Source organism: Herbaspirillum sp. 1130 (assembly GCF_017833835.1).
Classification (GTDB): domain Bacteria; phylum Pseudomonadota; class Gammaproteobacteria; order Burkholderiales; family Burkholderiaceae_D; genus Herbaspirillum; species Herbaspirillum huttiense.
In genome coordinates, this window is the sequence record NZ_JAFICQ010000006.1 from 228,160 (window position 1) to 285,830 (window position 57,671).

The following is a 57,671-nucleotide window of genomic DNA, read 5'->3' on the forward strand; positions in this document are numbered from 1 at the left end:
TGGGTTGTTTTCCTGATTTCTATAGTTGTTTTTACTTGTCTGGGATTCGTCCTGGGGTTTACTGCAGAAATATTTCTGGATATGACTAATTACTACATATTGGCCTTTTTGATCATTTTCTTCTCAGCATTCACTATCAACATGGGATGTAAATTATTACCATTTGCGCGCGTCGCAGAACGTGTTTTTGCAGCGTTGGGCTGGGGAAATCCATCACGAATTGACTTAAAGAAGTCATCAAAAGAAAAGAGAAAAGACGGTGATCCCGGGGAGTATGGAACCTTCTATTTTCGATATTGACTGAGAGTCTTCGCCATCTGCATGAGATCGTTGTGCGAATTCGATACTTCGTATCTTCTGGGGCATGTCACCCAGATACCACGTTGGCAAGTCACCTTAAACAGATTAAAAAATGACGACTGAAAAGTGCCGTGATCACATTCAATTTCTTTCCTGATGCCACCAATAGTGAGGATTGCCTGGCTAGTACGTTGGTAGCGGAGGAAGTGTGACAACAAGTAATACAAGCCGATTTAATCCGAAAAATCCTCTTTGGTATGAGGACCTCCCTAAGCGCGATTCAGGAATTGAATTTAATGAGCGCTTGGATAGTCCGCTCCTTGATGAGGATCTGAATCACGTAGATGAAAATTACCTGGAGATTTCACGTACATCGTCTGTTATCAGGGGACTAGGTATCTTAGTAGGAGGATTGTTTCTTCTGAGTGTTATTGGCGTATTTATCCCTCTTCTTATTAAGTTGAGGGATGTTTATTTCAACCTCATTCCAGTGCTTGGACTTATTTTTTGCGTCATGCTGGTTGGCGGGATCGTGGCAGCGAGCGTATTCGCTCTGCACGACTGTCTCCTTCCGAGAGATACGCCGGTACGTTTCAATCGAAACACCAGAAAAATATACGTCTACGAATATACGGTCTCATTGCAACGCCTGAAGCGCTGGTGAACGGAAATCAAGATCTATGACTGGGATCAGATCGAGGCGGAGATTGCCAAGTCTTCAGTATTTACCGGGAAGACTTACTCCGTTCGGCATGAGTTGGTGCTGGTGATCTGTAAACCAGCAACCAACGAGGTCATTGACCGTATTTCACTCAAGGGTAATGACGTTGGTGTCGAGACCCTGTATCAATTGTGGTCCTATGTCCGCCAGTTCATGGCCTACGGCCCGTCCCGTATTCCAGCGCTGATGACACGTGAGCAGAGTGTCGGCTTCGTCAAGAGCCTGTTTCATTTCATGCCCTACCTTTCCCCAACCGAGGAGGGCCGGCGCTTCCGCAGCAAGATGCGGTGGCTGGACTATCCGATCATTTTTCTGACGATCTGGTTTTTCTGGATCTGGCTGCCTCTTGGGCTTTGCCATTACGTTGCAATGAAGTGTGCTCCAGAGCCGTGTTGGCCTGCAGAAGTAGATGAAGAGAGTCGGCGTGGGAAACAGAAAATTCTTTCATGAGTACATCGCGGTTTAATCCACCGAATTCCCTCTGGTATGAGGACCTCCCGGCCCGAGCGGCGATGGCGGAGGAAGAAGTTTCTGTCATGGCTTTGCAAGAGGATGTGATCGGTGTCGATCAAGATAAACTGGATATTTCTCGCGCATCCTCCATTCTGCGAGGCGGTTTCATTTTTACCGGAATGGCGGTCTTGCTGATACTGTGCTGGTTCGCGCCACATGTCTTCACGTCTATCTTTACACCCCCGAGATCTGTATTGGTGATAACGATCTTGACGATTCAGAACCTCGCACTGGCCGGCTACAGCCTTTTCCTGATCTGGCTGGACTGCCGAATCCACGTGATCTTCCTGTACGTTTTGACCGTCGTTCTGGAAAGATTCACGTACAGGATTTCAGCCTCAGTCTCAATCCTTTCGCACACCGAAAACTTCTGCTGAAGACTTTCGACTGGACGGACATCGAGGCCGAGTTGACCAAACAGGCCGGGTTCAACGGCAAGGTCTATATTGTGAGATACGCCTTGGTATTGGTAGTTTGCCGACCAGGAACCACGGAGGTGCTTGAGCGGATCACCCTCAGAGGCAACGACATTGCAACCCAAGGCTTGGAGTCTATCTGGTCCTATGTGCGAAGGTACATGGAGCAAGGCCAATCCAATCTGCCGACGCTACATGTGCGTGAGCGGCGGATTTCCTTGTTGAATAGCCTGTTCTTCTACATGCCCTATCTCGCTCCGGGAGAAGAAGGGCGGTTCTATCGTAGTCGTATGGGCGCGGTAGAGTTGATTCTTGCGTTTCTGATGATCTGGTTCTTCTGGATTTGGCTGCCGTTAGGGCTGTGCTACTACGTTGCAATGAGGTGTGCTCCAGAGCCAAGTTGGCCGGAACGCTTGGATTGATGGGGCCGTTGGAAAAAATTGAGCCATCGTTCTTTGGACAACTGAGGTTCAGTAGATACCTGTTTCGGAATCTGCTGAGTCCTGATTGACCGGCTAGACGGCGAAGAAATGTCCAGCCAGAGAGGAACAGTTGTGAATGAGGATTTGTAGATGAGCAGCACCCGGTCCCGTTTTAATCCGATCAATCAACATTGGTACGAGGATTTACCCAACCATCAGGCAGACTTCGGTCGAAATCTAGAGTCCCCTACGCTCGCAGACGACATCAATGCAATCAGCGAAAGCTATCTGGAAGTGTCGCGCGCGGGCAATGTGATCCGGGGCGGTTTGCTGATGGTGGGCACCGTGATGCTTGTGTTCTTCTCTTGGGTAGTGATGCACCTGATAGCGGCGAGCATCGGGCCAGATGATGCGCTGATTTTTCCCATCATTAGTTGGAGTTTTCTTGCTTTGGGAATGACATGCGCCATTTTCAGTATGATTCTGGACTGCAGCATTCCACGTGATATGCCGGTACGTTTCGACCGCGATAAATGCAAGGTCTATGCCTATGATTATCCAATTCGTCTGATGCCGTTTCCAGTCCGTCGGCCGAAACTGAAGACATTTTCCTGGCAAGACGTCCACGCTGAGATGACCAAGCAGTCCGGTTACAACGGAAAAGCCTATGTCGTCCGCTATGCGCTGGTTCTTGTGATCTGTCTCCCCGGCTCCGATCAAGTGGTTGATCGCATTACGCTAAAGGGAAACGACATGACCGTACGCGGCTTGGAGGCGCTTTGGAGTTACATCCGACGCTATATGGCCGAGGGGACCGTCAATTTACCGAAAGTGCAGCCGCGGCACCAAGGGATAACTCTGCGTCGCAGCCTGTTTTCCTATATGCCCTATTTCGACCCGTCGACGGAAGGCTCCCAATTTCGCAACCGCATGGGGCAGTCGACTGGCTGCTGGCGCTGGTCATGATGTGGTTCTTCTGGATCTGGCTGCCTCTTGGGCTTTGCCACTACGTCGCAATGAAGTGTGCTCCAGAGCCGCGCTGGCCTGCGGAAGTGGGTGAAGAGAGTCGTCTGAGAGAATAGAAAATTCTTTCATCAGGAAGTCGCGTTTCAATCTACGCTGATCTCTTATACGATGATTGGGTGGTCGTCCCTGAAATTGGTAATGCAATCATATGAAGCTTACCTCGCGTAGTGGCGGAATTGGAAAATGTTCGGTGATTATCCATTTGGATGTCACGCGGCTCCACCCACGATGATCAGCTTTGAGTGTAAGGGGCAATTAAAATAGATAGTCTGCGCGTCTCCCCGCACGATTTTTCGCTTATTGCTCCGGCCGCGCGAACATCCACAAGACAATAAAGGCTCTTGGAGACGTATGCAAAAAGCGCTGGTATTGCCACTGAAAACGAGAAGACTTGGCCGGTACTGTTAGGGACTTTTGGAGCGCATTCACTGTTTACGGAGGAGTTGTGAGCGTGCAGAGAGGTAGCCGGTTTATACCGCAAAACTCGCGTTGGTATGAGGATCTTGTGCCTAGGGAGTCGCCATCGGGCGGGGTAGTTGAATTGAATAGCGTTCTTCTCGATGAAGACTTGAATCATGTGGATGAACGCTATTTGGAGTTTTCACGAGCCTCCTCTTTTATGCGTGGCGGAGGCATGTTAGTTGGGACAATTGTTCTTTCCATCCTTGGGTTTTTACTAATTCCTGCTTTGATCGAAAGTGGCTCGGGGTTCTTTACAAGAAATCCCGTCCTCGGCGCGCTGACCTGCGTCATCATTTTTGCCTGCTTGGTCGGTGCGCTGGTGTTAATGCTCTACGACTTTCTGCTTCCAAGGGATATGCCGGTCCGCTTCAATCGTCGTACCCAGAAAGTCTATTTCTACGAATGTCAGACGTACAAGCGACGAATAACAGCCTGGCATAAGGTGGTGAAGGTTTACGACTGGAACTGTATAGAGGCGGAAATAGCCAGGATAGCCGGTTACACGGGAAAGGCCTATGTGGTCAGACACCAGCTTATCTTGGTCGTCTGCAAGCCGGGCACCAATGAAGTGATTGATCGACTGCTCTTGAAGGGACTGGATCCTACGGTTGCGACGCTTTACCAGTTGTGGGCCTACATTCGTCTTTTCATGAAAGACGGGACCGGCAATCTACCTAAGCTGGAAGCAAGACCCCAGGAGCAGGGCTTCGCGTACAGCTTGTTCAACTACATGCCCTATCTCTCCCCTACGGAGACAGGCCGTCGCTTCCGTCAAAAGATGCAATGGGTTGACTACTTGCTGGCGATTATGATGGTGTGGCTCTTCTGGATTTGGCTTCCCCTGGGATTTTGCCATTATGTCGCAAGCCAATGTGCGCCAGATCCAAAGTGGCCGGCCGATATCGATGCAGAAAGCCGCTCTCTCTGATCAGCTGACGTGATGCTGCTCAAAGATACGAATAAGAAATCAGACCAGGGGCAGCAGAGAATCATCAATATGCTGGTCACGGAGAAAGTATGAGTGCAAGCAAAGAAAGCCGTTTTCATCCCCAGAACCCAAATTGGTACGAGGACCTTGTATTACGCTCCTCCTTATATGAGGATAAGCATTTCACAGGTGCCTGTGTAGTGACCCAAGATCATGCTTATGCTGATTTGCCAGCACCACACCAGCAGAGACGTCATTGATTTTGAACCGACTACCGGACTGTGGCGGTACGTTGATACTCCTTGGAGAGGCAGTGACATAGATCTCATTGCTCACTTCGCTCTACCCATAAGGGGTTCGTACATTGTAGTAGAAGGCGAGCGCTTCTACGCCTATTGGACAGCAGATCGTGTATTGATGTTTGTCACGCCGGACAACAAGCAATTTGCACTTTTCCGCCATCTGGCTGGAGCCCTGTTTGAGGATTTGCGAGACGGCCTGCAATTGGATCTGGTCCCGGCGCAAAAGAATGACGGCAGTCTTGTGCCCGGATACTCAACCATGTTTTTGCGAGACGAGGATGGAGGCTTGCTTCATACGATTACCTACAATTCAAATTATTATCTGCAACTCTATCTCGCCGACGTCACTCCGTTCACCGATAGAAATCTAGCCTCGTGGGATTTTTTTGTCAGCCTGAAGAACGGAATTGAAAAGATATCTGGAATGTGTATATCCGCAGAAAAAATAGCTGATGTTGATACCAGTCGGATTCGCATCAAGTCAGGAGTGGCGTGTCTGCAAACTGGTTATTGGTTAGTCGCGGATTTGGTCGACGATAAAGAATATGTTGAAGCAGGGTCTCCCATGCCACGCTCATTCGATAGGGAGGTGACTTGGGAGTGGTTATCTGAAGACATCATTCCACATGAGCTATTCCCGGAAGATCAAGAGTCAATGGAATGACCGCTTTCCTCAACGAGGTACGCGCTCTCAAAAACCGCGAAGGTCGCCGCAAACCCGGATGAGCAGATGAAGGAAATGAAGATGCTGATCTTTGATCATGTGACCGGGGATGACATTATCGATTTCGACCCAGCAACCGGGCTCTGGCGTTATCCAGAAAAGCCGAGAGTGACGCCTGAGCTTGAGATCATGGCAAGGTTCACCCTTCCGGTTCGAGGAAGCTTTACTGAAGTCGATGGCAAGCGTTATTACCTTTATTGGACAGCGGACCGGATCTTGCTCTTCAGACTTCCGGACGGCACCGAATACACGTTGTTCCGCCACCTTTCAGCTGCACGTTTTGAAGATCTGCGCGATGGGCTGAAATTCGAGATTGTCCCGGCAGAGAGAAGGGACGGCAGTGCCATTCCCGGATATTCAACAGTGCGGATGCACGATAAAACTGGCGCGTTATTGCACGAAGTTTCTTATTTTTCGCAACGGTATCTTCAGCTCTACATGATGGATATCACACCCTTTACCGATAGAGATCTTGGAACATGGGATTTCTTTGTTGCGCTCAAAGATGCTGTCGAGAAAATAAGTGAGAGATGCTCAAGCGAGCAGAACGAAAGTCCGCTTGCATCCAGGATACGGGCTAGAACTGGAGAGCGCTGTCCCCTGGATGGTTTTTGGTTGGTAGCCGATTCCGTGGATTATCGGATAGAGGCCAAACAAGGCGAGCTGATGCCCTCCAGTCAGGGCCGCAACGTGAATTGGGAATGCATTTCTCGTGAACTGATTCCTGCGGGCCTTTTCACCGGCTAAAAAACATCGAGATATCTCCAATGACACAGCGCGCCTGCGGATCGTTGCGAAAAATAGCAATGCTTGTTTGCCAGCACCATACAGGTAGCGAAATCATCGATGTTGATTTGCTCGCAGATTTGAGCGGAGGAAATGTGACTATAAGTAATACAAGCCGATTTACTCCGAAAAATCCACTTTGGTACGAGGACCTCGCTGCGCGCGAGTCGGGAATAGATCTTGATGTACGCTTGGATAGTCCGCTCCTTGATGAGGATCTGAATCACGTCGATGAAAATTACCTGGAGATTTCACGCACATCATCTGTCATCAGGGGGCTTGGCCTCCTGATCGGTATGTCATTTTTTTTAATTTCCTTCGGATTCTTTATTCCTTTCTTGATCCATCGGTGGGGCGACTTTTTCAGTCTCGCGCCTTTGCTTGGACTCTTTTATTGCGTAATGCTGGCGGGCGGAATCGTAGCAGTGGGATTGTTCGCTCTTTATGATTGTCTTCTTCCGAGAGATACGCCGGTACGTTTCAATCGAAACACCAGAAAAATATACGTCTACGAATATACGGCGTCATTGCAACGTCTTAAGCGCTGGCGAACGGAAATCAAGATCTATGACTGGGACCAGATTGAGGCGGAGATTGCCAAGTCTTCAGTATTTACCGGGAAGACTTACTCCGTTCGGCATGAGTTGGTGCTGGTGATCTGTAAGCCAGCAACCAACGAGGTCATTGACCGTATTTCACTCAAGGGTAATGACGTCGGGGTCGAGACCCTGTATCAATTGTGGTCCTATGTCCGCCAGTTCATGGCCTGCGGCCCGTCCCGTATTCCAGCGCTGATGACACGTGAGCAGAGTGTCGGCTTCGTCAAGAGCCTGTTTCATTTCATGCCTTACCTTTCCCCAACCGAGGAGGGCCGGCGCTTCCGCAGCAAGATGCGGTGGCTGGACTACCCGATCATTTTCCTGACGATCTGGTTTTTCTGGATCTGGCTCCCGTTGGGCCTGTCTCACTACGTTGCCATGCGATTCGCTCCGTTACCCAAGTGGCCTCCGGACATCGATGCCGAAAGCCGCTCCCTATAGAGCTCTCCCAGTAGTCTCCAACAAGATGGTTAATGAAATGTATGAAGGAAAGACAGAAGGTCGTGTGGTGATGATTTCTATGCGCATATTGATGCTGACTTGCATCAGCTCACTGGGTATCGCAGGCTGCCACGGCGATGACGCCACTGCAAAGGATGACGCCGTGGCGCGGCTCGTCGAAGCTACACGCAACAATCTGCTGCCAGTGAAAGGCGGCGATTTCCTGATGGGGGATTTCGGTGAGCGGCACTCATCCGAGAGGCTCCCATACACAGGAGAACCCAATGCGCAGCCCTTGCATGAGGTACGGCTCTCAGATTTCTCCATACTCAAATGGAAGGTCAGCAATGATGAGTACAACGTGTTTGCAAGCCAGAACAACCGGCACAAGGTAAATGACCGCGAGGGCGATGCCACTTCGGAGAGAATCGCTCGTCTTCCGGATAGCGGACGCTTTCCGGCCATGGTCCTCTGGAAGGAAGCGCAAGATTACTGCGCGTGGCTGGGAGAGAAACTGGGACAAAAGATGAACTTGCCGACCGAAGCTCAGTGGGAATATGCCGCTCGGGATGGTGGCAAGTTCTATATCTTCGCCACAAATGATGGCAGCTTCCGAAACGGGGTGAATGTAATTTCTCATGAACAGGCAGAGGCGATCAGTCAGGATCCATTTTTCCCTGTGCCCGTAGGAAGCGCACCCGCGAATTCGTCGGGGCTGGGTGATTTCGCCAAGAGTGGATTGGAGTGGGTACGAGATTGGTATGACGATAATTACTATGCACACTCCTCAAAGGTCGACCCTGCAGGACCCGCTGCTGGTGATCTCAAAGTCGTGCGTGGCGCTCAAGCCAGCAGCTCAGTGCCAGCAATGACGATGGCGCGCAAGGGGAGACGTCCCGATGGCGTCGATGAGAAAGTTGACAAGTTATTCCAGGAGCAGGGATTCAAGCCAATTCGGTTCGGTGCCACTTTCCGCTGCGTTACGCAGCAGTGACTATCCAAGATTCCCGGAAAATCCTTTCCAGTGAATCCAGCCAGTAATGGTCGCAAGAAGTTGAACTGCATTTATTCACCCTTATTCTTCTGCAGTCGCGAACACCCGCCCCCAACCCTTGTCCAACCCCCTCCAAGGCCCGTCACTTCCAGCACGCGCATGCTGAAACAACGGGGATCATCATGACAAGAAAATAACTGATCGGGATCGTATCGACCATGAAACTGCCCACCCTGAAATCCTTGCTCGGCGTCAAGCCACCCACCTCTGCCGTCGACCCGCTGCTCAAGCCCATCAATGACAACCATCCCGGCGGCGAAGACCTCTCCTTCACCGCCGACCTGGACGCCATTGCCGAGGCGCGCCGCTTTGATGATCCGACCCTGGACCAGGGCGAATGGGTCACCGACATCAAGGAAGCCGACTGGATCTTCGTCGAGCAGCGCTGCGCCCAGCTCATCGAAACCCGCAGCAAGGACCTGCGCCTGGCCGTCTGGTACAGCGAAGCCGCCTGCAAGACGCGCGGCCTGCGTGGTCTGGGGGATGGGTTCCTGCTGGTGGCCGGGCTGTTCGACCAGTTCTGGGATCATCTCTATCCGCTGTCGGAAGACGGCGACCACGACCGCCGTGTCGGTAACCTGACCTGGCTGCTGTCGCGCTCGGTGCAGATGTCGCGCGAAATCCCCCTGACTGAAGGCCGCGGCAGCGCCTTCTCGCTGCTCGACTTCGACGCCGCCCGCACCCGCGCGGCCAATGCTGAACGGATCGCCAACGAAGGCGGCCAGCCGGAAGAGGGCATCAAGCTGGCCGTCATGGAATCGGCCCGCAAGCGCAGCTCACATGCCTTCTATGAAGCCATGCTGGCCGATACCCAGTACTGCCTGCAATGCCTGGAACAACTGGAAAAATCCGTGGATCAGCGCCTCGGTGTCGATGGTCCCGGCTTCTCATCCGCCCGCGAGGCGATCACCCTGGTTCACGACACCATCGCCCGCTTCGCAGCAGATACCGGCCTGCGTTCGGTAGCTCCTGCAGAGATCGCCGTGGCCGATGAAAATACGGCGGCCGTGGCCGCGCAATTGAGTGAGCAGGGCAGCCCTGTTGCAGCGCCGGTCCAGCATCAGGGACCGATCCGCACGCGTGCCGAAGCCATTGCCCAACTGCGCGCCGTGGCAGAGTTCTTCCGCCGCACCGAGCCCCACAGCCCGGTCGCGCACCTGGCCGACAAGGCCGCACAATGGGGTGAGATGCCCTTGCACGCTTGGCTCAAAACCGTCATCAAGGACAACGCCGCACTGTCCCACGTCGAAGAACTGCTGGGATTGCAACCGCCGCCACAGGACTGAACATCGCCTGGCGACGCGCCCAAAGAAAAAAGGAACCGCAAAACAAGCGGTTCCTTTTTTTCATGCCGGGCGAGATTCGCCCGCGTCTTGTCTTACTTGGCAATACGGAATTCGATCCGTCGATTCTTGGCACGCCCTTCAGCCGTATTGTTGGAAGCGACCGGACGATCCGGACCCTGGCCCGAGGTCGTCAGCAGACTTTCATCGACCCCCTTGGCACTCAGGTAGGCCTTGACCGCATCAGCCCGTGCCAGCGACAGCGAGATGTTGCTGGCGCGCAGGCCTTCATTGTCGGTGTTGCCGATGATTTCCACGTGCCGGCCCTTGAGCTTGAGCATGGTCGCAGCGATCTCATCGAGGATGCGTTTGCCTTCGGGCGTCAGGGTGGCCTGTCCGCTTTCGAAGGCCACCACCCGGTTGGCCAAGGCGTTGTCCAGCAGACCCTGTTCCGAAGTGGACACCCGCAAGCCATTGTTCACGGTATAGGAAGAATTGAGGCTGCTGGCCATGTCGCTGGCGATCTGCTGACGCTGCGCCTCATTGGACACTTCGCCCGAAATGCTGACGCTGGTGCCATCGATCTTCAGCTGGCCACGGCTGACGGCCTTGAGGTTGGGCGAAATCAGCTTCTGCACGTGATTGTTCCAGTTGGCCGGCAGCACCACCTGGCCGACCGCAATCTGGTCGACCACGCGGTCGGCGCCATAGACTTCGCGTAGTCGCGCCAGCGCGGCAGCCTTGCTGGCTTCATCGGGGACGGTGCCGGTCACCAGTACCTGGCCCGGTGCGGGCGTGGCGACCGGCGGCGCAACGTTCTGTGCATGAACGACTGAGCAGGCGAGCCAGGCCGCGCTCAACAATGCCAGCCGGCGGGTTTGGGAAAGAATGTTCGTCTTCAAGATTCAGGCTCCGATGAAAGCTTCGCGGAATGAGGCCAGGGCCGAGGTCAGCGAGAGGTCGGGATGGGCCAGGTAGCTGGACAGCTTCTGGATGCCGTAGTCGCTGCCCACATGTTCTTCCACCCAGTCGGCATCGTCGAAGGGGATGTTGTGCTCGGCACCGGCCTGGATGTCCATCACCGAATGCAAGGTGCGCGGCGAAGCGCCCGAGAAGCCGAGGAACATGGCCGGCTGGTCATCCAGCCGCGTCAGGAACAGCGCCAGCTCGAAATCGGCCCGGGTGAGGAAGGGCGTGATCAGGTGCATCCAGAAACTGGCCACCAGGCTGCGATACATCGGGTCGCGCGGCAGCGGCAGGATCAGGTTCTTGTCCAGGCGGCTGGAGGTGCTGGCCATGACCGGCTGCAGCAGCAGCCCCAGCGCCAGCAACAACTGGCGCAGATTGCCGGTGAAGCCGGCCTCGGCCAGCATCTGTTGCAGCGAGCCCGTGGTCTGCAGATCCAGGAAGTCGGCAAAGGCCGCTGTGTAGCCGGCGCTGTTGATGTCCAGTTCCAGCGTGGTCGACGCCAGGGTTTGCAGCGGCTGGGCCGGATCGGGTGCCGTCAGTACGCTTTGCGTGAGCGATTCCAGCCGCGACCAGAGACGCGAGAGGATCAGAGGACTGTTGCTGACGAAAGCGACCGGATCCTCGATATCGAAGGCGCTCATCGAAATGAACGGGAAGCGGCGCTGCGACTGGTCGCCGCTGGCACGCAGGTGGCCCGCCACGGCACGCCGGCTGCGCGGTCCCATGACCACGAAGTGCAGGGGCTTGACGCCGTCGTAGATGATCTTCCAGCGCGCATCGCGCGACAGCAGCTCCATGGTCTGCGCCAGCCAGTTGTCCAGCAGCGTGATCAGGGCGGCGTTGTCAGTGGCCTTGATGAAATCCCCGCGCGCCGGAATCTTGCCGAAGTAGCCGATCTTGATGGGGGTGCCGGTTGCACTCATTGCTTAGCCCCTGTAGTCATGGATTGAGTTTGCGATTGCACTTGCGCTGCCGGAGCGCCAGCGGGCGCAGTGGCCGGCGCTGGCGTCGGGACCTGCGCCGGGGCAGGCGTCGGCGCTTCCGGTGCGCCGCCAGCGATGGTTTCCGGCAGTTTCAGGCCACGCAGAGCGGCCGTGCCGCGGGCGGCACCGTTGCTGTTGCCGGAGACTTCGGCGCTGCTGATGATCTTGAGGTTCACCACCACCGTTACACCGTCATTGGTCCACGACAGCTCGAAGGCACCGTTGTCCTTGCGCTTGCGCTGGGCCGTGTTGATCAGGCGTTCCAGGCCGAAGCGTCCGGGCTGGTTGGCCACTTCCACGGTGCGGCCGTCATAGGTCACGGCCGTCACCTTGGCACCCGGAGCGCCTTGCGGATTGGGCCACACGAAGTTGGTCCACTGCGCCTGGGTGTTGCGGTAGCGCAGTTGCTGGCCATCGATCTCGATGGTGTATTCCAGCGCGCCCGGTGCCGGCTGGGGCTGGATCTGGAACACCGTCTGCGCTTCTGCAGCACCGCCACCCGCACCAGCACCGCCCGGGGCGCTGATCCAGTCGGCGAAGCTGGTGGTGATGGCCGGCGACAGGGTGATGCCCATGTCGGCCCACTTGCGCGGCGACAGCGTGTCGCCCCGGCGCACCACCAGCGGACCCATGGCCGTGGTCACGAACTTGGAGATCGCACCGTTCTCGCCAAACACCGTTCCGATTTCGCCGCTGTTGGCTTCGATCTTGGAATTGGGCGAGAACGGATACTTGGCGGCCAGGTTGTTCTGGAACGGTTCATACACCTGAGCACGCCAGATCTTGTTGACTTCGCCTTCGGTCGGACGCACCAGCGCATTGAAGCCCTGCACCAGCGGACGGACCAGCAACGGGCGCAGCGTGGTCTTCTGCTGGTCGTTCAGGCCGGGCAGCATTTCTTCATCGACGAACTTGAGCGAATCCGACAGTTCCGAGCCGTTGCCCTCCAGCGTCTGCTGCATCAGCTGCTTGGCACCGGGGCCGGTGTCGCCCTGGTTCTTGATGGTGTTCAGGCGGGTACGCAGCTTGGAGAGATTCTCCATGTAGCCGCGCATGAGCGAATTGCCCTTGTCCTTGCTCACCACCAGGCGTGCCACGCCGGCGAATTCGCGCCCTACCGGTCCCATCGGGATGGCGGTGCTGCCGTCGGTATTGAGCTGGGTCGGTACCGGGGCCGGCGAGCGGCGCAGGATGGTTTCCTTGAACCAGCCCATGAAGCCCTTGCTGGCGTTGGCCAGACCGGCATCGACCAGGGACGGGTTATCCCACGAGGTTTCGTCGTAGACGGTGTTGATCACCTTGTTGAGCGGCGAGGTCAGCGGGTCGCCCAGACGGTTCATGGCATTGGTGGCGTCGTCCAGGTTGCGCAGTTCGACGATGCTCACGCCCTGCAGGAATTTCTGCCACTCGCGTGCATATTCGGTCTTGTACTGCGACACCAGCGCCTTCTGGATCTGCTCGGGACTGCCTTCCAGCGTCAGGTCATCCTTGGTGGAGGTTTTGAGCACCCAGTCGGCGCTCTGCAGTTCCTTGTTGGCCGCTTCCTTGAAGGCATCCTGCACGAACTTTTCCCATGCATCGCGGGTGAAGGTGCCGGGGATGGCGTAGCTGCCCATGACCAGTTCCTTGTCCTTGTCGCCGACGATGCGGGCCACGGTCATGGAAGCGAAGCGGGTGGCTGCGCGTGCCTTCACATCGGCATACACGCGTTCACGCGCCGGCATGCCACGCACCACGCGGCGCAGGTTCTCTCGGGTCTGGTCGACCAGGGTCAGCTTGCTTTCCACGGTCGGCCAGGACGGATCATTGATCTGCTCCAGCGAGAAGCTGATCAGGCGTTCGGCGCTGCGGATCATCTGCTCGCGCGGCATGGTGCCGCGGTTGGTCTCCAGCCAGCCGCGCCAGAAGCGGGTGATCTGGTCGCTCAGATGGCTGGATTCGGCACGCGACTTGTCAGACAGCATCAGGTAGGTCTTGAGCGCGTTGTAGGCATCTTCCACACTGGTGGCCGAGCTGTCCTTGTAGGTGCGCAGGGCGTTGGCCGCCTGGGCCGCATTGTCGGCCACCGTCGTCACGCCTCCGGCTTGTGGCGGCTTGGCCATCGGTTCCAGCTTGCCGGAATTGGCGTTGACTTCCATCAGGTAGGTTTCGATGTTGGAGGACACCGGCTTCAACATGATTTCCTTGATGCCGGCAAAGTATTCCTCACGCAGCTTGCGCTCCAGCAGATCGCCCTGGTATAGCCCCAGGCCCACCGAGATCGGGCGGCTGGAACGATAGCGATCCAGCTGCTCGATGCGATCCTGCAGGATCTCCAGCGCTTCGAAGCGCGATTGCAGGTCCAGGCGCTTTTCCTGCAGCTTGACGGCCTTGTCCATGTCGGCCTGCACATTGGCCACCAGCTGGCGATTGCCCATGTAGGACCAGCTCCAGCCACCCAGCAATGCCCCCAATACGGTCACCGCCGCGAAGAAGGTGATGTAGCGCATGCGGATCTTGTTGCGGCTGGTGTACTGCGCCACCAGCTGCTTGTCCGCGAAGATCACCTGCTTGAACAGGTTGTGCAGGAAGAAACCGTGCTGGGAGAAGATCTCGCGCTGCGGCTTGTGTTCGAGGGTCAGGCCGAAGCGATCGGCGATGCGTTGCGAAGAGGCGCTGACGGTCGCGCCTTCCTGCAGCGCGCTGGTGAAGTAGAAGCCACGGAAGACCGGCTTGAACTGGAAGGGATTCTCCTCGAACAGCGTGGTCACGAAGGAACGCAGCACACCCTTGATGGACGAGAACTCCAGCGGGAAGGTCAGTACGCCCGGTGCCAGGTTTTCGCCGCGCTTGACGGACATGTTGGCCAGGCTCATTTCCTTGAGGCCGGCGTAGAGCTCGTCGAAGCGCTCGTCAAAGAAGCTGCTGACCTCCTGTCCGCTGCGCTTGCGGTCATAGGCGAGCGTCGCGCCCCAGACGCGATCGCGTTCGCCGCGTTCGGTGTCGAGGAAGAATTCATTGAAGCCGGTGATCAGGTCGGCCTTGGTGAAGACCACATAGACCGGCGCAAACACTTCCAGCTTCTCGGTCAGCTCCTGCACGCGCTGGCGCAGGTTCTTGGCCAGGTTGATGGCGAATTCCGGACGGTTGCCGGTCAGCTCGGCGATGCTCACCGCAATGATGATGCCGTTGATCGGTGCCTGCTTGCGATAGCGCTTGAGCAGGCCGAGGAAGCTGAACCATTCATTTCGGTCTTCTTCGTACACCGAGTATCGCCCGGCAGTATCGAGCAGGATGCCGTCGGTGGTGAAGAACCAGTCACAATTGCGTGTACCCCCCACCCCATGGACGATCTTGCCGCCCTTGTCCGCAAAGGGGAACTGCAGGCCGGAGTTGGCGATGGCGGTACTCTTGCCGGCCGCCGGGTTGCCGATGACCATGTACCAGGGCAATTCATACAGTGCGGCCGCACCGGATTTCTGTCCCAGCTTGGACGTCTTGATGGTGTTGATCGCGTCCAGCATGCGCTGGCGCAGTGCATTCACGTCGTCACGCCGCGCACCGTCGCTGCTGGCGGGGGCGGCTTGCGAGGCTTGCTGTTCCAGCACGTTTTCCAGCTTGCCGGCGGCGCGCCGGACTTTCCAGCGCTTGTAGAGCCAGAAACCCAGCCAGACCAGCAACAGCAGGCCGAGCAGGGCTGCCGCCCAGATCAGGGCCACTTCGAGCTGGTCGGCACCGATGAAGAGGAAGGCCGCCAGGGCGGCGAAGCCGAGGAGGATGAGGACGCGCGTGTCGCTGAGGATGTGCCAGAGTCGTTGCATGATGTGAGCGCTTTGGTGTGGAGTTCTTGTTATACGGTCGCTGAAGCAGTGACGGGGGATGCCGGGGTTGCGGTGGATGCAGCTGAATCGGAAACGGGGGCCGGCGCCGCCGCAATCGCGGGCGCGCGGCTGAGGGCGACTACGGCACGCTGATGGGCGTCCTCGTTGCAGACGCACAGGCTGGGCTGATCGCTGTCGTCGGTGGCGGCGTGCGCCAGCACCAGTGCCGACAGCGCCGTGGCCAGGCCAGCCGAACCGCAGCTGGCACCCAGCTTCACGCACTGGCTGCCGAGGTCGAGTTCGGGCAGCACGGCGTAGCCCAGCTTCATGATTTCATCGGTGCGGCTGGCTCGGTAATCGCCATCGCTGACCAGCAGCGCGAGTTGATCGGGCACGATCGCCGCATCGCGCAGCGCGCCCTGCGCCAGCTGGATCAGCAGATCGCCCGGTACGCGGCGTGCCTGGTCGACGGACTGTTCGTGACGGCCCAGGCTGGCCCGGTGCAGCAGCACCGGATCGGCAGTACCCATGGCCAGTGCCTGGGTGGTATCGGCCAGGATCAGCCCGGCTGCAGCTTCTGCCGGGGATTTGCCGATGCTCTGTGCGCCTTGCAGCAATTGCTTGTCCTGCTGCCACGCTTGCACGATCTCCGGATCCAGATTGGACTGGGCCGCAATGACCATGGCGAGGTAGGACGAGGCGAGGTAAGGGGAGGACTGTTGCGTACGCGGATCGCGGCTGGTCGCCACCAGCCGGTCCAGGTGCAGCAGGGGATGCGCATTTTCGCCGGCGGCGGCCGGGAGGACGTTGAGCTTTTCCGGTGGCCAGCCTTGCTGGCAAACTTGTTCACCCAGCCAGCGGGCGGCCTGCATGCGCTGCTCGCCGCTCCAGGTGGGGGGCAGCAGCACCAGCAGATGCAGATGCGGCAAGCCGACTTCCTCCTGGCGATGGCGCGGCGCGTCTTGATATTCTTCCAGCAGGGGATGCCACTGCAGCCGATCGCCCAGCTCCCGGGCGATGTCTGCGGCCAGCGCCAGGCTGCGCCAGTGTGCATTGTCCTGTGGTGTCAGCGCCTGCTCGGGGAAATGCTGCTGCTGCCAGGCCTGGTAGATTTCGCGTGTTTCTTCACCTTGAACATCGGAAATGCGCCCGGCGAGTATGGGCATGCCCTGATCGTTCACCAATTCGCCATCCAGGGGCAGGCGCACCGATTGCGACTTGATCTGTTCGAGCAGGTCGGCGGCATCCGCGCCGAAGGGCGAGCGCAGGGCGGTGGCCACGATGGCCAGGGTCCATTTGCGTTCGGGGGAATGGCCGGGTTCGGTCACGGCTGCTGCCGGGGGCGGTGCGGCGGCTGCAGCGGCGGCCTTGGCAGCAGCGGCTGCGGCCATGGCGCTTCTGCCCTTGGCAATGCTCCATACCAGCAACAGGAAGACGGCCGGCAGCACCAGCAGATAGAGAATGACGTCACCGCCATCCGGCATGTGGTTGGCACCGGACCAATAGGTGATGAACATCACCCAGGTGACCAAGAAGACTGCGACGGTCAACAGACCCCGCTTTATCCATGTGCTCATCAGCGTTCGCTTTCCGGATTCTTTTTGTTGTAGTAAGCCCTGCCCCTGTCGTGATGGGTGGTGTCGCTCAGAGTGTCGTGGTGGCCTGGCCGGCAATGAGCACTGCGCCGCACGCGGTCTTGTCGCCGTCGCGCGCCACCGGTGCGCCGTCCACCACCATGGTGGGATCGCCGCTGACGATGGTGGTGGTGCCATGGCGGGGACAACTGACCTTGTCGCCGATGCGCGCCACCAGCTTGTTGCCGACCAGGGTCTGGCCGGAACCTTCGATGACGCTGCCACCGTGCGAGGTCTTGTCTCCAAGGACGATGATCGGCTTGCTCATGGTGTATCCCCTTGTATTTCTACGATCTGTCTTTCGTCGGACGGCGACGTACAGGGCCGCGTCCAGCTCTATTTCTTCATCACGCCCGGCATGCGGTATTCGGTGTGGCCGAAATCCATCAGCTTCCAGCGGCCGCCCCAGGTCAGACCCACCGACTCGGCGACCTCGCCATAGAGGCGATAGCCTTCCATGGCCCATGGATCCTTTTCGCTGATCACCAGCTTGCCATTGCGCACAAAGGCGCAGTCGCCGGCCAGGCCGTACTGGTGATAACTCTGGAACGCGGCTGCATTGGTGACGTTGCTGCCCATCCCCGCCAGCATGGTCTGGCGCTCCGGACTGCGATAACCCTCGATGAGCGCCATCTCGTAACCATGCTTTTCCTTCATGATCTTGAAGACCAGGAGCAGGCGTTGGGCGTATTCAGGATTGAGCAGTTGCCAGTTGCGGCTGGCGTTGACCAGCATCGGACGGACCTGGATCACCTCAGCAGTGGTAAACATGTCCGGCGGCAAGGGCGGCGGTGGTACGAGTTGCTCACCTTTTAAAAGTTCCGCGATTTGAGAATTGGTTACGCGCTGGGTGTCGTCAAAACCCTGCAGCATCGATTTGCCGCTTAATAGAAATGCAACGATGGCTGGACCAATCAGCAAGACAGCAATCGTTGACACAATTACGTAATTATTGCGCACGTAGTCGACACTCGCTGTCAGGGAACTCCGGACGCTGGATGTGGTCCCTGCAATCACCTCATCGCCTCTTCTGTTCCAGCGTTCCCAGCGGGATCGCAGGCCGGCAAGCCGGGCGTGCAGGAAGCGTAATGTCAGCACTCTGCCGGATGGAAACAGCAGCAGCCACATGGCGAAGCCGGTGACCAGCAGATAGGCGGCGATGAGAAGGAACAGCACGACGAATCCCCTTTTTATTCTGGCCGGCGCTGGGTGGCACTGCGGTGCGGACGCCGACACGTTTCTGGAATTGAGCCGGCGCGTCAGCGAGACCGAGAGCGACTGGCAGGAAACGGAAAATTAATAAAAATCAAACAACTTGTTTCAAGTTGCACAACACAGGAGTACGGCCTTGCAGCCTCCGAACCAAGAGAAACCTGCATCCAGAAGACCGAGCTTGATGCCTGCATCCGACACTTCGTCTGCGGATGAAGTTCGCATCCTCAATTCGATTTCGGATGGAAAGACCAAAGCCCGCAGCAGCAGCAGCGGGGAAGCGCGCAAGCCGCGCCGTGTGCTGTTGATCGTGCTGCTGCTGTTGCTGCTGGCAGGTGGCGTCACACTGGCGGCCCTGCGCATGAACAGCCATGACGCCGCGAGCACCCCCGTGCAGGCTGCGGCGGCACCGCCGGTGCCACCTCTGGCTTCTGCCGCGCCGACCACCACCCCGGCACCGGGTGCCGTTGCGGAGCCCGCCACCGGTGCCGCCGCCGCACCGGCCGCGGCACCTGCCGATACCGCGGTCATCAATGACACCAACGCCCCCGCGCCCGATGCGGCGTCATCTCCCGCAACCGCAGCGCGTGGACCGGACCAGTTGACTTCGGCCCTGGAGGATGGCGTCAAGCCACCGCCGGCGACGCTGAAGAACGCGCTGGAAGCCAAGCCCGAGAAATCCGACAAGCCCGCCAAGCCGGCCGCCCAGCACGAGGACAAAAAGAAGAAGCCGGCCAAGGCAGAGAACCGCAACGACAGTGATGTCGATCTGATCAAGGCGCTGGTCGCCCGCTCCGGCGAGGTCGAGAAGAAGCGCAACGCCAATGGCAGCAACAATGGCGGCACTGCCGCCAACGCTGGCAATGGCACCAGTGCAGATGGCAGTCCGCAGAAGTCCGCCCAGGCGCACGCCAACAACACCAAGTCCAAGGAAGCCCGCAACGTCGACGTGGTGGAGCGCAAAAATGGCGAAAGCACCGCCTCGCTGCTGCAGCGCTGCCATGCACTGGGCTTCGTGGAAGGTGAATTCTGCCGCTGGCGCATCTGTTCGGGGCGTTGGGATAGCGATCCCGCTTGCAAGGTGCCGCAGGCCGATAACTGAACCGGGCTCGGCTTGCGTTGCGCAGTGTGGCCCCTCCTGATCTGAAACGTGTTCCTTATTCTGACCAACCGGTGACCGATGTCTGAGCTGCTGAACCAGCTGGTGCAATTCACCAGCGCGACCCGTCTCTACCGCCTCTCCCTGGGAGAGGGCGTCGCTGCCGGCGACCTGCTGGTGGAGGCCTTCGCCGCCTCGGAAGGCTTGCACGCCGTCGGGGTACGCGAGGTGATCGTCCTGAGCCTGAATGCCGGACTGTCGCTCAACACCCTGATCGGTCAGCGCGCCAGCTTGCAGGTGAGCCTCTCGGATGGCTCCAGCGCCAGTTTCTCGGGGTTGGTGAACGAAGCCGCCAAGCTCGGCAGTGAGGGCGGGTTTGCCCGTTACCGGCTGCGGCTGGTGCCGTGGATCTGGCTTCTCAGCCAATCACGCAACAGCCGCGTGTGGCAGGACAAGAGTGTTGTCGAGATCATCGAGGATGTCTTCGCTGCTTATACCCCGCATGCCGACTGGCATTGGTCGGACGACGTGATGCCCTTCCTGCAGGACCTGCCGCCGCGCAGCTACACGGTGCAGTACCGTGAGAGCGATCTCGACTTCGTGAGCCGCGTGCTGGCGGCCGAGGGTTTGTCGTGGCGTGTCGAGGAATCCGGCGAGGCCAGCGCCGGCCATCGTCTGGTGCTGTTTGCGGATTCGTCCCGCAATACCGCTTTCCCTGAAGACGCCAGCAGTGCCGCCGGCCTTGGCGGGCAGGGTATCCGTTTCCACGCCGGCGGCGCACGCGAGGAGCAGGACAGCATCCAGGCACTGGCCGCGCGCCGCGCCTTGCACCCGGCGTCCTTCACCTTGCTCTCCTACGATGACAAGAGCAAGCAGGCGGTCGCCACCAGCATGCCGACCCGCCAGGCGTTCGGCCACCAGGATGCGCCGCGCCTGGAGAGCTATGACAGCCCTGGTCTGTATGCCTATCGCAATGCCGCAGAAGCGGATCGCTACGCCCAGTTGCACCTGGAAGCCAGCGAGGCCCGCAACAAATTGTGGCAGGCCCGCAGCACGGTGCGCACGCTGCGTCCCGGCACCCGCTTCACGCTGACGCAGGGGCCGCTGGGCTTGTCTGCAGCGGCCGGCAAAGCGCCTGAATACGCCGTATTGTCGGTGGTGAGTGCAGGCGTAAATAATTTACCCAAGGATGCACAGGAAGGGCTGGCCGAATTGTTCGGCCCGCTGCCGCCGCTGCTGGAAGAATGCCTGGCGGCATGCCAGTCCCTGCAACAAACCGTCCAGGGCAGTTTCCAGCCTGATTCAGTGGCCGTGAGTGAGCGTGCCGATCTCGATGCCGTGATCGCACAGGCCCGCAAGCTCGGCTATGCCAATGCCTTCGAGGCGATCCGTGCCGATGTGGTGTGGCGTCCGGTGCTGGCGGATGGCACCGGCCTGTATCGTCACGCGGGTGCCACCGCGCGAGGCAGCCAGAGTGCCATCGTGGTCGGACCCAACGGCGAGAGCACCGCCAACGGTGCCGATGAAATCCATTGCGACCGCCTGGGCCGGGTCCGCATCCGTTTCCACTGGCAGGGCCGCAACAACGATGCCGCCGCGACCTGCTGGGTGCGCGTGGCGCAGCGCTCGGCCGGTGGCGGCAATGGCATGCAGTTCCTGCCGCGTATCGGACAGGAGGTACTGGTGCAGTTTCTGGAAGACGACATCGATCGGCCGGTCATTCTGGGCGCGCTCTACAACGGCCAGGGTGAAGGTTCTGCCGCACCCACGCCCGCAGGCGAAGCCGCGCAGGGTGGCGAGCAGGAGCGCAACAAGGTCTTCACCAGTGCCAGTGATCTTTCTCCCAGTGGCCAGGGCAATCTGGCCGGCGGCAATGCGCCGACCTGGCACGGCGGCAGTCAGGATGGCGAAGGCCATCGCAATGCCGCTGCGCAATGGGGCATCCGTTCCAAGGAATTTGGCGGGGCCGGCTACAACCAGTTGCTGTTCGACGATACCGATGCCCAGGGCCGCATCCAGCTCAAGACCTCGCAGGCGGCCTCCGAACTCAATCTCGGTCACCTGATCCATGCGGCGGACAATTATCGCGGCAGCTTCCGTGGTACGGGGGCCGAACTGCGCACCGATGCGTATGGCGCACTACGTGCGGGCAGCGGCATCCTGTTTTCCAGCTACCGGATCGAACATGCTGCGGCCAGCCGCGATCCGGCGGGCGACAATACCGGCGGCATGGCCCTGCTGAAGCAGGCCACGCTGTTGGGCAAGACCTTCAACCAGGCGGCGGTGACCCACAAGACCGTCGCCATGGCCAGCCATGTCGGCCCGGCGCAGGCCAATGCCAGCCTAATCAACGACAGTGCCGCCCCCCTTGACGCCATGCGCACGGCAGCATCCGGCATGGTCGATGGCGCAGCCGAGAAGAGCGGCGAGGACGTGGCGGCCGCCAACACGCAGACGGGTGACGGGAAGGTCCCGCAGAGCACCTCGGCCCTGATCGGCATCGCCGCCAAGGAAGGCCTGGGCGTGGTCGCGGGCCAGCATCTGCAACTGGCCAATGGCGAGACGGTGAGCCTGATGTCCGGCCACGATAGCCAGCACGTGAGCGGCAACCAGTTGCGCCTGCGCAGCGGACAGGCCTTGGGTGTACTGGCCGGGGCCGTTGCAGCGGGCGAGGGTGGAACGGGTTTGCAGATGATCGCCGCGCAACAGAATATCGATGTACAAGCGCAAGCCGATACGCTGGCGCTACAGGCGCGTGATCAGGTGAGCGTGGTGAGTGCCAATGCCAGCGTGGATTGGGCGGCGGCGAAGAAGATTACCCTGTCTACGGCGGGTGGCGCCAACATTACTATCGAGGGCGGCAATATTACCGTGCAGTGTCCGGGCAAGCTCACCATTCATGCTGCGCAGAAGCTGTTCCAGGGGCCGGTGCGGCAGGAGGTACCGATGCCGGCCATGCCCAATAGCGTTTGCAAGGACTGCATTCTGGCCGCGATGAAGCAGGGTGCGCCGGGAATACTGGTATGACCGATAACCCTGGTCAGCCTCTGCTGGACTGGTGCAGAGCGCCTGCGCAGGCTCGGCTTCATCGCTTTGCTCTGCTCGACAGCGCACCGGTGGAAGGCGCGTTCCGACAGCGGCCCTTGCAGGGCCAGCGTTTTGCCTCATTGTTCGAAGGACGACAGGAAGCCGTCCTTCCCGAGATCGCCCCCTTGCTGATCGATCTGGAGAGTGCCCAGGGCGGCAGCTTGCAGCCTCTGTGTGAATGGCTCTGGTCGATGGGGCTTGAGCATCCTTGCCTGTCCTGGATGGCATCACCCTTGCCGCTTGATGCGCTGGCAGCCCATCTGCGGCTGTTCCATACGGTGGATCTGAGTGAGGGACAAACCATGCTGTTGCGTTGGTACGATACCCGCATTCTTCCGCAATGGCTGGGCTGCCTGACGCCGCAGCAACATGCGCAGTTCTGCGCACCGCTGCTCAGCCTGTCTTGCCTGGACCGAACGGCGCGTGTGCAGACATTTTTCCAGGGCCGCCAGGCAGAGCGTATTGCGCCCCTGTCCGAACCTCCATTGGGCAGATCATTGGTGCAACTCGATGACCGGCAATTTTTGCAGCTGATGCATGCCTCCCAGGTCGATATCCTGATCAATCGTCTGCAGTTGCTGATTGCCCCGGAGCTCGCGCGTGTGGCGCGCGGACGATTGGCTGCGTTCTTGCAGGCCCATGTCGACCAGCTCTGTGCTGCGGGGATAGACGATACCGAGTGTCAGCTTCAATGTCTCTTGCCAGCCTTGTACACCTCGGGTGCTGCCTGGCTGCACCCTGCCTTCGCCTCCTTGCTGCAAGCTCCGCCTGCCGGGTTCAAGGCCTTCGCTGCGACGATTCAGGCGCTTCCCGATGAGATCTATGCGGGTGATCTTCCCCTGTGGGAGAAGGAAGAGCTTGTTGGCGGACAGGATGCGGCTGCATGAACGTAGTGGTAATCAAAATTGCTGTTGGTGCGCTGCTGGTAGTGCTGGCGGGATGTGATCGACTCTCTTCCGAACCGACCTATAGTGGCTTGAGTCTTGAGGCGTTCAATTACACGCCCTATAACCTGGACCGCTTTGTGATCAAGGATAAATATGGAAACAAAGGTTCAGGTGGTGGAGATTTGCCACCTGGTTCGGGAGAAGGGAGCTTGTCCTGCTGCCATGAATTAAAGGGGACGGAGTTCGAAGTGGAATGGGATGCGTATGACGCTGATATCGCTTCACGTGATATTTATGCGCCGATCAAGATGATCAAGTCGACTGCAAAGGTACATATTTCTCCGACCAATATCAGAGGAGGATCAGGTGCCAGGATTCTGGGTTTACATTTCTATCCGGACGGTCATATCGAGCCTGAATTCAGGAATGACCTCGGCGGATCTCGATTCAACTTTGGCGCAATTGACCAACGCTTGGTGACGAAATACGGCGATCAGATGAATCCCGATGGTCAGATGAACCTCTTTGAAGTTTTCAGGCGCACGGCCCGTATCGCAGGACAGGGCTGGATCAAGTATCGCCTGATAGATGACGCAGACCTGGAGCAGTATGTGTATTTCACTCTGCTGGTAAACAAGAACTTTGATGAACATCCGCAGGTGAAGAAGATCTTGCAAGAAACACAGGGAAAGCCAGGCGCTTTTGCGACGGAGATGAAACAATTGCCTGCCTCGGCTATTGCCGAGATACGCCAGATCCCCTAGCGGAAATTGCAGGCCGGATTGATCATGAAGGTTCCCGCTGAAGAGCGTGAGCACGAAATTGAGATAACAGGAGATGGGATGAAAAAAATTGGCAGCGCCCTGTTCAGTGCGGTTGCTATGGTGGTGGCGTTGGTAGGGTGTGATGGCCTTTCCTCCGAACCCACCTATAGCGGCTTGAGTCTTGAGGCCTTCAATTACACGTCCTATAACCTATCCAGATTTGTTATTACCGACAAGTATGGAAATCAGGCCAGCGGCGGCGGAGATTTGATGCCGGGTTCTGGTGCGGGCAGACTTAGCTGTTGCTATCAATTGCAAGGCACGGAATTTAGCGTTGAGTGGAAGATGTATGACGCAGATGTCGCCTCCAAGGATCTTTACAAGCCAATTCAATATATTAGTTTTAAGGAAAATATCCATCTTCCTCCGACTAAGTTGGAAGGAAACGCAGGCACCAGAATATTAGGATTACATTTTTACCCGGATGCGCATGTCGAGCCTGAATTCAGGAGTGATTTGGGAGTATCTCGGATCAGTTACCGAACCGTTCATCGAACGCTTCTGCAACAGTATGGGAAAAAAATTGATCCGGCCGGAAAACTGAATGAAGCCGAATTATTCAGGCGGACGGCACGGATTGCCAGTGAAGCATGGAAAAAATATCGTCTTACGGACTCCGAGGATTTGGTGCAGTTTGTTAAGTTCTATTTATTGGTTAACCCCGACTTTGACCGATTTCCGCAGGTGCAGGAGATTCTAAAAGACACACAGGGAAAACCGGGTGATTTCGGTAGAGAGATGAATAGGCTTCCAGAGGCCGTTGTAAATCAAATTAAGACTTTTTCTGTCAGTGGCAAGGAGCAGTACCCATGACTCGCACTACCGGAGAAAGAGATGCTTCGAAACCAAGTCTGGAAGACCGTTCCCCGCCGGACCTTGCTATAAAAATGGCAGGTGCGAGGGCCAAGCAGAAAGAGGCAGAGAAACTTGCCTGCCAAGCTGATATACACGTCGGATTCTTTTTTGACGGCTTCGGCAGAAATCGAGATATGGATGATCCACAGACATCCCGTTATTCAAATATCTGCCGTCTGTGGGAAGCGCACAGAGATAACGAAGATGTTCGTCGGCCAGACAATCAGTTCTGGTATAGCTTCTATTACTCAGGATTAGGGACGCCTCTGAACAAGGATGCAGCTAATCGTGATCTCGTCCGCGCCGCTACCAAGATTGCGAAGAACGCCGGTGGCGCCGCCCTGTCTGCGGCGAGCAAGATTGCAGGCTACGATCGTGTGGAAAAGTCCGTAAAGACAGTAACTGGTGTTGCGGATCCGATGAAGCTGGGCGGCAAGGTATTGAAGAACTCGTTGACTGAGATGTCTTTCCGTCCTGTGGTCAAGGCTTACAAGGACGTGATCAAGGAAACCAAGGCCTTGCCCGGTAATGCGCGGCGCATGCTGACCATGGCCAGCGGTGATCGTTGGGTCATGCGTGGCAAGGCTTCGTTGCGAGGTTTCCTGTATGACCTCAAGAAAAATCCCTTGAAAGCAAGTTGGTCTGCTGCCAAGGTATTGATGGCCGATGTGGTGGCCGATTCCATTCCCATGGTCCGCGATAGTGCCGCCAGTGCCAGTCTCTTCGGAACCGGCGTTGACGTGAGGCTCAGTGCGGCCTTGGACCAGTTCAAGGCCGCCTACGCGGATGCCAAGGGCAAGATCCCCAAGATTCAACGTATGCAGGTCAGTGTGTTTGGTGCCGACCGGGGATGTGTCATCGCGCGAGCATTCGTCAATGAACTCGCTCGCATCTACAAGCGCGCCAATGAGCAGGACTTGGCCATCGACGGTAGCCTCATCGAAATCAAGTTCGTCGGGTTGCTGGATAGTGTCGCTTCGATCATGGAGGAAAACAAACTCATCGGTTTTCTGCCGCTGGTCGGTGTGATCAAGCAAAACTACGGCGATCGTGCTTTGGCAATACCGCCGGCCGTACAGCGTTGCGTACATTTCGCGGCGGCTCATGAACTACGTTTCTATCAACGCCTCGACAGCTTGGAAAAAACTCGCGGAGAACAATATCTTTATCCGGGTACCAGCGAAGACGTCACAGGTGGTTCCCCGGATGGAACGCTCAACTTCCGTGGGGAATTGCAACGAGTTCCTCTCCGGGACATGCTCCATGAGGCTCTGATTTCGGGCGTCATGATGGACCGCATGGAGGATCTTGCAATTTACAAGACTGAGACATTTCAAAAATTCTCCCTGGCGGCCCCCATCGTCGACGACCAATCCAGCTACCGCATGATGGAACTGGTCAACGCCTATCGCGCCGTCGTCCCGCGCGCGCCAGGCCTGGATTTTCTCAAGCACATGAGCGTCTTCATCTCCTGGCTGGCGGTACGCTACCAGTCCAAGGAATTCCGCGAATCCGTGACCACCCATGCAGACGCCGTGCGTGACGCCCAGGATCAACGGCGCCAGCGGCGTGAGCGTGCGGAGAAGGCGTTCGCAGAGGCGCGCCGCACCGCATCGACCGACCGCGAAGGCTATGGCCGGGCGATGGCCGAGTTGTTCGCGGCGCAGGATGATGAAACCCGCAACATGCCTAACACCGTCCTGGAAGTGCATCGCCCCTTTGTCAGCGTCTGGGAGCGTCTGGACAAGGAAGCGCAGGAGGTCATTGCGCAGCGGGCCCGCTATCAGAAGCAGCAGGATGACGAACCCAAGCGCAAGATGATATGGCAGAAGTACGTTGACGAGCATCCGGCCGTGTTCATGGACACATCGGGCCAGAAACCGACCTACAAGCCGGCACGTCCGTTGATGTCGCCCGGCGAGCTCACGCTGGCCGATGCCTGGATCAATGCCACCAATGGCAAGAACCCGCTACCGGACAAAGTGATGGCCCTGTTCGATCTGCTGGTCCATGACACCATGCTCACCAGCTGGCACGACCATGTTCTCTCTGCCACCTTGTATTTCCAGACGCGCGCCATCGATACCTTCGGCAAGACCGATGCCAAGAAGGAAGAGGAGACCAGGAAGAGCGACGACATGAATGCCGCAGCGGTACGGCGGTTGCAGGGCAATGCGCTTGTTGTCCCGAACTAGGGACTGATGCCATGAGTGATATGCCTGATGATCCGCTGGCGCTGTTGCATTGGGCGCAGGCATGTCGTGAACGCGGTCGCCATGCCTTCCTTCTGCTCGATACGGCGCAGGCCGAGGCGAGTCATCTCAAGCTGCAGTCCATGCACATCCCTTATGCCTCGCTGTTCGAGGGCAAGCGCGAAGAAGCCCTGCCTGAGATTGCGCCTCTGCTGCTTCCCCTCTCCGGACTGGATGAGCAGCGCGCGCTTGTGCTTGTGCGCTGGGTTTCGCAGCTGGGCTTTGCCGCACCCTGCCTGAGCTGGTATGAAAGTACGCTTGGCCTGCATGACTTTGCAGCGCATCTGCGCAACTTCCATCACGCGGGCCTGAGCGATGGACAGGCCATGATGATGCGCTGGTATGACACGCGTATCCTGCCGATCTGGATGCAGGCGTTGACCAAGGATCAACTGGCGCTCTTTACCGGCGGCATGCTCAGCCTGGCTTTCGTGGACCGTTTCGGCGAAGCCCGGACGCTCTATCAGAGCGAGCAGGTGCAGCCGCCCAGCCGGGCTTTGCCGTTGGACGCACCGCTGGTGACGCTGGATGACCGTCAGTTCGGTCTGCTGGTGGATGCCGGAGATCTCGATGCCCTGCTCACGCATTTGCGTTTCGTGATCCCTGATGAGACGAATGCATTGCCGCCGCGCACGCTGGTGGAATTCGTCGCCGCCTATCAGCAGCGTGCGCGCGAAGCTGGCCTGGATGATATCGATCGGCAGACGCAGTACGTATTGCTGGCGCTCTACACCAGCGGCGCTGGCGTTGAGCATCCGGCCGTGAAGGCTTTGATGCAGAATCCGCCTGCTTCCCTGACAGGCTATTTCGATGCCTTGCAGGCCATGCCTGAGGAAGTCTGGGAAGCGGGGCCACCTCTTTGGGAGAATGAGCATGTCGCATGAGCACTGGCAGAAGCGGATTGTTTTTCCGCAGTGGGCACTGGTACTGGGAATGGTGTTCCTGCTCGCCATGTCCTGCCCGCGCGCGCATGCCCAGACGAATGACGATCTGAAGGCCCTGGTGGCCCATCTTAAGTTCGTCATTCCCGATGAAACGGCATTGGTGGAACCGAAAAAACTGGAACGCTTCGTCGCGCAATACCAGAAGCGTGCGGTTTCTGCAGGCCTGAAGGATATCGATCGCCAGACCGCCTACGTGCTGCTGGCCTTGTACACCTCGGGCAAGGGTCTCGAACAGCCCGAGTTCAAGCAGGTGATGGCGCATCCGCCGGCTTCGTCGGATGCATTCAGCGATGCTCTCATCGGGCTTCCGCAACGTGTGTACGATAGCGGGCAGCCGTTGTGGGAGAACGCTGCGGATGCGCGGGCTCGATGAAGATTGACTGCGAACGTCTTTTGCATGAGCCGTGAATTACTTGGATATTGATAAATAATTTAAATGAAATATCTTTTCAGAATGCCCCTGGGCTCTTTTGTACGCCCCATGTTCCTTGCTCTGCTGCTTCTTCTCAATGGATGCGGAGAGCCGCCGGAACGCACAGAGGCGATGGATATGCAGGCCTACAACCATACCGCTCACGGAATTGAAGACTTTGATGTCACCGTCATCCCCGGGATGCGTTCTGGTGGCGGTTATATTGCTGCCGGATCAGGTGGCGGTGCAGTTTGCTGCATCAGTGTGCCGCATGACTGGAAGCCGGGTCTCATGGCGACCATCCATGTCCGCACTTACAACAGTGCCGGAGAAAAGCAGGAGCCGTCCTGGACTGTGCCGGTCCCGCAATACACACCGGAGAATGCCGGTCACTTTGCGGTGCATTTTCTTCGGAGCGGGCAGGTCAAGGTCTTCGTGACGAATTTGGCCCCATGGCATCCCGACTATCCCCTCAAGGGCGAAGAGGCCCAAATGAAGCCCGCGACCAGCTAGTCCAAGGAAACTGATCATGAGCATGCTGTACACAGGAAAGGCCGTGCCATCGGATGGCAAACGCAAATTCTCCGCCAGGGAGGCTTCGCAGCGTGCCAAGGCACTGGCCTGTTTGCGTGCGCCAGGTAGCACCGCGTGCAAGGGACAGGTATTCGTCGGTTTGTTCTTCGATGGCACCGGCAATAACGACAAGTGGGTCGAAGACAAGCAGACCAAGACGCAGCGAGAGCGCAACAAGCACAGCAATGTCGCGCGCCTCTATGACGCTTACATCGGTGATACCAGCAACGGCTTTTACAAGATCTACATGCAAGGCGTCGGAACCCCGTTTGCAGAGATCGGCGATGCCAGCAAGTTGGGAACGGATATCGGCGGGAACGCATTTGGCTTCATGGGCGCTGACCGTATCAATTGGGGCGTCACTTATCTGCTTGATGCAATCCACAACTATCTGACAGGAAGCGGTCTCTTCAGCGGTAACGGGCAACGACGCGAACTCGTCAACTTCATGAGTTCTTCCATGCTGGCGGGTGGCAACGCCTATGCAGCGACGGCGGACATGAAAGTCGGACAGTGGAATATCCCCGGCTATCTGCTGAACGCACCGGAGCAGATGCGCCGCGCCGACATCTACAAGCAGATCATCGACAAGCTGGCGGCCGCGGTCAAATCCAGCCAGCGCAAGATCGTGCAGATCAACGTTTCGGTATTCGGCTTTTCCCGAGGAGCGGCTGAGGCTCGTGCGTTCACGCATTGGCTGCACGAACTCTTCACGCCTTCCGGCGGCGCCTTCGAAATCGCCGGTGTGCCAATTCGCATCGGTTTCCTCGGTATCTTCGATACGGTCGCCTCGGTCGGCATCGGAGATGTAACGCCGATCACCTTCGGCCACATGGCCTGGGCGCACAATACGCAATCCATTCTGCCTGCGGTTGAAGAGTGCGCGCATTTCGTGGCGCTGCACGAACAACGCGCCAGTTTTCCGCTGGAGTCCTCCACAGGGTGGAAGAATGTCGGCTATCCCGGCATGCACTCTGACGTGGGTGGCGGCTATCTGCCGGGAGAGCAGGGCAAATCCATGCCTGATTGGGGCTTGTCACCACAGCTTTCGCAGATTCCCCTTATTGACATGCACTTTGCCGCGCTCAAGGGCGGCGTACCGCTCCTGACCTTGGCCGAGCTGGCCAAAGATCCTGCCAGCGCCAAGGGTTTTGCCACTGACGCGCGTTTGGTCAAGGCCTACAACGACTGGCTGGCAGGTAACGGCATCAAGGCCGGCAGCATTCGCGAATTTACGCAGGCCCATACCCGTCAGTATCTTCGGTGGAGAGGATCTCTGCATGAGGGGAAGGGCGGCTTGCTGTTGAGCAAGCGCTTCTATCGGGATGCCGGGACCTCCGACAAGAAGGATCTGCTGGAGGCCGATGTCGAACTCGGGAAAATGATCCGTGACTGGCGTGAGCGTGGCAATCTGGATCTGGATCAGCGCATGGGGCAGATGGCCCGGAAGTATGTGCGCCGTGTTTCGCCGCTGGCGGGCGTCCTGACGGATGCGGCCAAGGAGCGCCTGACTGCGGAAGAGAAAAAATTCTACGACATCATGTGCGCAGGCCCGGTGCCGCCGGCCGCGTCGGTAACGCTCTTCGATGACTATATCCATGATTCCCGCGCCGGCTTCCGGGTGGCGGGCAAGCACGAACCGATTTTCATCACCGGTGGCTATGCCCGCTTCCGTCAGGTATTTCTGCAGGGCGAGGGCGACTCAGCCACGCGCAAGATCGGGGAACTGGTCGAGCGCAAGATGGGAGAACGTGCTGCGGATATGGCTGAAGACGCGCGTGACATCAAGGATTACACGGTGCGTACCTATGATCGCGCCCGCGATCGCATCGTCAGCGGTTACCATGCCGTCGAGGATGCGGCCGTGCGCGCCAAACGCGAAGTTGAGGACAAGGCGCAAGCTGCCAAGCGGGAGATTCAGGAACAGGCTGAAGCGGCGAGGAAGAAATTGCAGGCTGCTGCCGAGGCGGCAAGAGACCAGGCCAGCGCATTGAAAAAGAAAACCATGGCCGAGATCAAGCGCGAAGCCGACGAGGCACAGCGTATCTATGACGCCGCCCAGCGCCACGTCATGAAGAAGTATGAGGAGCTGGGCGCGATGTGGCACAGCATCATGGATTGAGCAGCGCGGAGGTCGGATTGATTGCCTTCAAGCGCCTGAAAGCGAACCCGTGCCAGGTTACCACCGATAGTTGCACGATGCATCTTTCCCCCTTCAAGCCATCCTCCCCACCCCCAACCGGAACACACTCACCGACTCCGCCAGCCTGCGCGCCTGTTCCTTGAGCGCCTCGGTGGCCGCCGCGGCTTCTTCCACCAGCGCCGCATTCTGCTGCGTCACCGTATCCATCTGTGCAATGGCCTGGTTGACCTGTTCGATGCCGGCTTCCTGTTCGCCGCTGGCGGCCGAGATCTCGCTCATGATCTGCGTTACGCTGCGCACGCTCACCACCAGTTCCTCGATGGTCGCGCCGGCATTCCTGACCAGCTGGCTGCCCGCTTCCACCTTCTCCACCGAGTTGCCGATCAGATCCTTGATCTCCTTGGCCGCCGTCGCCGAACGCTGGGCCAGGCTGCGCACTTCCGACGCTACCACCGCAAAGCCGCGCCCCTGCTCGCCGGCACGCGCCGCTTCCACCGCCGCATTGAGCGCGAGGATATTGGTCTGGAAGGCGATGCCGTCGATCACGCTGATGATGTCCGCAATCTCGCGAGCAGAAGCCTGGATCTCTTCCATGGTGCTCACCACGTCCGATACCACCAGCCCGCTGCGCGAAGCGACTTCCGACACCGAACCCGCCATCGCATTGGCCTGGCGCGCATGATCGGCATTACGGCGCACGGTGGAGGTGATCTGTTCCATCGCTGCCGCCGTCTCTTCCAGCGAACTGGCCTGTTGTTCCGTGCGCGCCGACAGGTCGAGGTTGCCGCCGGCGATCTGGGTCGAGGCCGTCACGATGGTATCGCTGCCGGTGCGCACGCCGCCGACCACGCGCTGCAGGCTGCTGTTCATGTCCTTCAAGGCCTGCAGCAGCTCGCCGGTCTCATCCTTGCGCGTGACCTCGATGCGGCTGCCCAGGTCGCCTGCCGCCACCGTCTTGGCGATGGTCACCGCTTCGCCGATGGGGCGCGTAATCGAGCGGGTGGCGAGCAGCGCCAGCAGCGCGGCCAGCACCACCACCACCGCGCCTACGCCCAACTCGACCACTTCGCCGTTGCGGATGGCGCCGGAGATTTCCTGGCCAGTGCAATTGGCGTTCTCGCGCGCAATCGCCAGCAGGCCCGCGAAACCTGCTCCCAGAACCTTGTCTGCACCACTGATGGACGCATCGATCTCGTTGACCGAGGCCCCGGCCGCCTTCATCCCCTGCGCCTTGGCCACGGCTTCACGGTAATTGCGTTCGCCCGTGCTGATCTTCTGCAGCAGCTCTTCTTCCTTGGGGTTGTCCACGCCCAGCTTGCGGTAGTCGCTCATGAGGCGGGCAATGGCATCCATATCCGCCAGGAAGTGCTTGTCATAGTCCTTGCCGCGCACCACGTAGTTCTTGAAGTTCTGTACGCCGTCGCCCAGCTTGATGTAGCCCTGGGTGGCGTAGTCCTGCTTGGTCAGCACCGTGCCGGAAAAATCACCCCAGTGCTGGCCGATCCGGGTCAGCGTGAGCAGAGACGCCGTAATGAGTAAGCAAGCCAGCAACGTGACCAGCAGGAAGGAGCCACCAAGACGGGTACCGATTTTCATGCCTGTTCCCTGAAAATTATTTATAAGATTTACCAATTCTGAGGGTGGCTGGTCGCGGGGAAAGCCCGATGGAGGCGGGTAAAAGCCGTGCAACTCATCATTTGTCATACCAGTGCTGGCAAATCGGCAAGATGCCTGAAAGCATTCTTTCAGCGGCCGCAACAGAGCATTGCCGGATCACCGGTTTTTCCATCGGAATGGAAACAATAGAATGTCTGCATGGGAATGAAGCATCCATAAGCGATACGCATCGTGCAGCATCCGCTTGCATTCCAGGGAGCAGAACATGAACAAGATCTTCACACGCCAACGCGTCTTGGCCGCCACGCTGGCCGTAGCCGCCATCTCGGCACAGGCAGCCTATGCCGCCGAACCGGCCAAGGCCGAGCCCGCCTCGACCATCAGCATTCCGGCGCAGCAAACGCGCACCGCCGCTGCCGATCAGCAGCAACATCAAGGCCTGACCCGCGCTCAGGTCATCGAAGACCTCAAGCAATACCAGCGCGCGCACGCCAACCCCAGCTACGCCGAGCTGGTGTTCCTGCGTTGAGAATGGAATCAGAAATGCCGCTTACTGCGGCAGGAACATCTTCTGCAACAAGCCGATGAGCTGAGCGCGTTCGCCGTCCGAAAGCATCTCGGTGGCCTTGAGCTCCAGCTCGATGGCGGTCTGTTCGGCCTTGGTGCACATGCGCATGCCGGCCGGCGTGAGCGCCAGCACCTGTGAACGGCGATCCTGCGGATTGCGCTGGCGTACTACCAGGCCGCGCTGCTCCAGCTTGTCCAGCAAGGTCGCCAGGTTGGGCGGGGAGACGTTGATCGCCTTGGACAGGCGCTTCTGGATGATGTTGGGATTGGCCTTCAGCAGGCTCAGCACCGTGAAATCCACTGGCCGCAATTCGAACTTCGCCATCCGCTTTTCGAACAAGGGCATGATGGTGATGTAGGCACGGCGGCAGTTGTAGCCGACCAGGCTCAGCAGCAGTTGCTGGTCCAGCGGCGCGCTTGGCGCTGCATCGTCGTCGGAATCGAAATCAGCCGGCTTCTTGGGCAGCATGGTGGTCCAGGTCGGTAGGAAGGGGCGGCAGCCCGGTCGCCAGGCAGCCTTCGATCACGCTGGAAAACTGGTGGACTTCCGCAAACACAAAGGCGAAATGATAGCACGCGGCATCCCGCTTGCCGCCGTACCAGGCCGCGTCCGAGGCCATGGCCGAGAGCGCCAGGCGGCCAGCGCGCAGCCACATCCAGCCCAGCGCCACATGGCCGGTCAGGCGCAGCATTTCATCGGCCACGTAGTAGGGCAGCGAGGGTGATTGCACCGCCGCCGTGGCGATGCGCCGGGCGAATCCTTTTAATTTATCCACAGCATTTGCCAGCAATCGGGCCTGATCGCCAAGCAGGGTTCCCTCCTCGATGTCCGCACGCACCAGCGTGAGGAAATCATCCAGCCGCCTCCCTTCATCTCCCAGCACCTTGCGCATCAGGAAGTCGATCGCCTGTATTTCGTTGGTCCCCTCATAGATCATGGTGATGCGGGCATCGCGCATGAATTGTTCGATGCCGGTTTCGACCACATAGCCGTGTCCGCCGAAGACCTGCAGCGCACGGCTGGCGCACTGGAATCCCTGGTCGGTCAGGAAGGCCTTGATGACCGGCGTGATGAATTCCAGCCGTTCATGATGACGGCGGCGCTGGGCCGCATCCGGATCATGCTCGGCCAGATCCAGCAGGAGCCCGGCCCAGCAAGTCAGCAGCCGCGCCCCCTCGATGCGGCAGCGCTGTTCCATCAACAGCTTCTGCACGGCAGGATGGCGCACGATCAGGTCGTTGCCGGATGAGCCCGGTGCGCGCGACTGGCGACGTTCGCGCGCATAAGCGCTGGCGCGCTGCCAGGCCGCTTCAGCCAGCCCCAGCCCCTGCGCGCCCACATGCAGGCGCGCCGCATTCATCATCACGAACATCGCCGCCAGTCCGCGTCCCGCTTCACCGACCAGCCACGCCTGCGCCTGCTCAAAATGCAGACTGCACGTGGCGCTGCCATGAATGCCCATCTTGTGTTCGATGCCGGTGCAGTGCACGCCATTGCGGCTGCCATCGTCCAGCACGCGCGGCGCCAGGAACAGCGACAGCCCCTTGCTGCCCGGCAGCGCATCCGGCAATCGGGCCAGTACCAGGTGAATGATGTTGGGCGTCAGGTCGTGTTCGCCCCCTGAGATGAAAATCTTGTCGCCGCTGAGGCGATAGCTGCCGTCCTCCTGCGGCACGGCGCGTGTGCGCAACTGCCCCAGGTCGCTGCCGGCCTGCGCTTCCGTCAGGCACATGGTGGCCAGCCATTGGCCGCTGGCGATCTTTTCCAGATAGCGCGCCTGCAGCTCAGGCGAGCCGTGCGCCGCCAGGCAGGCATAGGCCCCATGCAGCAAGCCGGGATACATGGTCCAGCCATGATTGGCCGCGCTCAGCATTTCATAGAGCGCGCAGTCCAGCACATGCGGCAAGCCCTGGCCGCCATGCTCGGGCGCACAGGCCAGGGCCGGCCAGCCGCCCGCGCAGAATTGCGCATAGGCGCGCTCGAATCCGGGGGGCGTGGTGACCGTTCCATTTTCGAGACGGCAACCCTCGCGATCGCCGATACCGTTCAAGGGCGCGACCACGTCAGCGGCGAAGCGTCCGGCTTCTTCCAGTACCTGCATCATCAGTTCGCCATCGATCTCGGCGTGCGCAGGCAAGGCCCGCAAGACCTGCGGGGCCTGCAGCACTTCATCGAGGACAAAGGCGAAGTCGCGCAGCGGGGGCGTGTAGTGCATCGTCATCGGCTCCGTCCATCTCAGTTGAGCAGGTAGGCGTCATACACCACCGCATTGCCCAGGCGCATGGCGTAGCCCACGCCCATGGCGCGGTTGAGCCAGTCGTATTTCTTGGAGGCGGTCTCGAAGTTCATGAACAGGCGGAAGGTATAGCGCGAAGGATCGACCGGCTTGCCCTTGGCGACCTCGGCCATCACTTCCGGCGGACCGTAGCGCACGCCACGGGTTTGCAGGTAGACCAGCTCGCCGTCATCGAGCTTGAGCAGGTAGCGGGTATCGATGATGGCCAGGCCATCGGCGGTCACGGTCTGCCAGTCGGCACCGTTGTTGAGGATCTCGCCATTGATGAGCGGTCCCTTGAAACTGCCGCCGGTGATGGGGATGATGCGGCGGCGGCCCAGGTCGGAAGTCTTCCCCAGTTCCCAGATCGGCGCCACCAGATCCACCGAGAAGCGTGCCAGGAAGGCCAGCTTCGGTTGCGGCGGCACCAGCGTGGTGTTGTCGGCGTCACTGGCCGCATGCACCTGGAAGGACAGCGTCAGGGCCGCCAGCAGCAGGAAAATCTTTTTCATGTCGGTCTCCTCGTTCTATGTGTTTTTGACATACCGTGGTGCAGAAAACGTCAAGCCTCAGGAAGCCGCCACCACCTCGGCTTCCGCCTTCTTGCCAAATCCCAGGTAGGCCTGGATCACCTGCGGATCGCCCGCCAGTTTCGCGGACTCGCCCTGCATGGTCACCTTGCCCAGTTCCAGCACGTAGCCATAGTCGGCCGTCTGCAAGGCCGCGCGCGCATTCTGTTCCACCAGCAGCACCGAGATGCCGGCCGTGCGCAGTTCGGAAACGATATGCAGGATTTCCTTGACGATGCGCGGTGCCAGGCCGAGGCTGGGTTCATCCAGCATCAGCAGTTCCGGCTTGGCCATCATGGCGCGGCCGATGGCCAGCATCTGGCGCTCGCCGCCCGAGAGCGTACCGGCCTGCTGGGCGCGGCGTTCCTTCAAGCGCGGGAACAGCTCGAAGACGGTCGCCAGCTGATCCAGCGGCTGTGCCTGGCGCAAGCGCAGACGGCGAAATCCCCCCAGCAGCAGGTTGTCTTCCACGCTCATGGTGGAGAACAGTTCGCGCCGCTCCGGCACCAGGGCGATGCCGGCCATCACGCGTTGTTCCAGGCTCCAGCGTTCCACCGGCTTGCCTTGATAACGCACCGTGCCCTGCGCCGGCAGCACACCCATGATGGCGTTGAGCAGCGTGGACTTGCCCGCGCCATTGGGGCCGATCACGGTGGCGATGCTGCCGCGTTCCAGCTTCAGGTTGATGTCGTGCAGCGCCTGCACCTTGCCATAGCTTGCGCGCAGTTGCGCGACGTCGAGGACCAGTTCACTCATTCGATTCCACCCAGGTAGGCTTCGATCACGGCGGGATGCCGCTGGATCTCTTGCGGTGTGCCTTCGGCAATCTTGGTGCCGAATTCCATCACCACGATGTGGTCGGTCAGTTCCATGACGAATTCCATGTCATGTTCCACCAGCAGGATGCTCATGCCATCGGCGCGCAACTCCTGCAGCACCTTGGAGAGCGCCTGCTTTTCCAGATGGCGCAGGCCTGCGGCCGGTTCATCGAGCAACAGCAGCAGCGGATCACAGCACAGGGCGCGGGCGATCTCCAGGATGCGTTGCTGGCCCAGCGCCAGGTTGCCCGCCTGCTCATGCATCAGGTGCTGCAGGCCGACGCGATGCAGGGCGCGCGCGGCTTCATCGAGCAGCGCCTGCTCTTCGGCGCGTTCCAGATGCAGCATGGCATTGACCGTATTGCTGAGGAAGCTTTGCCGGCTGCGCATGTGCGCACCCAGGGCCACGTTCTCCAGCACCGTCATGCCCGGCAGCAGGCGCACGTGCTGGAAGGTGCGGGCAATGCCCAGCCGTGCGATGGCACGCGCCGGCAGGCCGGCGATGTCGCGCCCGTTGAAGCTGACGCGTCCGCCGCTGGCATGCAGCAGGCCCGTGACCAGATTGAAGGTGGTGGATTTGCCCGCGCCATTGGGACCGATCAGGCCCACGATCTCACCTGCCTTGACCTTGAAGGACACGTCATTGACCGCCACCAGCCCGCCGAAGCGCTTGTTGATCTGGTCCACCTCCAGCAGCGGTGCACCACGCGCCGGACCGTTGCGCTTGTCCATCGGCGCGGCGGTCGCCACGCGCAGCGGTGCCGGGACGGCCGGGAAGGCACGCAGCCACAGCGCGCGTACCCAGGGCCACAGGCCGCCGCGTGCGTATTTCAGCAACAGGATCAGGATCAGGCCGAAGACGATGCTTTCATAACTGCCGCCATCGCCCAGCAGTGCCGGCAGCAGTACCTGCAACTGGTCCGACAGCAGTTTCAATACGCCCGCGCCCAGCAGCGCACCCCAGATATGGGCAATGCCGCCGACCACCACGATGAAGAGATATTCGATGCCCATCGCCAGGCTGAAGGGCGAGGGATTGACGGTGCGTTGCATGTGCGCAAAGAGCCATCCCGACACCGAGGCCAGCAGCGCGGCAAAGACGAAGATGAGGATCTTGTAGCGCCCCGTATCCACGCCCATGGCCTCGGCCATCGAACGTCCGCCCTTGAGGGCGCGGATGGCGCGTCCCGCGCGCGAATCCAGCAGGTTCAGCGAGACCCATGCGGCGGCCAGCACGATGGCCCAGATCAGGTAATACAGGTGGCGTTCCTTGGCCAGGTCCAACCCCGCCAGTTGCAGCGCGGGGATGCCGGAGATGCCGTCATACTTGCCGAGGAAGTCCACCTTGCCGAACAGGAAGTACAGGCTGATGCCCCAGGCGATAGTGGCCAGCGGCAGGTAGTGGCCGGACATGCGCAGCGTGATGCGGCCCAGCACATAGGCCGAGACCCCCGTGATGAAGAGGCCGATCGGCAGCGTCAGCCAAGGGGACACGGCATGCACGGTGGTCAGATACGAGGTGGTGTAGGCACCCATGCCGACGAAGGCCGCCTGCCCGAACGAGGTCATGCCGCCGATGCCGGTCAGCAGCACCAGGCCGATGGCCACCAGCGCATACAGGCCGATGTAGTTGGCCTGGATCACCCAGAACTGCGGCGTGGGCAGGATCGGGAACAGCGCCAGCACGACCAGCAGCGCATAGAGAGGGAGTCGTTTGTTCATCATCATTCCTCGTCCTCGTCATGCGCGGGCGTGACCAGCGAGCGCCACAGCAGAATCGGCAACAGCGCCAGGAACACGATCACCTCCTTGAAGTCACTGGCCCAGAAGGAGCTGAAGGACTCCAGCAGGCCCACCAGCAGCGCGCCCCCTGCGGCGGCGGGGAAGCTCGCCAGCGCACCGATGGTGGCGGCGACGAAACCCTTCAAACCGATCAGGAAACCCGAGTCATAAAAAATGGTGCTCATCGGGCCGATCAATACGCCCGACAGAGCACCGATAAACGCCGCGACGGCAAACGACAATTTGCCCGCCAGCGTCGTGGAGATTCCCATCAGCCGTGCGCCCAGGCGATTGACCGCCGTGGCGCGCAGCGCCTTGCCATACAGCGTGCGCCCGGAGAACAGCCACAGTGCCACCAGCAGCGCGGCAGCGGCCACCACCACCACCACGGTCTGGGCACTCAGGGTGAGCGCGGCCAGATTCCAGCGTTCATCCCAGAAGGCCGGGGTGCGGAAACCTTCGGCCCCGAAGAACACCAGCCCCAGTCCGGTCATGGCCAGGTGGATGCCGACCGAGACGATCAGCAGTTGCAGCACGCTGGCATCGGCCATCGATTCATAGACCACCTGGTACATCAGCGGTCCGAGTGCGGTAATGAGCAGCAGGGTCAGCAGCACCTGCACCGGCAGCGCGAATTGCTGGGGCGCGGCCCACCAGACGAGGGCGGCAATGGCCAGCGGCACGCCCAGCGTGCCCAGCAGGGTGCGCGGCAACAGCGCAGCCTGGCCTGCGCGCAAGAGCTGCGCGGCCTGCATGCCGGCCGCGCACACGGCCAGCACCAGCAGCAGCCACAGCGGACCGGGGCGCTGGCCTTGTTGCAGCATGGCCAGGGTGAGCGCGCCATAGGCGACGAATTCTCCCTGCGGGATGAAGAGGATGCGGGTGACCGTGAAGACCAGCACCAGGGCAATGGCGATCAAGCCATAGACGATGCCGTTGGTCAGGCCATCCAGGGTCAGGATGGCGGCAATGGAGGAGTCCATGTTTCGGGTGTGGTGCAGAAAACGTCAGGCTGGAAAACGGCGGCGCAAGCTGGAGACCTCGCGCCGCCGCGCGGACAGGACAGGCGGATTACGGATTGACCGCCTTCCAGTTGCCGTTCTGGATGGTCAGCATGATGCGCGCATCGTCACCCAGTCCGAAGTGATCCTTGGCCGAGTAGTTCAGCGTGCCCTGCGAGATCTGGATCGGGCCGGAGGTTTCCAGCGCCTCCTTCAAGGCGGCGCGGAAGGCGGGGGTGCCGGGTTTGGCTTTCTTCAGCGCTTCCGGGACCACCTTCTGCAGCACCAGCTGCGCGTCATAGGTATGGGCCGCGAAGAGGTTGCGGGTACCTGCGCCAAACTGCTTCTCGTAGCGCGTGACGAAATCCATCGCCAGTTTCTTGGAAGGATTGCTGTCAGGCAGCGCCTCCGGCACCACGGCCGGGCCGGAGATGACGTAGGAACCTTCCACATCCTTGCCGCCCAGACGGATCAGGTCGCGCGAGGCGGCACTGTGGGTCTGGAAGATCTTGCCCTTGTAGCCGCGCTCGATGAGCGCCTTGTGCGGCATGGCCGCACCGCTGCCCGAGGCCACCACCAGCACCGCATCCGGATTGGAACTGACCACGCGCAGCGCTTGCGCCGTCACGCTGGTGTCGGCCCGCGAGAAGCGCTCCACCGTGCCCATCTTCATGCCGGCGGCGGTGGCCAGGCGCTGCACTTCCTTGAGCCAGTTTTCACCGTAGGAGTCGGAGTAGCCGAGGAAGCCGATGGTCTTCACGCCCATCTTCTTCATCTGCTCCACCACGCCACCGGCCATGACGGCCGTGGATTGCGGCAGGCGGAAGGTCCAGGCGTCTTTTCCTTCAGCGGTCTCGATAGGGGAGATGGCCAGCTGCACCGTCTGCGATTCCAGCGCCACGTCGGCTACGGCCAGCGTGGGCGGCACCGCGGCCGAACCGATGAGCAGGTCGACCTTGTCCTCGGCCACCAGGCGGCGCGCATTCTTGCTGGCCTGGGTGGGATCGGTGGCATCGTCGAGGATGATCAGCTTGACCTTCTCGCCGCCGATGGTCTCCGGCCACAGGGCAAAGCCGTTCTTGGCCGGAATGCCCAGGCCCGAGCCCGGACCGGTCAGCGACATCACCACGCCGATGGTCAGCTCGGCCTGTGCGGCCCCTGCACAGGCCAGCATCGCTGCCAGTACCCCTGCCTTGATTGCCAGTTTGGTTTTCATCTCCGTCTCCTTTGTAGTTATGGTTCGAATGCTCGATGTGGGCGGAGGCGGCTTGTTGCCGCCTCTCGCTTGCTGCCGTATTGCTTAACTGCACATCTCCCTGATGTCTTCCGGAATGGGGATGGCCTTGATGCGCGCCGGATCCTCCGGATGGCGAATGGCGAAGACGCGCACGTCGCGGCCTTCGCACAGCAGTTCGCCATCGCGCTTGATCTCGTGCTTCATGACGAAGGTCTTGTCATTCCATTCGACGATGGTGGAATGCACTTCGATGCGGTCGCCATAGGTGGCCGGGCGCACGAAGCGCGAACTGATGTCCACCACGGGCGTGCCGATGATGCCGCGCGTCTTTTCCGTATCACGCCAGGGTGGCACGCCGCATTCATGGAAGAAGTTGCGCGAGGCCGCGTCATACCAGCGGAAGAAGTTGGGGAAATACACGATGCCGGCCGGATCGCAATCGCCGAATTCCACGCGTACCGGATGAATGATGGTCTTGCTCATGCGTTCTCCTCGGTGCTCAGCGCGGTGCCAGGCGCAATGCGCCATCGAGCCGGATCACTTCGCCGTTCAGCGATAGATTGGTGGCGATATGCAAGGCCAGCTGTGCATATTCCTCGGCCTTGCCCAGGCGCTTGGGGAAGGGGATGGACGAGGCCAGCGATTGCTGCACTTCTTCCGGCAGCTTGTAGAGCAGGGGCGTGAGGAACAGCCCCGGTGCAATGGTCACCACGCGGATGCCGTGTTGCGCCAGATCACGTGCCAGCGGCAGGGTCATGGACGTGATGCCGCCCTTGGACGCCGCATAGCCGGCTTGCCCGACTTGCCCGTCAAAAGCCGCGACCGAGGCGGTCGCCACGATCACGCCGCGTTCACCCTCGGCCAGCGGCTCGGCCGCGGCCATACGCGCGGCAGTCAGACGAATGACATTGAAGGTACCGATCAGGTTGACGTTGACGATGCGGCTGAAATCTTCCAGCGGCATCGGGCTGCCATCCTTGCCCACCATGCGCTTGGCACCGCCGATGCCGGCGCAGTTGATGAGGATGCGCGGTGCGCCGTTGGCCTCTTGTGCTGCATCGAGAGCCGCTTCCACCGACGCGCTGTCGGTGATGTCGCAGCGCGCGGCGTGGCAGCGCAGTTCATCGGCCAGGGCCTGGGCGGCTTCCATGTTGACGTCCAGGATGGAAACGCGGGCCCCGGCCTGGACCAGCTGGCGCGCGGTCTCGGCACCGAGTCCGGAGGCGCCGCCCGTCACCAGGGCGGCTTGTCCTTGCAGTTGCATGAGATGTGTCCTTGTCGAATGAGCGGATCAGTGGGAGGCCGAAGGATTTTCCAGCAGCAGGGCGATGCCCTGGCCGCCGCCGATGCAGGCCGATGCCACGCAGTAGCGCGCACCCCGGCGATTCATCTCGCGCGCGGCCGTGATCGACAGGCGCACGCCGGTCGCGGCCAGCGGATGGCCCAGGGCGATGGCACCGCCGTTGACGTTGAGCTTGTCGCGGTCGATCCCCAGCTCACGTTCCACCGCCACGATCTGTGCACCTTGCGCCTCGTTGATCTCGAAGCAGCCGATGTCGGCCACCGTCAGGCCATTGCGTTCGAGCAGGGTGCGGATGGCCGGCACCGGGCCGATGCCCATGATCTCCGGCGGCACACCGGCCACAGCGGCGGCGACGACGCGCGCCAGCGGCTGCTTGTCATGGCGGCGTACGTAATCGCCCGAGGCGACGATGGTGGCGGCCGCTGCATCGACCAGCGCCGAGGAGTTGCCACCGGTCTGTACGCCATCCGGGTAGAGCGTGCGCAGCTTGGCCAGCACCTCTACCGGCGAAGGGCGCGGATGGGTGTCGGTGGCGGCTTCGCTGATCTTGCCCTGCAGCTTGATGTGACGATCGTTGTAGCCATCCAGGCGGAAGGTCTCGTTGACGACCGGAACGATCTCGCCCGCGTGGAAGCCGGCCGCCTGTGCCTTGAGCGCGCGCTCGAAGGAATACGCTGCGTATTCATCGACCTCGGTGCGGGTGATGCCATATTTTTTCGCCAGGTTCTCCGCGGTCTGCGGCATGGTGATGCCGGGGGCCGGATCGACCAGCGCTTCCCACATGTAGTCCTGGAATTCCACCGGTGCGCCCAGCTTGAAGCCGGTGCGATGGCCGAAGGCGGCAATCGGATTGCGCGTCATCGATTCGCTGCCCACGATCAGCGCGGTCTCGGTGTAGCCGCGCTCGATCTGGTCGCCGGCCTGGCGGATCAGTTCGAAGCCGGTGCCGCAGATGCGCTGGACCATGATGGCCGGCGTAGTGATCGGCACGCCTGCATACAGGCCGATGTGACGCGGCAGCATGTACTGGTAGGCATCGCCCGGCGCCATGTTGCCGGCCACCACCGAGCCGATGTCGGTCGCGGCGATGCCGGTACGGGCCAGTACTTCGCGCGCCACCTTGATGCCCATGTCGGTGGGCGAGAGCTGGCTGAAGCTGGTGCAGTAATCCACCATGGGCGTACGCACGCCGCCGACGAGCCAGATGTCCTTGAAGCCGGAATAGAACGCTGCTTGTGCCATGTCTGTTGCTTCCTCAGTGAGCGGGGGAGAGCGCGGCCTGTGCGGTCAGCACGGCCGGGTCGGTGCCGGCGTAGAGCGCCTCCACCAGGGCGGCGCGATGCGTCAGTACTGCGCGTTGATTGATGGAACCCTTGTCGGTGATTTCGCCACGGTCGAAGGACGGCGGATCGATCAGGACCAGCGCGCGCGCCACGCGGGTTGAACTGCCGGTGGCATGGGTTTGCAGGCGTTCCAGCAGACCCTGGAAGAAATCGCGTACCGGAGCCGCATTGAGCACGTCGGCCCGCGAGGCCTCCGCAGGCAGGCGCGCCAGCTGGCGGCAGCGCTCGATGTTGGGCACGATCAGCATGCCCACTTCATTGCGGTCCTGGCCGGTGATGACGGCATCCTGCAGATAGGGCGCACCTTCATGCGCAATCAGCGCGCGCAGCGGGCCGACGCTGACCCAGGTACCGGTGTAGAGCTTGAAGTCCTCGGCCACGCGGCCATCGAACATGAAGCCGCGATCCGGATGGGCCGGGTCCAGCCAGCGCACTGCATCGCCCGAGCGGAAGTAGCCCTCTTCATCGAAGGCCTCGGCCGTCTGTTCCGGCGCGCGCCAGTAACCCGGGGTAACGTTGGGGCCGCGATAGCGGATCTCGATCTTGTCGCCATTGGGGACCAGCTTGATTTCCATGCCCGGCGTGGGGATGCCGATCTGTCCGGCCTGCACTTCCAGGTCGGCCACGAAGAGCGCCGAAGGCGAGGTCTCGGTCATGCCCAGGCCGCAGCACATCACGATGCGTTCGCCACAGGTGGCTTCGGCGGTGGCGTGCAGCTTGTCCCACACCGGTTGCGCCAGGGCGGCACCGGCATAGAACTGCATGCGCAGGCGACTGTAGAATTTTTCGCGCAGGGCCTGGTCTTTCTCCAGCGCGTGGGCGATGCCTTCCCAGCCCACCGGCACGTTGAAATACACGGTCGGCGAAATCTCGTGCAGGTTGGCCAGGGTGGTGGCCAGTCCTTGCGGCGTGGGCTTGCCCTCGTCGATGTACATGGTGCCGCCGTTGTAGATCACGATGCCCACGTTGTGGTTGGCACCGAAAGTGTGGTTCCAGGGCAGCCAGTCGATCAGGATGGGCGGCTCTTCGGCCAGGAAGGGGAAGGTCTGCACGATCATCTGCAGGTTGCTGCACATCATGCGCTGGGTGTTGACGACCGCCTTGGGCATCTTGGTCGAGCCCGAGGTGAAGAGGAACTTGACGATGGTGTCCGGACCGGTGGCGGCGTAGGCACGCTCGACTTCATCGCCTGCGCGGGTGGCTTCCAGTTCCGCATACAGCGTGCATTCGCGTCCGGCAGGCGGCGCTTCGGTAACCACGAATTCGATGTCAGGTGCCACCGCATTGACGGCCGCGGCAAACTTCTCGCCATGGGCGGCAAAGATCAGACCGGGCGTGAGCAACTGCACCGCATGGCGCAGCTTGGCGTAATCCTTGGAGAGCAGCGAATAGGCCGACGATACCGGCGCATAAGGCACGCCTGCATAGTGGCAGCCCAGCACCAGCATGGCGTGTTCGAGGTCGTTCTCGGACAGGATCAGCAGCGGGCGCTCGGCCGAGAGTCCGCGCTGCAGCAGCGCCTGGCCGATGCGGCGTGCGCTTTGCAGGGCCTGGCCATAGCTGATGCGGCGCCATTGGCCATCCTTGTCGCGGCGGGCCATGTAGGTGCGGTCGGGATCGACGGTGGCCCAGTGGATCAGCTTGTCGGTCAGGCGCGCGGGATAGTCGCCCAGCGGCTGCCGGGTCTTGACGATGGAGATGCCCTCAGCACCCGGCACGACGTCAACGCCGCCGATGCCGAACCTGAAGCTGCGATAGCGAGGAGGAGTGTTCATACATGTCTCTGTTGTGTCACCCGCCCGGTCGTGGCCGGGCAGGTGTGTTGTTGTGGTCTTGCGCTGTATTACTGACTTGCTGGCCGCTGTGGTGGCTCTTGTCCGGCCATGCAGGGCCGATTCTTCTGCGATGCTTTGTTCGTTGCGGTCGTGCTCAGGTCGGCTTGACCTTGTTCTGCTTGTGATCGAGGAAAGCCGCCAGGCGGCCCTTGGTATCGGGATCGCTGCCGGCCACGGCGGCCATGAGCGATTCGGTCATCAGCCCATCCTGGATCGACTGGTCATGGATGCGCGGCAGCACGTGCATGATCCCGTAGTTGGTCATGGGCGCATTGCGGGCGATGCGTTCGGCCAGCTCACGGGCCTTGTCCAGACCGGTGCCGGCGGCCACGCTGTATTGCGAGATGCCGGCCTGGTGGCCTTCTTCGGCCGTCAGCACGCGGCCGGTCAGCATCATGTCCGCCATGCGGGCCACGCCGATCAGGCGCGAGATGCGCACCGATCCGCCACCACCGACGAAGAGGCCGCGCTGTCCTTCCGGCAAGCCGTAGAAGGCGCTCGGTTCGGCCACGCGGATGTGGGCCGCCGAGGCCAGCTCCAGTCCGCCGCCGATGACTGCGCCATGCAGTACCGCGATCACCGGTACGCGGCCGAAGGCGATCTGCTCGAAGGCCGCATGCCACATGCGTGAGTGATGCAGGGATTCGGTGGTGTCGCGCTCGCGCAGTTCGGAGAGGTCAAGGCCGGCGCAGAAGTGTTCGCCGATGCCGTGGATGATGGCCACCTTCACGCCCTCCGGCAGATCCTGGAAGCAGTCGCGGATGGCGCGCACCAGCGGATCGTTGAGGGCATTGCGTTTGGCGGCGCGGTTGAGCGCGATCTCGGCGATCGCGCCATGTACTTGGATGTCGAGGAGGTCGCTGGGCTGGTTCATGCTGTCTCTGGTCATGCCGTGGTCGGCGTTTGAATTAGTTATAAGTTATAACGTTTATTCAGTATAAGTAAAGTGGAGGTAAACGCAAGCCCCATGTGACTTTCATGTTGTGCGAACAAAGTAAAAGCGGGCGATTAACGAACGAAAAATGTGTCGAGGCATGCAGCAGGAATTGCTGCATCGCGTCGCAACGATGACGTGTCGGTGACCGATGGCGCGCCAACCTGCATGGCTGCCGGCGGCTCAAAGAAAAACGCCGGTGTGCACTGCATCACCGGCGTTTCCATGGAGTATCGACAGGCGATTATTTGCCGGTGTCCTTCATGTTTTCGAACTTGTCGAATTCGACGTTGTAGACCTCGCTGCCGACCTTCTCCACCTTGCGGACGTAGACCGTCTGCACGATATCGCGCGTGGCCGGGTCGATGGCGATGGGGCCGCGCGGGCTGGTGAACTTCATGGTTTTGAGGATGGCCATGGCACGGTCGCCATCGATCTTGCCGTTCAGCTTTTTGCTGACCTCGTAGATGGCGTTCATGCCGTCGTAGGCCGCGACGGCCATGAAGTTGGGACGGCCCGCCCCCGGATTGGCGGCAGCAAAGCTCTTGAGGAAGGCCTTGTTCTCCGGCGAATCATGCGCGGCCGAATAGTGGAAGGTGGTGATCACGCCCAGCGTCGAGTCGCCCATGGCGGGCAGCACGTGGTCGTCGGTCAGGTCGCCGGTGGCGATGACCTTGATGCCGGCCTCGGCCAGTCCGCGTTCGCGATAGCCCTTCATGAAGGCGATGCCCTGTTCGCCCGCCGGCACGAAGATGAAGACGGCCTCCGGTTTGGCATCCTTGATGCGCTGGATGTAGGGCGCGAACTCAGGATTGCGCAGCGGCACGCGGATCGATTCCAGGACCTGGCCGCCACCGCCCAGCAGGTTGGTCTTGAAGGCGGTCTCGGCATCGATGCCCGGCCCGTAATCGGCCACCAGCGTGACTACGCGCTTGATGCCGTTCTTCAGCGCCCAGGTCGCCATGGGGCCCGAGACCTGCGGCAGCGTCATCGAAAAGCGCGCGATGTAGCTGGCCTTGGTGGTGATGACTGAGCTGGCCGCGTTCATGACGATCATCGGCTTCTTCGCTTGTTCAGCGATGGGCGCTACCGCCAGCGCCTCGGGCGTAAGGCCGAAGCCGGCCAGGAAATCCACCTTGTCGCGCACCACCAGTTCCTGTGCCAGGCGCTTGGCGATCTCGGGCGAGGGACCGGTGGTGTCCTTGATGATGACCTGGATTTTCTTGCCGGCGACCGTGTCGCCATGCTGCGCCATGTAGGCCTTGATGCCGCCTTCCATCTGCTTGCCGTAATCGGCGAAGGGTCCGGAGAAGGCGGCGATCAGGCCGACCTTGATGGTTTCCTGAGCGTGCGCCAGCGATGTCAGCAAGCTGACGGAGGCCGTGATCACGGCCAATCCTGCGAGTTTTTTCAACCTCATTTTTCAGTCTCCTTTGTGATTGTAGTGAGCGATGCTGCGCGGGCGGTTCTGCTGCCGTCCTGATTGTCGCATCGCCGGTCCGACTGTTGCGGACGGACGACGTATCGTTTTCCCTTCCTTGGCTCGCCTTGTTGACAAAGCGTCGGTGCCGACAATAGTATCGCACCATCCGTTCGGTAAACAAACCGATGTGCGGTTACCGAACGGCTAATAAAAGTTATAAAAAATAAGAAACAAGCCAGAGACGAGACGCTTCATTCTGCGATGTCCGCTAGTCGGCATCGACCAACTCGCATTTACAAAGTGGCGTGGAAAACGCCGCAGCAACACCCATGCCGATGGCGTTGACCATGGGGCAGGGGGTGTTTTTGCCCGCGCTTCCGGAAGATGCCGCGTCGGCGACGGGAATTCGCAACAGGCAGTTGAGGTAATCGAAGGGACTGACATCAAGGGAAGTCACCCGGCCGGCGAGCAGCGAATCGCTGGCGTGCGCCTGGAGGAGGGCGTGCGCCGGCAGCGAGCCGGCCATTCACCATTCAATGAAATCAGGAGGAGATGGCAATGACAAGAACAACCACCCTGCGTGCAGTGGCCCTGGCCGCTGCCGCATGTGCAATGACCGCGGGTGCGGCGGGCTCGGCCATGGCGCAGAGTTCGGTGACCATTTACGGCATCATCGATACCGGCGTGGTCTACACCACCAACGCCAATGCCAACGGCAATTCGGTCTTCAAGATGCCGTCGCTGACGGGCAGCTTCCCGTCGCGCATCGGCTTCCGTGGTACGGAAGATCTGGGCGGCGGACTGCAGGCAATATTCGTGCTGGAAAGCGGCTTTGCTCCCGACACCGGCGCCATGGGACAGGGTAACCGCATCTTCGGGCGCCAGTCGTATGTGGGCCTGAAGAGCGATTGGGGCCAGGTCACCCTGGGCCGCCAGATCAACATGACCTACATCTCGCAGCTCAAGACGGACGTGATGGGTCCCAACATCTTCGCCATCGGCAGCATCGACCCCTATCTGCCCAATGCCCGCAGCGACAATTCCATCGGCTACCTCGGCAGCTTCAGCGGCTTCACGCTGGGCGCGACCTACAGCTTCGGACGCGACAGCTCGGCCACCGGCGGTCCGGCCGCCACCAACTGTGCCGGCGAAGTGGCCGGCAACAGCAAGGCCTGCCGCCAGGTTACGGGCTTGCTGGGCTACGATGGCAAGGGCTGGGGCGTGACTTCCTCCTATGACATCCTGTATGGCAACACCGGCGCCTCCGGTGGCCTCACCAGCAGCGACAACAGCGATCAGCGCATCACCTTGAACGGTTACTTCATGATCGGTGATGTCAAGATCGGCGGCGGCGTGGTCGATCGCCGTACCCGCGCAGCCAACAACACCAATACCGATTCCGATCTCTACTACCTGGGTGTGAGCTATCCGCTGACCACCGCACTGGTGCTGGATGCGCAGGTCTCGCGCCTGGACGTGAAGAACAGCCCGAACGATGTCACCCTCTCGGTGGCACGCCTGACCTACAACCTGTCCAAGCGTACGGCGCTCTACACTTCGCTGGGCTACATCAAGAACGGCGGTACGTCGGCCGTGGCCGTCGATGCCGGCGGGTCGGTGGGTGCGGGCAAGAACCAGCTGGGTGTGATGTCGGGCATCCGTCACACCTTCTGATTCTGATCGGTGATGGAAAAGCAGTCTTGAGGAGGATGGCGCACCCGGATATCCGAGGGGTGCGCCGACATCCGCAGCATGGCAAAGGCAGGGTCTGTTTTTGTCTTCGGTCCGCCTCCCCGGTGGGGAGTGCGGACCTGTTTTTTACGGCAGCAGCACGGACAATTCCTGTGCGCCACGCAGCAGCACCGGCAGGATCTCTTCTTCCATCTGTGCCACCGACACGCGCGCGGCCTGTGCACCCACGTTCAGTGCGGCCAGCACATTGCCGGAGGCGCCGCGTACCGGTACGGCGATGGAGCGCAGGCCGACTTCCAGTTCTTCATCGATGACCGCATAGCCCTGCGCACGCACACCGGCCAGGATGTCGCGCAGACGCTTTTGCGACACCACGGTCTTGTCGGTCAGGGCGCGCAGCTTGACCTTCTCGAAGTAGGCTTTGAGCTGATCATCCGGCAGGTGCGCCAGCATGGCGCGGCCCAGCGAAGTGCAGTAGGCGGGCAGGCGGCTGCCGGTATTGAGTGCCACCGACATCACGCGCGAAGTGGCCGAGCGAGCGACGTAGAGCACTTCATTGTCGTCCAGCACGGCCAGCGAGCAGGACTCGCCGAGCGTGCGGCTGATGTTGTTCAGGTAGGGCTGTGCAGAAACGGTCAGCGGGGTGGACGACAAATAGGAGTAGCCCAGCGTCAGGATCTTGGGGCGCAGCGAAAAATTGTTGACGTCCGAATCGGCATAGCCGAGTTGCTTCAGGGTATGCAGGCAGCGCCGCACGGCCGCGCGCGGGATGCCGGTCTTCTGGCTGATCTGGGCGATGGTCAGGCTGCGGCGCGAATCGCTGAAGGCACGGATCACCGCCAGGCCCCGGGCCAGCGAGGTCATGAAGCTGGGGTCGGTGAGGGCATCGATTTCTTCGGCGATGGTCAGCTCGCGTTCAGCCTCGGGCGCGCTGGCGGCTTGCTCCGGGTCCCGCGCCTTGCTGCGCCGGCTGGCGGCCGGGGCGGATTTGAGCGGCTTGGCGTCCTTGACGGCAGCGGTGCTCTTGGCGGCGGTCTTGCGGGTCTTGGCAGCAGGGGCGGTGGACATGGGCGCGAATGGACTCTCTGGTCGGATGGTTCAGGACGATGCATCAGCGGGGCAGCTCGGATTTCCCGCCATACCTCAGTGCGTCAGGATTTTAACGTTTTGTGCGGCAAGCGAACACATCCTGCGGGTTTTTCTTGACGGCCGTCAAGCCGGATCGCTAAACTCTTTTTGTGCGAAAATCAAACATTAGTTCGGTGATCGAACATTCTGGTGCAGAAAACGTCACGCTGCAAATACCTCCGGAATGCCCGTCCACACCGGCAGAGACGAGTCCCAACCGCCTGGCTGAACGGCAAGTATTGCAAGTGCAGCGAGGCAATCCGCAGGCGCAGCTGGAAGCGCCGCATCTACAGTGAGAGCAACGTGATCAATAAAATTTCTGACTCTTTGGAGCAGGCGGTGGCTGACATCCATGATGGCGCCACCATCATGATCGGTGGTTTCGGCAATGCCGGCATGCCCTCGGCCCTGATCGATGCGCTCATCGCCCAGGGCGCGCGCGACCTGACCATCGTCAACAACAATGCCGGCAACGGCGATACGGGTCTGGCGGCGCTGCTCAAGACCAAGCGCGTCAAGAAGATCATCTGTTCCTTCCCGCGCCAGACTGATTCCCATGTCTTCGATGCGCTCTATCGCGCCGGTGAAATCGAACTGGAACTGACTCCGCAAGGCAACCTGGCCGAGCGCATCCGCGCCGCCGGTGCCGGCATCGGCGGTTTCTTCAGCCCGACCGGCTACGGCACCATGCTGGCCGAAGGCAAGGAAACCCGCCTCATCGATGGCAAGCACTACGTGCTGGAGTCGCCCATCCATGCCGACTTCGCGCTCATCAAGGCGCTGCGCGGCGACCGCTGGGGCAACCTGGTGTATCGCAAGACGGCGCGCAACTTCGGTCCCATCATGGCGATGGCGGCCAAGGTCACCATTGCGCAAGTCACCGAGGTGGTGGAACTGGGCCAGCTCGATCCGGAAAACATCATCACGCCCGGCATCTTCGTGCAGCGGATCGTGCAAACCAAGGAGGCACAGCAATGAAGCGCTTTACCCGTGAAGAGATCGCCGCCCGCGTGGCGCAGGACATCCCCGAGGGCGCCTACGTGAACCTGGGCATCGGCCTGCCGACCAAGGTGGCCAACTACCTGCCGGCCGACAAGGAAATTTTCCTGCACAGCGAAAACGGCGTGCTGGGCATGGGCCCGGCCCCGGCCCCCGGCGAAGAAGACGAAGACCTCATCAATGCCGGCAAGCAGCCGGTCACGCTCCTGACTGGCGGTTCCTACTTCCATCACGCGGATTCGTTCTCGATGATGCGCGGGGGCCACCTGGACATCTGCGTGCTGGGTGCCTTCCAGGTCTCGGCCAAGGGTGACCTGGCCAACTGGCACACCGGCGCACCGGATGCCATCCCCGCCGTGGGCGGTGCGATGGACCTGGCCATCGGTGCCAAGCAAGTTTTCGTCATGATGGACCACCAGACCAAGACCGGCGAAAGCAAGCTGGTGGAGGCCTGCTCCTATCCGCTCACCGGCATCGGCTGCGTCAACCGCATCTACACCGACCTGGCCGTCATCGACGTGACCCCGCAAGGCCTGCAGGTGCGCGAGATTGTCGAGGGCCTGTCCTTTGCGCAATTGCAGGAACTGACCGGCGCACCGCTGCGCCCGGCGGCCTGATTCCGTGACCCGTATCGTTATCGCTGTGAGGAATGCATGAAAGACGTATTTATCTGTGACGCCATCCGCACCCCCATCGGCCGCTACGGCGGCGCGCTCAAGGACGTGCGCGCCGACGACCTGGGTGCAGTGCCGCTGCGCGCGCTCATGGAGCGCAACCCGCAGGTGGACTGGAAGGCGGTCGATGACGTGATCTATGGCTGCGCCAACCAGGCCGGCGAAGACAACCGCAATGTGGCACGCATGTCGCTGCTGCTGGCGGGCCTGCCGCAGGAAGTGCCGGGCAGCACCATCAACCGCCTGTGCGGCTCCGGCATGGATGCGCTGGGTACGGCTGCGCGCGCCATCAAGTCCGGTGAAACGCAGTTGATGATTGCCGGTGGCGTCGAATCGATGACCCGCGCGCCCTTCGTGATGGGCAAGGCCGACAGCGCGTTCTCGCGCCAGGCGGCGATCCAGGACACCACCATCGGCTGGCGTTTCGTCAATGCGCTGATGAAGCAGAAGTATGGCGTGGACGCCATGCCGGAGACGGCCGAGAATGTCGCCGTCGATTTCAAGGTCAGCCGCGAAGACCAGGATCAGTTCGCCGTGCGCAGCCAGGCCAAGGCCGCCGCCGCGCAAGCCAATGGCAACCTGGCACAGGAAATCGTGCCGGTGGTGATCCCGCAGAAGAAGGGCGACCCGATCACCGTGACCCAGGATGAACATCCGCGTGCGACCAGCATGGAAGCGCTGGCCCGCCTGAAGGGCGTGGTCAGGCCCGACGGCACGGTCACGGCCGGCAATGCGTCCGGCGTCAACGATGGCGCCTGCGCCTTGCTGCTGGCCAGTGCCGATGCCGTCGAGAAGTACCAGCTCAAGCCGCGCGCCCGCATCCTGGGCATGGCCACGGCCGGCGTCGCACCGCGCATCATGGGCATGGGCCCGGCCCCGGCCAGCAAGAAAGTGCTGGCGCAACTGGGCATGACGATTGATCAGATGGACGTGATCGAACTCAACGAAGCCTTCGCCTCGCAAGGGCTGGCCGTGTTGCGCGAACTGGGCGTGGCCGATGATGACGCACGCGTCAATCCGAACGGCGGTGCCATCGCCCTCGGCCATCCGCTGGGCATGAGCGGTGCGCGCCTGGTGACCACTGCCACCTACCAGCTGGAACGCACCGGTGGCCGTTATGCGCTGTGCACCATGTGCATCGGCGTGGGGCAGGGGATCGCGATGGTGATCGAGCGCGTGTGATGCGTTCGGGATGGCGCGGCCGGGCAGCCGTGTCGCGCCATCCATGAAGATCGCAAGGGTCTTCGTGAAAATTGATCAAGCATGAATTGAGGCAGGCGCAGCACAATAGAAAAATAATTTATATCGATTTCCAAGCGGCCACAAAAAAACAGAGCCGCAGGCCAGAAGAGGAGACCAACCGCATCATGCATTCGCATCATGACTGCGCGCCGCGTTCGGCTGCGCCCGCTCGTCCTTGCCGGGGAGGTGTGCCATGCTAGGCAACTTCCTTGGCGTGCTCTTCGATGGCATTGCCTACGGCAGCCTCCTGTTTCTCATCAGCGTGGGCCTGTCGGTGACGATGGGGATGATGAACTTCATCAACCTCGCCCACGGCGCCTTTGCCATGCTGGGCGGGTATGTCTGCGTGACGCTGCTCAATCGCATCGGCGTTCCTTTCCTGGCGACCTTGCCACTGGCCTTCATCGCGGCCGCCGCGGTCGGTCTGATCCTCGAACGTTCCCTCTATCGCCGTCTCTACAAGGCCAGCCACCTCGACCAGGTGCTGTTTTCCATCGGCCTGACCTTCATGGCTGTGGCCGGGGCCACCTGGCAATGGGGGCCGACCCAGCAGCCTGTGGTGCTGCCGGATTGGCTGCGCGGACAGGTCTCGTTGCTGGGGCTGGATGTGGGGGCGTATCGCGTCTTCCTGATCGGCGTGGTGGTGATCGTGACGGTGGCGCTGGGCCTCCTGATCGAGCGTACCCGCTTCGGTGCACAGATCCGCGCCTCGGTCGACAACCAGGTGGCGGCAGCGGGGCTGGGCATCAACGTCAGCCGTGTGTTCAGCCTGACCTTTGCACTGGGGTCAGGGCTGGCCGGTCTCGGTGGCGGCCTGGGCATTGACGTACTGGGGCTGGACCCGACCTTCCCGGTCAAGTACATGGTCTACTTCCTGCTGGTGGTGGCCTTGGGCGGGGCCGGCACCATCAAGGGGCCGCTGCTGGCCGCGCTGATCCTGGGCGTGTTCGACGTCGCCGGAAAATATTATGTGCCGGAGATCGGCGCCTTCGTCATCTATGGCCTGATGGTGGTGTTGCTGATCCTGTTCCCGGCCGGACTGATGCGGAGGCGCGGATGAGCAGCACCAGCACTTCAACCCGAGCGGCCGCCAAGCCGGTCCTGCGCCTGCCCAATGATCGCTGGACGCCGCTGGAAATCCTCTTCTGGCTGACGCCGGTGGCGGCGTATTTCCTCTTCCCCGATTACCTGGTGCTGATCAGCCAGATCATGATCGTGGGCCTGTTCGCCGTCTCGCTGGATCTGATCCTGGGTTATGCCGGCATCGTTTCGCTGGGGCATGCCGCCTTCTTCGGCCTGGGGGCCTACACGGCCGGGCTGCTGGCCGTGCATGGCTGGGGCGAGCCGATCACGGGGCTGTTGCTGGCGGCCATCGTGGCGGCTGTCGCCGGTTTCCTGGTGAGCTTCCTGGTGGTGCGCGGAGCGGACCTCACGCGCCTGATGGTCACGCTGGGCATCGGCCTGATGCTGTTCGAGGCGGCCAACAAGGCGGCCTTCATCACCGGTGGTGTGGATGGCTTGTCCGGCATGGTGATGGGCAAGATCTTCGGTGTCTTCGAGTTCGACCTCAACGGACGCGTGGCCTACGGCTACAGTTTCGCGGTGCTGTTGCTGCTGTTCGTGGTGCTGCGGCGGATGGTGAATTCTCCCTTCGGGCTGGGTCTGCGCGGCATCCGCGAAGGTGGCCGCCGCATGCCGGCCATCGGCGCCGATGTCAATCGCCGGCTTGTCGTCATCTTCACCGTGGCCGCTGCGGTGGCCGGTGTGGCCGGTGCCCTGCTGGCGCAGACCACGCAGTTCGTCGGGCTGGATGTGCTGGGTTTCCCACGTTCGGCAGAGTTGCTCATCATCCTGGTGCTGGGCGGCACCGGCCGCCTCTATGGCGGACTGGTCGGTGCACTGGTCTTCATGCTGGCGCAGGATTACCTGTCCGGACTCAATCCGGCCTACTGGCAATTCTGGATCGGCCTGCTGCTGATCGTCATCGTTCTCTTCGCGCGCGGTGGCCTGCTCGGCGGGCTGGCGGTGCTGCGTGACAAGTTCTTCAAGGGAGGCCGCGCATGAGCCCGCATCCAGCCGATACCACCTTGCGCACTGAAGGCCTGAGCAAACGCTGGGGCAGCTTCGTGGCCAACAGCGATATCTCGCTGACCTTCACACCCGGCGCCCGCCACGCCTTGATCGGTCCCAATGGCGCCGGCAAGACCACCTTCATCAATCTGCTCACGGGCGGCTTTGCGCCCAGCGGGGGCAAGGTATGGTTCGGTGGCGAGGATATCACCGCCTTGGCACAGCATGAACGCGTCAAGCGCGGCATGACCCGCACCTTCCAGATCAATACGCTCTTCGCCGGACTCACGGTGCTGGAGTCGGTGATCCTGGCGATCCAGGAGCGGCGCGGCCTGCAATACAAGTGGTACCAGACCGTGGCCAGCCAGACCGAGGTCGTGGACGAAGCCATGGCCTTGCTGACATCGCTCAAACTGGCGCAGGAAGCCAACAGCATCACGCGCAGCCTGGCCTATGGCAAGCAGCGGCTGGTGGAGATTGCACTGGCACTGGCCACGCAGCCCAAGGTACTGCTGCTGGACGAACCGGCCGCCGGCATTCCCTCGGCGGAAAGCCGCGAACTCTTCGAAGTGATTGCGCAGCTGCCGCGTGAAGTGACCATCGTCTTCATCGAACATGACATGGGGCTGGTGTTCCGCTTCGCCGAGCGCATCACGGTGCTGGTCGGGGGCAAGGTGCTGGTGGAAGGCACGCCGGCCGAGATTGCGGCTGACCAGCGCGTCAAGGAAGTCTATCTGGGGGAGGCCGAACATGCCTGATCTGCTGGCACTGGACAAGGTGAGCGCCGGTTATGGCGACTCCATCGTCCTGGAAGAGGTGTCCTTCTCGATGCAGGAAGGCGAGAGCCTGGCCCTGCTGGGGCGCAATGGCGTGGGCAAGACCAGCCTGTTGATCACGCTCATGGGACTGACGCGCCTGCATGGCGGCAGCATTCACTGGCGTGGCAGCAACATTGCGCGCGTGCCGACCCACAAGCGCGCGCACGCCGGGCTGGGCTGGGTGCCGCAGGAGCGTTTCATGTTTCCTTCGCTGTCGGTGGAGGAACACCTGACGGTGGTGGAGCGTGGCGGAAAATGGAACTTGCAGAAGATTTATTCGATTTTTCCCCGCCTGCATGAGCGCCGCCACAACATGGGCAACCAGCTCTCCGGGGGCGAGCAGCAGATGCTGGCCATTGCGCGCGCGCTGATGGTGAGCCCCAGCATCCTCTTGCTGGATGAACCGATGGAAGGGCTGGCCCCGATCATCGTGCAGGAGCTGCTGAAGGTGATCCGCCGCCTGGTCAGTGAAGAAGGGATGTCGGTGATCGTGGTGGAGCAGCACGCCCGCATGGCGCTGTCGTTGACGCAGCGGGCCATCGTGCTGGATCGCGGCCGCATCGTGCATGCCTCGGACAGCCAGAGCCTGCTGGACGATGGCGAGACACTCGATCGGCTGGTAGCGGTGGCCTAGCGTTCAGTCTTCCTGGCAATCCTGATCGCGCAAGCGCGCGAGCGGCGCACGGCTCTGC

General features: G+C 60.6%; 52 protein-coding genes and 1 pseudogene (2 of these 53 only partly in view). 30 read left to right on the plus strand and 23 right to left on the minus strand.

What is annotated here, in order from left to right:
- The 11 genes and pseudogenes from JOD78_RS25280 to tssA all read left to right on the plus strand — a co-directional run.
- A protein-coding gene (locus JOD78_RS25280) for a putative type VI secretion system effector (protein WP_209569280.1) crosses the window boundary here: on the plus strand, positions 1-300 show its final stretch. The gene continues 420 nt to the left of window position 1, outside the view; 300 of the gene's 720 nt are visible here — the last part of the coding sequence; its start codon lies beyond the left edge, outside the window; the stop codon is at positions 298-300.
- Between the two features lie 490 nt (positions 301-790).
- Positions 791-1,471, plus strand: a pseudogene (locus JOD78_RS28320) (DUF6708 domain-containing protein).
- A complete protein-coding gene (locus tag JOD78_RS25290) occupies positions 1,468-1,911 on the plus strand; it encodes a hypothetical protein (protein ID WP_134040417.1) in 444 nt (147 codons plus the stop codon). Before JOD78_RS28320 ends, JOD78_RS25290 begins: the two are co-directional and overlap by 4 nt.
- Positions 1,851-2,372 (plus strand): DUF6708 domain-containing protein, encoded by a 522-nt coding sequence (locus JOD78_RS25295; RefSeq protein ID WP_348534285.1) that lies wholly within the window; start codon positions 1,851-1,853, stop codon positions 2,370-2,372. Before JOD78_RS25290 ends, JOD78_RS25295 begins: the two co-directional genes overlap by 61 nt.
- 150 nt (positions 2,373-2,522) lie before the next feature.
- Positions 2,523-3,338 carry a DUF6708 domain-containing protein gene (locus JOD78_RS25300; RefSeq protein ID WP_245202290.1) on the plus strand — a complete coding sequence of 272 codons (816 nt, stop codon included), beginning with the start codon at positions 2,523-2,525 and terminating at the stop codon, positions 3,336-3,338.
- Between the two features lie 505 nt (positions 3,339-3,843).
- Entirely contained in the window at positions 3,844-4,788 is a 945-nt protein-coding gene (locus JOD78_RS25305; protein WP_245202291.1) for a DUF6708 domain-containing protein, read from the plus strand.
- A gap of 213 nt (positions 4,789-5,001) precedes the next feature.
- Entirely contained in the window at positions 5,002-5,754 is a 753-nt protein-coding gene (locus JOD78_RS25310; protein WP_227022565.1) for a hypothetical protein, read from the plus strand.
- 81 nt (positions 5,755-5,835) lie between these two features.
- Complete coding sequence (locus JOD78_RS25315) at positions 5,836-6,561, plus strand: hypothetical protein (RefSeq protein WP_245202292.1); 726 nt, start codon at positions 5,836-5,838, stop codon at positions 6,559-6,561.
- Between the two features lie 20 nt (positions 6,562-6,581).
- Positions 6,582-7,640 (plus strand): DUF6708 domain-containing protein, encoded by a 1,059-nt coding sequence (locus JOD78_RS25320; protein WP_227022567.1) that lies wholly within the window; start codon positions 6,582-6,584, stop codon positions 7,638-7,640.
- A complete protein-coding gene (locus JOD78_RS25325; protein WP_121045732.1) occupies positions 7,618-8,634 on the plus strand; it encodes an SUMF1/EgtB/PvdO family nonheme iron enzyme in 1,017 nt (338 codons plus the stop codon). The genes JOD78_RS25320 and JOD78_RS25325 overlap by 23 nt, the downstream gene beginning before the upstream one ends.
- Positions 8,635-8,852: 218 nt before the next feature.
- Positions 8,853-9,980 (plus strand): type VI secretion system protein TssA, encoded by a 1,128-nt coding sequence (tssA, locus tag JOD78_RS25330; RefSeq protein WP_121045733.1) that lies wholly within the window; start codon positions 8,853-8,855, stop codon positions 9,978-9,980.
- 92 nt (positions 9,981-10,072) lie between these two features.
- Here tssA and JOD78_RS25335 read toward each other — a convergent pair whose 3' ends face one another.
- The 6 genes from JOD78_RS25335 to JOD78_RS25360 all read right to left on the minus strand — a co-directional run bounded on the left by JOD78_RS25335 (position 10,073) and on the right by JOD78_RS25360 (position 18,539).
- Positions 10,073-10,879, minus strand: a complete 807-nt coding sequence (locus JOD78_RS25335) for an OmpA family protein (RefSeq protein ID WP_121045734.1) — start codon at positions 10,877-10,879, stop codon at positions 10,073-10,075.
- Positions 10,880-10,882: 3 nt separating this feature from the next.
- On the minus strand, positions 10,883-11,869 hold the full coding sequence (gene tagF, locus JOD78_RS25340) for a type VI secretion system-associated protein TagF (RefSeq protein WP_121045735.1): 987 nt from the start codon (positions 11,867-11,869) through the stop codon (positions 10,883-10,885).
- On the minus strand, positions 11,866-15,729 hold the full coding sequence (gene tssM / locus JOD78_RS25345) for a type VI secretion system membrane subunit TssM (protein WP_121045736.1): 3,864 nt from the start codon (positions 15,727-15,729) through the stop codon (positions 11,866-11,868). Before tssM ends, tagF begins: the two co-directional genes overlap by 4 nt.
- 29 nt (positions 15,730-15,758) lie before the next feature.
- Positions 15,759-17,306 carry a hypothetical protein gene (locus JOD78_RS25350; protein ID WP_209569279.1) on the minus strand — a complete coding sequence of 516 codons (1,548 nt, stop codon included), beginning with the start codon at positions 17,304-17,306 and terminating at the stop codon, positions 15,759-15,761.
- Positions 17,307-17,373: 67 nt separating this feature from the next.
- Positions 17,374-17,631: a PAAR domain-containing protein gene (locus tag JOD78_RS25355; RefSeq protein WP_034334647.1), complete on the minus strand. Its 258-nt coding sequence runs from the start codon at positions 17,629-17,631 to the stop codon at positions 17,374-17,376.
- Between the two features lie 68 nt (positions 17,632-17,699).
- Positions 17,700-18,539 carry a M15 family metallopeptidase gene (locus tag JOD78_RS25360; protein WP_134223440.1) on the minus strand — a complete coding sequence of 280 codons (840 nt, stop codon included), beginning with the start codon at positions 18,537-18,539 and terminating at the stop codon, positions 17,700-17,702.
- Positions 18,540-18,759: 220 nt separating this feature from the next.
- Here JOD78_RS25360 and JOD78_RS25365 point away from each other — a divergent pair, with 220 nt between their 5' ends.
- The 10 genes from JOD78_RS25365 to JOD78_RS25410 all read left to right on the plus strand — a co-directional run bounded on the left by JOD78_RS25365 (position 18,760) and on the right by JOD78_RS25410 (position 31,630).
- Positions 18,760-19,677, plus strand: coding sequence for a hypothetical protein (locus JOD78_RS25365; RefSeq protein WP_209569278.1), 918 nt, complete (start codon positions 18,760-18,762; stop codon positions 19,675-19,677).
- 78 nt (positions 19,678-19,755) lie between these two features.
- A complete protein-coding gene (locus JOD78_RS25370; RefSeq protein WP_121045740.1) occupies positions 19,756-22,701 on the plus strand; it encodes a type VI secretion system Vgr family protein in 2,946 nt (981 codons plus the stop codon).
- Positions 22,698-23,648, plus strand: a complete 951-nt coding sequence (locus tag JOD78_RS25375) for a DUF4123 domain-containing protein (RefSeq protein WP_121045741.1) — start codon at positions 22,698-22,700, stop codon at positions 23,646-23,648. Before JOD78_RS25370 ends, JOD78_RS25375 begins: the two co-directional genes overlap by 4 nt.
- Positions 23,645-24,412 carry a hypothetical protein gene (locus tag JOD78_RS25380; RefSeq protein WP_209569277.1) on the plus strand — a complete coding sequence of 256 codons (768 nt, stop codon included), beginning with the start codon at positions 23,645-23,647 and terminating at the stop codon, positions 24,410-24,412. The genes JOD78_RS25375 and JOD78_RS25380 overlap by 4 nt, the downstream gene beginning before the upstream one ends.
- Before the next feature lie 24 nt (positions 24,413-24,436).
- Positions 24,437-25,285, plus strand: coding sequence for a hypothetical protein (locus tag JOD78_RS25385; RefSeq protein WP_310163282.1), 849 nt, complete (start codon positions 24,437-24,439; stop codon positions 25,283-25,285).
- Positions 25,282-27,522 carry a DUF2235 domain-containing protein gene (locus JOD78_RS25390; protein WP_245202293.1) on the plus strand — a complete coding sequence of 747 codons (2,241 nt, stop codon included), beginning with the start codon at positions 25,282-25,284 and terminating at the stop codon, positions 27,520-27,522. Before JOD78_RS25385 ends, JOD78_RS25390 begins: the two co-directional genes overlap by 4 nt.
- A gap of 11 nt (positions 27,523-27,533) precedes the next feature.
- Positions 27,534-28,463 (plus strand): DUF4123 domain-containing protein, encoded by a 930-nt coding sequence (locus tag JOD78_RS25395; RefSeq protein WP_209569275.1) that lies wholly within the window; start codon positions 27,534-27,536, stop codon positions 28,461-28,463.
- Positions 28,453-28,896, plus strand: coding sequence for a hypothetical protein (locus tag JOD78_RS25400; RefSeq protein WP_121045850.1), 444 nt, complete (start codon positions 28,453-28,455; stop codon positions 28,894-28,896). Before JOD78_RS25395 ends, JOD78_RS25400 begins: the two co-directional genes overlap by 11 nt.
- Positions 28,897-28,959: 63 nt before the next feature.
- On the plus strand, positions 28,960-29,448 hold the full coding sequence (locus JOD78_RS25405; protein ID WP_121045745.1) for a DUF3304 domain-containing protein: 489 nt from the start codon (positions 28,960-28,962) through the stop codon (positions 29,446-29,448).
- A gap of 16 nt (positions 29,449-29,464) precedes the next feature.
- A complete protein-coding gene (locus JOD78_RS25410) occupies positions 29,465-31,630 on the plus strand; it encodes a DUF2235 domain-containing protein (protein WP_209569273.1) in 2,166 nt (721 codons plus the stop codon).
- A gap of 93 nt (positions 31,631-31,723) precedes the next feature.
- On the opposite strand, the gene JOD78_RS28275 is transcribed toward JOD78_RS25410, so the two are convergent.
- The gene (locus JOD78_RS28275) at positions 31,724-33,247 is read right to left on the minus strand and encodes a methyl-accepting chemotaxis protein (protein ID WP_209569271.1); all 1,524 of its coding nucleotides are present in this window, start codon (positions 33,245-33,247) and stop codon (positions 31,724-31,726) included.
- Positions 33,248-33,533: 286 nt separating this feature from the next.
- Here JOD78_RS28275 and JOD78_RS25420 point away from each other — a divergent pair, with 286 nt between their 5' ends.
- Positions 33,534-33,797, plus strand: a complete 264-nt coding sequence (locus JOD78_RS25420) for a DUF4148 domain-containing protein (protein ID WP_204727124.1) — start codon at positions 33,534-33,536, stop codon at positions 33,795-33,797.
- Positions 33,798-33,818: 21 nt separating this feature from the next.
- Here JOD78_RS25420 and JOD78_RS25425 read toward each other — a convergent pair whose 3' ends face one another.
- The 14 genes from JOD78_RS25425 to JOD78_RS25490 form a co-directional block, all read right to left on the minus strand.
- Positions 33,819-34,304, minus strand: a complete 486-nt coding sequence (locus JOD78_RS25425; protein ID WP_209569269.1) for a MarR family transcriptional regulator — start codon at positions 34,302-34,304, stop codon at positions 33,819-33,821.
- Positions 34,282-36,057, minus strand: a complete 1,776-nt coding sequence (locus JOD78_RS25430) for an acyl-CoA dehydrogenase family protein (protein ID WP_209569267.1) — start codon at positions 36,055-36,057, stop codon at positions 34,282-34,284. The genes JOD78_RS25425 and JOD78_RS25430 overlap by 23 nt, the downstream gene beginning before the upstream one ends.
- Before the next feature lie 14 nt (positions 36,058-36,071).
- Positions 36,072-36,623 carry a DUF3237 domain-containing protein gene (locus tag JOD78_RS25435; protein WP_121045750.1) on the minus strand — a complete coding sequence of 184 codons (552 nt, stop codon included), beginning with the start codon at positions 36,621-36,623 and terminating at the stop codon, positions 36,072-36,074.
- Between the two features lie 57 nt (positions 36,624-36,680).
- Positions 36,681-37,436 carry an ABC transporter ATP-binding protein gene (locus JOD78_RS25440; protein WP_121045751.1) on the minus strand — a complete coding sequence of 252 codons (756 nt, stop codon included), beginning with the start codon at positions 37,434-37,436 and terminating at the stop codon, positions 36,681-36,683.
- Positions 37,433-39,226, minus strand: a complete 1,794-nt coding sequence (locus tag JOD78_RS25445) for a branched-chain amino acid ABC transporter ATP-binding protein/permease (protein ID WP_134134491.1) — start codon at positions 39,224-39,226, stop codon at positions 37,433-37,435. The genes JOD78_RS25440 and JOD78_RS25445 overlap by 4 nt, the downstream gene beginning before the upstream one ends.
- Positions 39,223-40,263 carry a branched-chain amino acid ABC transporter permease gene (locus JOD78_RS25450; RefSeq protein WP_034334616.1) on the minus strand — a complete coding sequence of 347 codons (1,041 nt, stop codon included), beginning with the start codon at positions 40,261-40,263 and terminating at the stop codon, positions 39,223-39,225. Before JOD78_RS25450 ends, JOD78_RS25445 begins: the two co-directional genes overlap by 4 nt.
- Positions 40,264-40,351: 88 nt before the next feature.
- Positions 40,352-41,497, minus strand: coding sequence for an ABC transporter substrate-binding protein (locus tag JOD78_RS25455; protein ID WP_121045754.1), 1,146 nt, complete (start codon positions 41,495-41,497; stop codon positions 40,352-40,354).
- 84 nt (positions 41,498-41,581) lie between these two features.
- Complete coding sequence (locus JOD78_RS25460) at positions 41,582-42,001, minus strand: acyl-CoA thioesterase (protein ID WP_039783928.1); 420 nt, start codon at positions 41,999-42,001, stop codon at positions 41,582-41,584.
- A gap of 16 nt (positions 42,002-42,017) precedes the next feature.
- Positions 42,018-42,782, minus strand: coding sequence for an SDR family NAD(P)-dependent oxidoreductase (locus tag JOD78_RS25465; protein ID WP_121045755.1), 765 nt, complete (start codon positions 42,780-42,782; stop codon positions 42,018-42,020).
- 27 nt (positions 42,783-42,809) lie between these two features.
- Positions 42,810-44,063, minus strand: coding sequence for a thiolase family protein (locus JOD78_RS25470; RefSeq protein WP_134134492.1), 1,254 nt, complete (start codon positions 44,061-44,063; stop codon positions 42,810-42,812).
- A gap of 13 nt (positions 44,064-44,076) precedes the next feature.
- The gene (locus tag JOD78_RS25475; protein ID WP_121045757.1) at positions 44,077-45,939 is read right to left on the minus strand and encodes a feruloyl-CoA synthase; all 1,863 of its coding nucleotides are present in this window, start codon (positions 45,937-45,939) and stop codon (positions 44,077-44,079) included.
- Between the two features lie 154 nt (positions 45,940-46,093).
- Positions 46,094-46,873 carry a crotonase/enoyl-CoA hydratase family protein gene (locus JOD78_RS25480; RefSeq protein ID WP_121045758.1) on the minus strand — a complete coding sequence of 260 codons (780 nt, stop codon included), beginning with the start codon at positions 46,871-46,873 and terminating at the stop codon, positions 46,094-46,096.
- Positions 46,874-47,177: 304 nt separating this feature from the next.
- Complete coding sequence (locus JOD78_RS25485; RefSeq protein ID WP_209569265.1) at positions 47,178-48,353, minus strand: ABC transporter substrate-binding protein; 1,176 nt, start codon at positions 48,351-48,353, stop codon at positions 47,178-47,180.
- A gap of 271 nt (positions 48,354-48,624) precedes the next feature.
- On the minus strand, positions 48,625-48,882 hold the full coding sequence (locus JOD78_RS25490; protein WP_209569263.1) for a hypothetical protein: 258 nt from the start codon (positions 48,880-48,882) through the stop codon (positions 48,625-48,627).
- Positions 48,883-48,914: 32 nt separating this feature from the next.
- Between JOD78_RS25490 and JOD78_RS25495 the strand changes: the two genes are divergently transcribed.
- Entirely contained in the window at positions 48,915-50,030 is a 1,116-nt protein-coding gene (locus JOD78_RS25495; RefSeq protein ID WP_121045760.1) for a porin, read from the plus strand.
- A 144-nt stretch (positions 50,031-50,174) separates the two neighbouring features.
- Here the strand turns inward: JOD78_RS25495 and JOD78_RS25500 are convergent, their stop codons facing one another.
- Complete coding sequence (locus tag JOD78_RS25500) at positions 50,175-51,116, minus strand: IclR family transcriptional regulator C-terminal domain-containing protein (protein ID WP_121045761.1); 942 nt, start codon at positions 51,114-51,116, stop codon at positions 50,175-50,177.
- A 363-nt stretch (positions 51,117-51,479) separates the two neighbouring features.
- On the opposite strand from JOD78_RS25500, the gene JOD78_RS25505 reads away from it, so the two are divergent.
- The 7 genes from JOD78_RS25505 (at position 51,480) to JOD78_RS25535 (ending at position 57,613) form a co-directional block, all read left to right on the plus strand.
- Positions 51,480-52,154 carry a 3-oxoacid CoA-transferase subunit A gene (locus JOD78_RS25505; protein WP_034336231.1) on the plus strand — a complete coding sequence of 225 codons (675 nt, stop codon included), beginning with the start codon at positions 51,480-51,482 and terminating at the stop codon, positions 52,152-52,154.
- Positions 52,151-52,792, plus strand: coding sequence for a CoA transferase subunit B (locus JOD78_RS25510; protein ID WP_088756063.1), 642 nt, complete (start codon positions 52,151-52,153; stop codon positions 52,790-52,792). The genes JOD78_RS25505 and JOD78_RS25510 overlap by 4 nt, the downstream gene beginning before the upstream one ends.
- Positions 52,793-52,828: 36 nt before the next feature.
- Positions 52,829-54,031 carry a 3-oxoadipyl-CoA thiolase gene (pcaF, locus tag JOD78_RS25515; RefSeq protein ID WP_034336216.1) on the plus strand — a complete coding sequence of 401 codons (1,203 nt, stop codon included), beginning with the start codon at positions 52,829-52,831 and terminating at the stop codon, positions 54,029-54,031.
- Positions 54,032-54,284: 253 nt separating this feature from the next.
- The gene (locus JOD78_RS25520; RefSeq protein ID WP_134134496.1) at positions 54,285-55,151 is read left to right on the plus strand and encodes a branched-chain amino acid ABC transporter permease; all 867 of its coding nucleotides are present in this window, start codon (positions 54,285-54,287) and stop codon (positions 55,149-55,151) included.
- Entirely contained in the window at positions 55,148-56,155 is a 1,008-nt protein-coding gene (locus tag JOD78_RS25525; protein WP_134134497.1) for a branched-chain amino acid ABC transporter permease, read from the plus strand. The genes JOD78_RS25520 and JOD78_RS25525 overlap by 4 nt, the downstream gene beginning before the upstream one ends.
- Positions 56,152-56,919, plus strand: coding sequence for an ABC transporter ATP-binding protein (locus JOD78_RS25530; RefSeq protein ID WP_134134499.1), 768 nt, complete (start codon positions 56,152-56,154; stop codon positions 56,917-56,919). Before JOD78_RS25525 ends, JOD78_RS25530 begins: the two co-directional genes overlap by 4 nt.
- Complete coding sequence (locus JOD78_RS25535) at positions 56,912-57,613, plus strand: ABC transporter ATP-binding protein (RefSeq protein ID WP_034336193.1); 702 nt, start codon at positions 56,912-56,914, stop codon at positions 57,611-57,613. Before JOD78_RS25530 ends, JOD78_RS25535 begins: the two co-directional genes overlap by 8 nt.
- Positions 57,614-57,616: 3 nt before the next feature.
- Here JOD78_RS25535 and JOD78_RS25540 read toward each other — a convergent pair whose 3' ends face one another.
- A protein-coding gene (locus JOD78_RS25540) for a MarR family transcriptional regulator (RefSeq protein WP_134134500.1) crosses the window boundary here: on the minus strand, positions 57,617-57,671 show its 3' portion. 455 nt of this gene lie beyond the right edge of the window; the window shows 55 of its 510 coding nt (coding positions 456-510); its start codon lies beyond the right edge, outside the window; the stop codon is at positions 57,617-57,619.

Coding starts and splice junctions, on each gene's coding strand:
- JOD78_RS25290 (WP_134040417.1), top strand. CDS start 1,468: ATGAGTACATCGCGGTTTAATCCACCGAATTCCCTCTGGTATGAGGAC.
- JOD78_RS25300 (WP_245202290.1), top strand. CDS start 2,523: ATGAGCAGCACCCGGTCCCGTTTTAATCCGATCAATCAACATTGGTAC.
- JOD78_RS25310 (WP_227022565.1), top strand. CDS start 5,002: ATGCTTATGCTGATTTGCCAGCACCACACCAGCAGAGACGTCATTGAT.
- JOD78_RS25315 (WP_245202292.1), top strand. CDS start 5,836: ATGCTGATCTTTGATCATGTGACCGGGGATGACATTATCGATTTCGAC.
- JOD78_RS25320 (WP_227022567.1), top strand. CDS start 6,582: ATGACACAGCGCGCCTGCGGATCGTTGCGAAAAATAGCAATGCTTGTT.
- JOD78_RS25325 (WP_121045732.1), top strand. CDS start 7,618: ATGCCGAAAGCCGCTCCCTATAGAGCTCTCCCAGTAGTCTCCAACAAG.
- tssA (WP_121045733.1), top strand. CDS start 8,853: ATGAAACTGCCCACCCTGAAATCCTTGCTCGGCGTCAAGCCACCCACC.
- tagF (WP_121045735.1), bottom strand. CDS start 11,869: ATGAGTGCAACCGGCACCCCCATCAAGATCGGCTACTTCGGCAAGATT.
- tssM (WP_121045736.1), bottom strand. CDS start 15,729: ATGCAACGACTCTGGCACATCCTCAGCGACACGCGCGTCCTCATCCTC.
- JOD78_RS25350 (WP_209569279.1), bottom strand. CDS start 17,306: ATGAGCACATGGATAAAGCGGGGTCTGTTGACCGTCGCAGTCTTCTTG.
- JOD78_RS25355 (WP_034334647.1), bottom strand. CDS start 17,631: ATGAGCAAGCCGATCATCGTCCTTGGAGACAAGACCTCGCACGGTGGC.
- JOD78_RS25365 (WP_209569278.1), top strand. CDS start 18,760: ATGCCTGCATCCGACACTTCGTCTGCGGATGAAGTTCGCATCCTCAAT.
- JOD78_RS25370 (WP_121045740.1), top strand. CDS start 19,756: ATGTCTGAGCTGCTGAACCAGCTGGTGCAATTCACCAGCGCGACCCGT.
- JOD78_RS25375 (WP_121045741.1), top strand. CDS start 22,698: ATGACCGATAACCCTGGTCAGCCTCTGCTGGACTGGTGCAGAGCGCCT.
- JOD78_RS25380 (WP_209569277.1), top strand. CDS start 23,645: ATGAACGTAGTGGTAATCAAAATTGCTGTTGGTGCGCTGCTGGTAGTG.
- JOD78_RS25385 (WP_310163282.1), top strand. CDS start 24,437: ATGAAGGTTCCCGCTGAAGAGCGTGAGCACGAAATTGAGATAACAGGA.
- JOD78_RS25390 (WP_245202293.1), top strand. CDS start 25,282: ATGACTCGCACTACCGGAGAAAGAGATGCTTCGAAACCAAGTCTGGAA.
- JOD78_RS25395 (WP_209569275.1), top strand. CDS start 27,534: ATGAGTGATATGCCTGATGATCCGCTGGCGCTGTTGCATTGGGCGCAG.
- JOD78_RS25400 (WP_121045850.1), top strand. CDS start 28,453: ATGTCGCATGAGCACTGGCAGAAGCGGATTGTTTTTCCGCAGTGGGCA.
- JOD78_RS25405 (WP_121045745.1), top strand. CDS start 28,960: ATGAAATATCTTTTCAGAATGCCCCTGGGCTCTTTTGTACGCCCCATG.
- JOD78_RS25410 (WP_209569273.1), top strand. CDS start 29,465: ATGAGCATGCTGTACACAGGAAAGGCCGTGCCATCGGATGGCAAACGC.
- JOD78_RS28275 (WP_209569271.1), bottom strand. CDS start 33,247: ATGAAAATCGGTACCCGTCTTGGTGGCTCCTTCCTGCTGGTCACGTTG.
- JOD78_RS25420 (WP_204727124.1), top strand. CDS start 33,534: ATGAACAAGATCTTCACACGCCAACGCGTCTTGGCCGCCACGCTGGCC.
- JOD78_RS25425 (WP_209569269.1), bottom strand. CDS start 34,304: ATGCTGCCCAAGAAGCCGGCTGATTTCGATTCCGACGACGATGCAGCG.
- JOD78_RS25430 (WP_209569267.1), bottom strand. CDS start 36,057: ATGACGATGCACTACACGCCCCCGCTGCGCGACTTCGCCTTTGTCCTC.
- JOD78_RS25435 (WP_121045750.1), bottom strand. CDS start 36,623: ATGAAAAAGATTTTCCTGCTGCTGGCGGCCCTGACGCTGTCCTTCCAG.
- JOD78_RS25440 (WP_121045751.1), bottom strand. CDS start 37,436: ATGAGTGAACTGGTCCTCGACGTCGCGCAACTGCGCGCAAGCTATGGC.
- JOD78_RS25445 (WP_134134491.1), bottom strand. CDS start 39,226: ATGATGATGAACAAACGACTCCCTCTCTATGCGCTGCTGGTCGTGCTG.
- JOD78_RS25450 (WP_034334616.1), bottom strand. CDS start 40,263: ATGGACTCCTCCATTGCCGCCATCCTGACCCTGGATGGCCTGACCAAC.
- JOD78_RS25455 (WP_121045754.1), bottom strand. CDS start 41,497: ATGAAAACCAAACTGGCAATCAAGGCAGGGGTACTGGCAGCGATGCTG.
- JOD78_RS25460 (WP_039783928.1), bottom strand. CDS start 42,001: ATGAGCAAGACCATCATTCATCCGGTACGCGTGGAATTCGGCGATTGC.
- JOD78_RS25465 (WP_121045755.1), bottom strand. CDS start 42,782: ATGCAACTGCAAGGACAAGCCGCCCTGGTGACGGGCGGCGCCTCCGGA.
- JOD78_RS25470 (WP_134134492.1), bottom strand. CDS start 44,063: ATGGCACAAGCAGCGTTCTATTCCGGCTTCAAGGACATCTGGCTCGTC.
- JOD78_RS25475 (WP_121045757.1), bottom strand. CDS start 45,939: ATGAACACTCCTCCTCGCTATCGCAGCTTCAGGTTCGGCATCGGCGGC.
- JOD78_RS25480 (WP_121045758.1), bottom strand. CDS start 46,873: ATGAACCAGCCCAGCGACCTCCTCGACATCCAAGTACATGGCGCGATC.
- JOD78_RS25485 (WP_209569265.1), bottom strand. CDS start 48,353: ATGAGGTTGAAAAAACTCGCAGGATTGGCCGTGATCACGGCCTCCGTC.
- JOD78_RS25490 (WP_209569263.1), bottom strand. CDS start 48,882: ATGGCCGGCTCGCTGCCGGCGCACGCCCTCCTCCAGGCGCACGCCAGC.
- JOD78_RS25495 (WP_121045760.1), top strand. CDS start 48,915: ATGACAAGAACAACCACCCTGCGTGCAGTGGCCCTGGCCGCTGCCGCA.
- JOD78_RS25500 (WP_121045761.1), bottom strand. CDS start 51,116: ATGTCCACCGCCCCTGCTGCCAAGACCCGCAAGACCGCCGCCAAGAGC.
- JOD78_RS25510 (WP_088756063.1), top strand. CDS start 52,151: ATGAAGCGCTTTACCCGTGAAGAGATCGCCGCCCGCGTGGCGCAGGAC.
- pcaF (WP_034336216.1), top strand. CDS start 52,829: ATGAAAGACGTATTTATCTGTGACGCCATCCGCACCCCCATCGGCCGC.
- JOD78_RS25520 (WP_134134496.1), top strand. CDS start 54,285: ATGCTAGGCAACTTCCTTGGCGTGCTCTTCGATGGCATTGCCTACGGC.
- JOD78_RS25525 (WP_134134497.1), top strand. CDS start 55,148: ATGAGCAGCACCAGCACTTCAACCCGAGCGGCCGCCAAGCCGGTCCTG.
- JOD78_RS25530 (WP_134134499.1), top strand. CDS start 56,152: ATGAGCCCGCATCCAGCCGATACCACCTTGCGCACTGAAGGCCTGAGC.
- JOD78_RS25535 (WP_034336193.1), top strand. CDS start 56,912: ATGCCTGATCTGCTGGCACTGGACAAGGTGAGCGCCGGTTATGGCGAC.